This is a genomic window from Bifidobacterium amazonense, from assembly GCF_018555435.2.
GTDB classification, from domain to species: Bacteria; Actinomycetota; Actinomycetes; order Actinomycetales; family Bifidobacteriaceae; genus Bifidobacterium; species Bifidobacterium amazonense.
This window is the reverse complement of sequence record NZ_JAFEJT020000025.1, coordinates 1-42,021: the sequence shown is the minus strand read 5'-3', so window position 1 is coordinate 42,021 and position 42,021 is coordinate 1. Positions and strand designations below refer to the sequence as shown.

Below are 42,021 nucleotides of genomic sequence, written 5' to 3'. Positions count from 1 at the left end.
CGCGGCCGGAGCGACGGCGTTCGTGAGCACGTCGACGAACGCGTCGATCTGGTCGGCCAGGCCGGCGCCGCCGTCGCGGTACAGGTTGCCGACGATCGGATCGCGGAAGCCGAGCTTGGCCGCGGTCTCGCGCAGGGACGGCACCTGATCGTCCTCGCCCTCCCACAGGTTGATCAGCGGGAACGCCGGAACGTCGAGCTTTTCGAGACGGTTGACGTGGAACGGGTAACGCCATGCCAGTTCCGGATCGTCACGCCACGTCGACGCGCGGGTCACGACGACCGCGGCCGACGGCCACTGCGCGCCGTACTCGCGGCAGGCGATGTCGAGCCACTTCTGCGCGCCCGCGTCGGTGCCGTAGCCGGCCTCGACGATGACGACGTCGTGCAGCGCGCACGCCATCTCCACGGAGACGAGCGTCGGGATGCCGATCGACACGTTCGCGAACGGGCCGCCGTGCACGTAGACCGGGGAGCCGTTGACGGTCTCGGTCAGGGCCGGCTTGACCGCGTCGGCCAGCATGTCGGTGATGCGCCACAGGTCGATGAACTCGCCGAACTGGACGGGCTTGCCATCCTTCGTGCCGGCGATCATCGCGGAGACGCGCTTGCCAAGCTCGTCCATCGAACGGGACAGGACGACGATCTGCATCAGCTCGGAGGTCGGCGTGAGCACGACCTTCTCGGCGACGTTGTTCTTGCCGGCGTCCACGGTGATGGAGCGCAGCGAACGCGACGGGACTTCGGAGACGCGCGGCACGAGGATCGTGTCGAGCTTGCCCTCGTCGATCGCCTTCTCGGCGAAGGAGACGAGCAGGTTCTGGGCGGCCGCGATGGCGGCCATCTCGCCGCACAGACCCCAGTCGATGAGCTCCGGGTGGGTCAGCGACGCCTTGCCGCCGCCGGACGCGCCGCCCTTCGAGCCGGCCGCGGTGATGCCCATGCTCGGCTGGCGCAGCACGGCGGTCGCGTCGATGCCGCGGGCGCGCAACGCGTCGATGAGCGCGATGGTCGTGGTGGTCTTGCCCTCGCCGCGGGACGCCTTGAGCGGCGTGTCGGCGGTGACGAGCACGACCTTGCCGTGCTTGCGCGGGGCGTCCGGGTTGGACTTGAGGAAGTCCATGTAGCCGAACGCGTCGATCTTCTTGACCAGGCCGTACTGGCTGGTGAAATCCTCGATGGTGGTCATTGGGGGTTTCCTTTCTTTCGTCGGGCTTGTCTTTCGACGGGCTGGAACAGTTGAGAAAACGGAGAAATCAGACCTTAGAAGTCGGACAGGTGGAAGCCGTTGCGCATCTTCATGCTCACCGTGTAGAGCACGGAGTCGAGCAGCTGGTCGGTTTCGTCCTTGAGCATGTCGGCCATGCGCCGGTTGGCGGCGGCCAGCGTCTCGCGCACGGCGGCGTTGCGGGTCGCCTCGATGATCTCGTCCGGATCCATCGGCTGCACGTCGCGCTCGTCGTTATCGTCGCCGTCGAAATCGTCGAAGTCGATCTCGTCGACGGCATCGGCCGCAACATTCTCGGCCTCGTCCGCGGCGACGTCCTCCTCGGACTCCGGCCACACGCCGTCGATCGCGTTGATCGCGGCGTCCGTGTCGGCGACCAGACGGTGGCCGAACGCGCCGGTCTTCTGCTGGTAGCGGTCCACGGCGTTCGACGTGTCGGCGAACGCGGAGTCGCACAGAGCGGCGATGACGCGGTTGGCCCAGTAGAAGTTCTCGGTCGTCACGCGCGTGGTCGTGTCCTCGAGATACTTCGGCGTCTCGTCGACGTTCGGGTAGAACGGCACGAGCGTGTTGAACGGGTTGGAGCCGTAGGCGATCCACTGGATCGCGCGGTCGGCCTGCGGACGGTACGGGCGGATCTGCATGACCGACAGCTGGCTCTGGCGGTTGATGCCGATCGGACGGTACATGTGCTTGGTGTGTTCGTCGCCGAGCTTGCCGTACGGATCGTACGGGGTGCCCTGATAATGGTTCGACAGGACCCACTTGATGTCCTCGATCGTCACCTTGCGTTCGGGCTGGCGGGCCCACGGGATGTCGTTGGACTCCGGCTTGTGGTCGGCGTCGGGGCCGTCCCAGACCTCGTCGTACGGGTTGAGGAAGCGCTGCATGGCCCATGCGCGCGGCGTGTTGTACACGTGGTCCTGGTCGGAGTGCGAGCCGAACGCGTCGCGCGGGTTGAACGGCGTGGTCGATTCGACGGACAGGTCGAGATGGTTGTCGGAGATGAACTCGGCGAGATCGGCGGAGCACATGTGGTTCTCCTGCTCGCCGAGCGCGTCGTCGAGATCGAACTCGTCGATGCCGAGCTGGTTCGGCATGGTCACGTACGCCTCGTCCGGCACGCGCTTGGCGATCCAGTGATGGCCGCCGACGGTCTCCATCCACCAGATCTCGTCCGCGTCGGAGAACGCGGTGCCGTTCATCTCGTACGTGCCGTACCGCTCGAGCAGTGCGCCGAGACGCTCGACGCCCTCGCGCGCGGTCTTGATGTACGGCAGCACGAGCGTGACGAAGTCCTCCTCGCCGATGCCGCCGGGGACCTCCGGCTCGTAGCCGGGCTCGCCCTCACGGCCACGCGCGGGCTTGCGCACGACGAACGGGTCGGCGCCGAGCACGCGCTCGTTCGTGGTGAGGGTTTCGGTGGCGCTCATCGCCACGTTCGCCTCGTTCACGCCGGCCTCGCCCCAGATGCCGTCCTTGAGATCCGCGTTCGGCACGGCCGTGTACTGCATCGGCTCCTCGTCGCTCAGATCGACTTCGACGTGGGAGATGACGCTGCGGTAGTGCTTCGGCTGTTCCTCGGGCTTGACGACGACGAAGCGCTTCGGGCAGAATTCGCCGTTCGAGCTGTCCTCGTTGCGGGCGATGATCGTCGAGCCGTCGTAGCTTGCGTCCTTGCCGACCAGAATCGTGGTGCAGGCCATGGTTGTTGTTGCTTCCTTTCTGAGAAATGCTGGCTGAACGTTTCGGGATGGGCTTGTGACCGGTCTTGCCGGAACGCTCACGCCTTACCGGTAACGAAGATACCGCCCTGGTCGGGCGTTTCGTCGCAGTTTCTCAATGCATGAAGCAGTTCGTTGAGCCAGAATCCCTGGTTGAGGCCGGGCAGCGGCTTCTTGGTGGCCCACACGTGCAGGTAGTAGTCGTGGTCCTTGTCCGGAGGCTGAGGACCGTTGTATCGCATCGTGATCGCCGGGTCGTTGTCGCGGCCGACGAACTTGGACGCGGACGAGTTGCGGCCCTGCACGGCCTCGGGGATCATGGCCGGCAGCTGGCGGGAGAAGTCCGGCGGGATCTGCAGGGCGTGCGAATCGTTGAAGTCGTACATCAGCGCGTCGATGGGCAGGTTGGCGACCGTCCAGTGGATCCATTCGAATCCGCACACCGGGATCGAGTCCGGATCGGTGAAGGCCCAGTGCAGGTAGCGGGCCTCGGGTTCGATCTGGTCGATGTAGAAGGGGAAGGAGATGACGGGGATGCCGGCGTTGCGGTAGGGAGCGGCCGCGGCCTTGGCGAAGTCGTCGGGAACGACGGTGAAATCAGCGGAAATCTTCATGTGCCCAGTGTACGCACCGATGTGTAACACGAGGACGCAAAACGGGCATGCGACCTGTTGGCCGCATGCCCGCTGGGATCAGATGGGGATCGGATGGAACCGACTACTTGGCCGGCTTGTAGAAGTCGCCGTTGAGGGCCTTGGCGGCCTTCTCCTTGGCTTCCTCGAAGGTGACGCCGGCGAGCTCGGCGCGCACGTCGTCGAGGGCGACCGGGGTCATGGACAGCGAGTTGACGCCGAGGCCGACGAGCACGACGGCCAGATCCGGATCGGCCGCGGCCTCGCCGCACACGCCCACCGGCATGCCGTACTTGTTGCCGGCGTCGGCGATGAGCTTGATCATGCGCAGCACCGCCGGGTGCCAGGCGGTCTGGTAGTTGGCCACGGAGCCGAGCGTACGGTCGGCGGCCATCGTGTACTGGGTCAGATCGTTGGTGCCGATGGAGACGAAGTCGGCGACCTGCGCGACCTTGTCGGCCATCAGGGCGATGGACGGGACCTCGGCCATCACGCCGACCTTCTTGAGGCCGAAGCTCTTGCCGAGCTTGACGAAGTAGTCGGCCTCGTACTCGTCGGCGACCATCGGGGCCATGACCCACAGGTCGGCGTCGGTCTGGGCGTCGGCGGCGGCGAGGGCCTTGAGCTGGCCTTCGAGCACGTTCATGTGCTCGCGCAGGGTGCGCAGGCCACGCAGGCCGAGGGCCGGGTTCGGCTCGTCCTCCGGGGTCAGGAACGGCAGCGGCTTGTCAGCGCCGGCGTCGAGCATGCGGATGACGACCTTCTTGCCCGGGAAGCGGGAGAGCAGCTCGGCGTACGCCTTGGTCTGGTCCTCGACGCTCGGCGGCTCGGAGTTGCCGATGAACAGGAACTCGGAACGGAACAGGCCCACGCCCTCGGCGCCGTACTCGAGCGCCGGATCGGCGTCCTTCGGCTTGCCGACGTTGGCCAGCAGCGGCACATGGTGGCCGTCCTTGGTGGCGCCCGGCTTGCCGCGCAGCTCCTTGGCGGCGGCGGCCTTGGCCTTGGCGTGCTCGGCCTCTTCGATCTGCTCGGCGGTCGGCTCGGTGGTGACGGTGCCGGCGGCGGCGTTGACGATCACCTGCTCGCCGTTCTTGAGATCGGCGGCCTCGGCGGCGGAGACGACCGCGACGATGCCGCGGGCGCGCGCGAGGATGGCAGTGTGGGAGGTCGGGCCGCCCTGCGAGGTGACGATGGCCAGCGTCTTGTCCATGTCGAGCGCGGCGGTGTCGGCGGGGGACAGATCCTCGGCGACGAGCACGAACGGGGTTTCGGAGAACGGCACGCCCGGGGCCGGCACGCCGAGCAGGTCGGCGATGACGCGCTGGCCGACGTCGTGCAGGTCGGCCGCACGCTCGGCCTGGTAGCCGCCGATGGCCTTGAACATGGCCTCGACCGCGCCGAAGCCGTCGAGCACGGCGCGTTCGGCGGTCTTGCCCTCGTTGATGAACGTCTTGATGCCCTCGGCCAGCGACGGGTCGGAGGCGAACATGGAAATGGCCTGCAGGATCGGGGCGGCCTGCTTGGCACCCTCGTCGCCGTTGGCGGCCTCTTCGGCGCGGCGGGCCAGGTCGGCGTTCACGACGGCCAGCGACTTGGTGACGCGCTCGATCTCGGATTCGGCGGAGATGTCCGCGGCGCGCGGCGCGTCGGCGGGCTCGGCCAGCGGAGCGGCCATGCGAATGACGGGGCCGACGGCGATTCCGCGACCGATGCCAACACCCTTGATTTCCATGTGATCTCCTTTGTTCGTTGTCTGGTTGTGCCAGTTATGCCTGTATTCGCCTTCGGCCTGTTCGCCTTGGGCCGGCCGGCATCCGCGCGAGCGGACCCCCGCCGTTGACCACCGACGTCATCGCCGGTAAATCATTTTCAGTTGGTAGACAGTATACGCCGGTAAAACCGCGACACGCCAACAGTAATCGTTTACTGAAATACCGACGCAACACGTGTTATACTCGTCAATCAGCAGCCGATCGCGGCCGCGCTGAAAACAGCAAGTACCAACCGGTACATCGACGCAAAGGAGTGTCCACATGGTTACCCGCACCATCACCATCAACGATCCCGTCGGCATCCACGCTCGTCCGGCCGCGCAGTTCGCCCAGGCCGTCACCGCCTCCGGCTGCACCGTCACCATCGCCAAGCAGGGCGGCAACCCGGTCCCGGCCGGCTCCATCCTCTCCGTCATGGGCCTCGGCATCAAGCAGGGCGACGCGGTCGAGATCAACGTCGAGGGCGACAACGCCGAGTCCGTGGCCGACAACCTGACCAACATCCTCGTCGCGGCCGAGTAACGCTTTCCCTTCCTCTTCCTATCCTCGAAACGGCCGCCCGCGGTATCCGGGCGGCCGTATTCTTTTCTCCGGACATTTTCCGGACCATCGCGGGCGACGAATCAAGGAGGCAACAGCATGACGACGAACGGCACCGTCCCGGCAGCGAAGCCGGCGGGCGCGCAGTCCGGCACCGCCTCGATCACCAACGTCGCAGCCCTCGCCAACGTCTCCACCGCCACCGTCTCGCGCGTATTGTCCGGCAAACGAGCCAAGGACGACGACATCGCCCGCCGCGTGCGCGCCGCCGCCGAGGAGCTCAACTATTCCGTCAACTACGCGGCCAGCGCGCTGCGTTCCGACGTGACGAACACGATCGGCCTGATCATCCCCTCCGCGACCGACCCGCTCAGCGCGCAGCTGCTCGACGAGCTCGAGCCGCTCACCGACGTCGACTCGCAGCAGCTGCTGCTCGGCATCGGCGCCACGCAGGAGAAGCAGGAGGAGCGCATCGAATCGCTCGTCGCGCGCAACGTCGACGGGCTGATCATCGTCACCGCGCCCGGCGCGGAGCTCGCGGCCACGCTGGAACGGCAGCAGATCCCGATCGTGCAGGTCGGCGGCCGGCAGCGTTCGTTCCGCACGTCGATGGTGAGCATCGACGACAACGCGGCGATGGAGATGAGCGTGCGGCATCTGGCCGAATCCGGCGTGCGATCGGTCGCATATCTGGCGAACCGCGACATGTCGTTTGAATCGGCGGAACTGTTCGCCATGTTCCACACGCAGGTGCGATCGTATTCGCTGCATACGGACCGTGCATGGAACCAGTTCGGCGAGAAGACCGTGCAGCGCGGCTTCCACTGCGCGATGCGGCTGTTCGGCGACGCGCTCGACCGCTCCGGCCGCGACGATCTGTACCGGCTGCGGCCGGAGGCGCTGATCTGCTGCGACGATACCGTCGCATTCGGCGCGATGGTCGCGCTCGACGCGCTCGGACTCGCCGTGCCCGGCGATGTGCGCATCATCGGCTACGGCGACTCGCCGCTCGCGCTGACGACGATGCCACAGCTCACGTCCGTCCGCCCGCCGGTCAGGCAGACCGTCGCCGAGGCGCTGCGACTGATCGCGGCCGGACCGGCCTCCCCCGCGCACATCACGCTGCCGCCGCAGCTCGTCGCACGCGGCTCGACCGGCGACTGACGATCAGCGCGGAATCAACGAGCAGAACAGGGCTTCGAACAGGAGCAACGGGTTGCCGTTACCGGCCAGACGCCGCCGTGCGACGGCGATGTCATCCAATCGCCGCACCGCGGCCTCGCGCGTCAGACGCACCGACAGTTCGGTGATCGCCGTGCGGTTCTCGAGATTGACCAGGCCGACCGAATCCTCCGCGTTGTTCTGCAATACGGCCACGTCGCGGTACACCGACGCGATCGAATTGAGCGCGCGGTCGAGCACGTCACGGCTGCGACGCGTGGCGCGTCGCTTGAGCTCGTCCTTCTTGGCGATCTGGTTGTACGCGCCGCGCAGGCTCGGCGGGATCCGGTCCTTCTCCCCCAGTCCGTTGATGCGGCGGAACTCGTCCTCCGCGGCCTTGGCCTGACGGTTCACGTCGGCGTCGGCCTGCGCCTTCGCGTTGTCGATGAGACTGCCGGCGAGCAGCACCGCGTCGGACGCGCGCGCGAGATTGAGCACGCCGACGACCAGTTCGTCGCGGTCGGACATGACCCGCTCGTCCGTGGCGTACAGTCGGGCGACGCCGATGTGCCCTTCGGCGAGTCGGGCCGCGCGCGCGGCGACGTGCTCGTTGAAGCGTCTGTCGTCCGGCAGGGTCGGGTTCACCGAGTGCATGAGGAAGTCGGCGACGGCCCGGTCGGACGGCACGGCGAGGTTGACGATGCGCGTACGCGAGCGGATGGTCGGCAGCACATCCTGCGCGCTCGGGGCGCACAGCAGCCAGATCGTATGTTCGGCCGGCTCCTCGATCTCCTTGAGCAGCACGTTCGTGGTGCGCTCGAGCATGCGGTCGACGTCTTCGATGATGATGATCCGCCACGGCGCGGTGCTGGGCATCTGTTCGCTGACGCCGATGAGCTCGCGCACCTCGGCGATGCCGATGGTGACCTTGTCGGTGGCGAGCGAGGTCACGTCCGGGTGCGTGCCGGCGAGCACCTGCCGGGTGACCTTGGTGGGTTCGTCGTTCAGGCCGTGGTCGGGGCTTTCGAGCGCGGCGGCGAACGCGCGGGCCACGTTCGAGCGTCCGGAGCCGGGAGGTCCGCAGATCAGCCATGATTGGGCGATGGCCTTCGGATCGCCGGCGGCGATCGCACGCAGCTGGTCGGTGACGGGCTTCTGGCCGACGATCGAATCCCATACGCTCATCGTGCGGCGCCTTTCCGGTTGCGGGACGACTGGGACGCGTCCTCACGCGCCGCGAGCAGCGCGTCGAGGTCGGCCTGGATGCTCCGCCATACGTCCTCGACTGAGCGGCCCGCGTCGATGACGCGGAATCGGTCCGGGTCCTCGGCGGCCAGGTCGAGGAACGCCTGACGGGTGCGCGACTGGAAGCCATCGCCGGCCGATTCCATGCGGTCCGTGCCGTGGCGCAGACGCGCGTGCGAGGCGGCGGGGTCCATGTCAAGCAGGTACGTGCGGTCGGGCAGCAGGTTGCCGGTGGCCCACATGCTCAGATTGCGGATCTCGTAGGCGGTCAGTTCGCGGCCGCCCGCCTGGTAGGCGAGCGACGAGTCAATGTAGCGGTCGGTGATGACCACGGCGCCGCGCGTCAAGGCCGGGCGGATGACCTCGGCGACATGCTGCGCGCGGTCGGCGGCGAACAGCAGCGCCTCGGTGCGGGCGGCGATGTCGACCGGGACGAACCTGGCCTTGGCGGCCGCTCCCGTTTCGGCCGCCAAGGCCGCGGCTCCGGAGACCGGCTTGCCGCCGGCCGTCTCCGCGACGACGCCCTCGAGCAGCATGCGGCGGATCGCCTTGCCCAGCGGCGTGCCGCCCGGTTCGCGGGTCACGACGGTTTCGCGGCCGAGATCGCGCAGATACCGTCTCAGCCGCTTGACCTGCGTGGTTTTGCCCACGCCGTCGACGCCCTCAAACGAAATGAACAGTCCGGTCATGATTCCTTGGTGGTCTTGGCCGCGGATTTGCGGGTGGCGGTCTTCTTCGCGCTCGACGTGGCCTTCTTGGCCGTGGCCGACTTGGCCGTCGTCTTGCGCGTGCGCTTCTTGGCCGGTCCGGCCGCGCGCTTCTCGGCGAGCAGGCGGAACGCCTCGGCCGGCTCGATCGACTCGGGCGTGTACTGCTTGGGCACCGTGCGGTTGGTTTCGCCGTCGGTGATGTACGCGCCGTAGAAGCCGTCCTTGATGGTCACCGGCTTGCCGGTCTCCGGATCCGGGCCGAGCTCGCGCAGCGGCGGCTTGGCCGTGCCACGCCCGCGGCCACGGTACTTCGGCTGCGCGAACAGTTCCTTCGCCTTGTCGATGTCGACTGTGAAGATCTCGTCCTCCGAGCCGAGCGAACGGGTTTCGGTCTTGCCGTCCACCGCGGTCTTGGTCAGGTACGGGCCGTAGCGGCCGTTGTTCGCCTCGACCTTCGATTCGCCGATCTCGCCGGTCTCCGCGTTCGTCTCCTCGTACGTGCCGACGAGCCGCGGCAGGCTGAGCAGTCGCAGCGCGTCCTCGAGCGTGAGCGATTCGGGGCTCATCGTCTTGAACAGCGACGCCATCTTGGGCTTGGGAGCGGCGGCCTTCTTGGTCGTCTTCGCCGTGGTCTTCCTGGTCTTGGCCGTGGTCTTCTTCGCGGCGTCCGCGGCGGAGGACGCATCGGCGGCCTCTTCCGCGGTCGCACCCGCCTCCGGCTCGGCCGCCGGCACCAGCGCCACATACGGGCCGAACCGTCCGTTGCGCACCTCGACCGTGCCGCCCGAAACCGGGTCGACGCCCAGCACGCGCGGGCCGCCCGAATTGTGTTCGATCAGATCATGGCCGACCTCGACCGTCAGCTCGTCCGGGGCGAGCGTGTCCGGCAGGGACGCGCGCTTCGGATTGCCTTCCGCGTCGAGATGCTCCATATCCTCCAGATACGGGCCGTAGCGGCCGACACGCACATGCAGGCCGTCGCCGATGTCGATCGTGTTGATCGCGCGCGCGTCGATCTCGCCGAGCTGCGCGACCTGCTGCTGCAGGCCCGCGTGCGCCTCGTCGGCGTTCGCGGCCGCGCCCTCGCCGGAGCCGAAGTAGAAGCGCGTCAGCCAGTCGCGGCCGGTCTCGCGTCCGTGCGCGATCTGGTCGAGCCCGTTCTCCATGTCGGCGGTGAACTCGTAGTCCACGTACTTCGGGAACTTCGTCTCGAGCAGTTTGATGACGGAGAACGCCAGCCACGACGGGATGAGCGCACGGCCGCGCTCGTACACGTAGCCACGGTCGATGATCGTCGAGATGATGCTCGCGTACGTCGACGGGCGGCCGATCTCCTTGGCCTCCAAGGTCTTCACGAGCGACGCTTCGGTGTAGCGCGCCGGCGGCTGCGTCTCGTGGCCGTCGGCGGTCACGTCGCGCGCGCCGACCTGCTGGCCGACGTTCATCGGCGGCAGCGACGCGTTGTCCTCCGCGTCCTTGGCCTTGGCCGCGGTCTTGCCGTCGGCGGTCGCGGCCGCACCGGACGCGGCGGAACCGGCCGCACCGGACGCAGCAGCCGCACGCCGGCCCTCCCCCGTCGCCTTCATGAAGCCGGGGAACTCGATCACCGTGCCGGAGGCCTGGAACACCGCCTCGCCGAACGCCTCGCCGGCCGGAGCCGAAAGCCGCACGGTCGCGGTCGAACCGGTCGCGTCGGCCATCTGCGAGGCGAGCGTGCGCTGCCAGATCAGCGTATACAGTTTCAGCTGGTCCGGCGGCACCTTGCTGGCCAGTTCGGCCGGATCGTGGAACGTCGCGCCGGCCGGACGGATGCACTCGTGCGCCTCCTGCGCGCCGGCGGTCTTGGTCGCGTACTGCTTGGGCGCATCCGACAGGAACGCCTTGCCGAAATGCTGTTCGACCGAGGCGCGCGCGGCCGAAATGGCCTCCTGCGACAACGTGACCGAATCGGTACGCATGTACGTGATGTAGCCGTTCTCGTACAGGCCCTGCGCGGCGCGCATCGTCGCGCGCGAGCTCATGCCGAGACGGTTGCCGGCGGTCTGCTGCAGCGTCGACGTGGTGAACGGCGGCTGCGGACGACGACGGTACGGCTTGGTCTCCATCGACATGACGGTGAACGCGGCCGCACGCAGCGCGTCGGCGACGGCGTTCGCGTCCGTCTCGTCCAGCTGGCGCACGTTGTCGGCGAGACCGGCGGCGGTGAGCCTGCCGTCCGCGCCGAAGTCCTTGGACACGGCGAGACGACGGCCGCCGAGCGAGATCATGCGCGCGTCGAACGTGGCCTCCTGCCCTTCCGCGTCGGGCGCGGCGAGTTCCGCCGTCACGTCCCAGTAGGGCGCGCGGACGAACGCCATGCGCTCGCGCTCGCGCTCGACGATGAGACGAGTCGCGACGGACTGCACGCGACCCGCGGACAGGCCGGGTCCGACCTTGCGCCACAGCACCGGCGACAGCTCGTAGCCGTAGAGGCGGTCGAGGATGCGCCGGGTCTCCTGCGCGTCGACCATCGCGCCGTCCACGTCGCGCGTCTTGGTCAGCGACGCCTTGATCGCCTCGGGCGTGATCTCGTGGAACACCATGCGCTTGACCGGCACCTTCGGCTTGAGCGTCTGCACGAGATGCCACGCGATGGCCTCACCCTCGCGATCCTCATCGGTGGCGAGGTAAAGTTCGTCGGCGTTCTTGAGCGCGCTTTTGAGCTCGGAGACGGTTTTCTTCTTGTCGCCGTCGACGATGTAATACGGTTTGAACCCGTCCTCGACGTCCACGCCGAACTTGCCGAACTTCGCCTTGTCGGACGCGGGCACCTGGCTGGGCTGCGCAAGATCGCGGATGTGGCCCACCGATGCCATGACTGTGTACCCGTTGCCGAGGTAGCCGCCGATCTTCTTGGCCTTGGTGGGAGACTCCACGATGACGAGCTTGCTGCCGGTTGCCATGCCTTCTCCTTAATACTGTGCCTACGGAACGTCATATTAACCATGACGTGCGGTCAACGGCCTCGTCAATCGACGGTTCCGGTGTTGTGTCAGCGACGCGGCGGCGCCGGAGGCGCGCCGACGAGGCCGAGCTTGGTCAGCGGCGCGGCGGTCAGGTGGCGCAGGGCAAGCGCCAGTCCGAAGACGAGCGCGGCGATACCGTTCACGCCGACGATCACCGACAGGTACGCCCCCGACGCCGACCACGCGGCGCTCAGCGCGAGTCCCGGCGCGATCTGCCAGATCACGTACGCGGCGTACGCGCAGGCGAGCAGGCCGGCCGTGACCATCACCGTGGCGACGATCTGCACGCTCACGGACGAGACGCGACGGCCGGGATCGTCCATGCCGGACGTGCGCGTGAACGCGAGCGCGAGCAGCGCGAGTCCGCCGACGATCAGCAGCGACATGGCCACGTCGGTCGGTCGGTGCCAGCCGCCGGCGATCACCGACATGCCGATCACGACGGAGAAGAACGCGGCGAACAGCGCGCAGACGGCACGCCACGCGCGCGGCACGGCGAGCAGCAGGATCATCGCGGCGGTCGCGGCGAGGATCGTGTGGCCGGACGGCGCGGAGTTCGTGTGCGGCGTGCCGGTTTCGATCAGGTACGGCCGCGGCAGCACGTCCTTGAGATACGTGGCCGCGTAGCACAGCGCGGCGAGGACGACGGTCTGGCCGATCAGCCACCAGCGTCTGCGCACGATCATGACGACGAGTCCGGCCAGTCCGATGAGCAGCGACATGATGATGGTCGGGTTGAGGTCGATCGGCAGGCCGAGATAGCGGTCGGAGATCAGGAACGGCTCGAGCAGGAACGTCAGCCAGCCGGGCAGGTTCTGAGAGAAGCCGGTGATGACGATCTCGTCGTACGACTGGCCGGTTTCGGTGCGCACGCCGAGCCACCACACGCCGAACGCGGCGGCGACGAGCAGCAGGCCGAACACGACGCACAGCACGCGGCTGGACGTGCGCGGGCGGACGGCGAGCGGGTCGAGCCGGGCGAGGCCGCGTTCCAGATCGTCCGTGTCGGCGGACGTGACGGATGCTTCGGATGCGCCCGCCATGCCGGGGACGGCGGCACCGTTGCGGTTTGTCCGCGGCTGCGACGACGGCCGTGGCGCGGCGGCCGGCGCGGGCTCGCCGAACGCGTCCGTTTCGCGCAATGGTGCGAACGTGGCGGACGGCTGCGTCGCGGACCGCCCATCCGGGTCCGCGGCCTGCGACGGCGCCTGCTGCAGCATGTTCAGGGAGGGCTTGGGGTCGCGCACGATGGGTTGCTGTTCGTCGGTCTTGTCGGTCATAGGCCCGACTCTACTATCCGACGCACGGGCCGAACCGAGCAAAAGCGCGAAAGTATGGAAAAACCTCCACGCACCCGCCAGAGGCCACTTACCCTTGCTGCATTCCTGCCCTGGGGGAGTTGGGTGACATAGCGCCGCGTGGAGGCTGTTAAACAGTGTACAGCATCCTCGGACAAACGCCGACGGCGACGGCGGGCGGGGCGGCGACGGACGGGATATTGGGCAGTGGGCCGGTGCGCGTCGAATTGTGAGGATTCAGGGGAAATAGTGTGAAGGAACCCGTGTAATCGTGTGAGAGTGTGCCGGTGTTTTCATGGGTGGTGGTTACGGTGGGGGTCATGTCTGACTCACGAAACGCATCCCGCAGCTCCAGCTCGGCCAACAACGGCACCCGTCGCCACGCGGCGCACCGCGCCGGTTCGCGCACCCGCACGACCGCACGCACCGCGCGCAACAGCGGTCCGCGCCGGCCGGCGGCACGCCATTTCGGCGGCGGCATGCACCGTTCGGCCGGAAGCCCGCAGCCGAAACGCAACAGGCACCTGTTCATCAAGATCCTCCTCGGACTGATCCTCGCCGGCATCGCCGCGGGAGTCGGCGTGTTCGCATACTTCTACGTCACCACGGAGATCCCGCAGGCCGACAAGATCGCGCTCGCGTCGAAGACGACCGTCTACTACTCGGACGGCACCACGCAGATCGGCTCGTTCGCCGAACAGAACCGCGAGATCATCGAATGCAACGACCTGCCGGACTACGTCGGCAACGCGATCGTCGCGTCCGAGGACCGCACGTTCTACACGAACCGCGGCATCGACCTGCGCGGCATCGGACGCGCGCTGATCAACAACATCACCAAGGGCACCCGCCAGGGCGGCTCGACGATCACCCAGCAGTACGCGGAACGCTACTATCTGGGCGAAACCACGTCGTACATCGGCAAGGCGCGCGAGGCGATCCTCGCGCTCAAGCTCGCGCAGGCGCAGGACAAAAGCGAGATCCTGTGCAACTACATGAACACGATCTACCTCGGCCGCGGCGCGTACGGCATCCAGGCCGCCGCGCAGGCGTACTTCGGCAAGGACGCGAAGGACCTGACCATCAACCAGGCGGCCATGATCGCCGGCATCATCCCCGCGCCGAGCACATGGGACCCGGACGACAACGCGAAGATGGCCACGCAGCGCATGAAGCGCGTACTCAACATCATGGAGGAGGACGGCTACATCACCGCCGCCGAACACAAGGCGAACAACACGCTGCCCAAGACGATCGAGTATACGCAGAACAACGTGCTCGGCGGCTACAACGGCTACCTGCTGACCACCGTGGAGAACGAGCTGATCAACTCCGGGTCGTTCACCAAGGACGACATCGAAACCGGCGGCTACACGATCGTCACCACGTTCGACAAATCCATGCAGCAGGAGATGCAGACCGTCGGCGACACGCGCCCCGACGGCATGCCGTCAAGCATCCAGGTCGGCGGCATCGCCGTCGACCCGCGCGACGGCTCGGTCAAGGCCATGTACGGCGGCTCCGACTATCTCACGCAGCAGCTCAACAACGCCACGCAGGCCACGTTCCAGCCCGGCTCGACCATGAAGCCGTTCGCGCTGCTGGGCGCGGCGCAGGAGGGCGTGAGCTTCAACACGATCTTCAACGGCAACTCTCACCAGCACTTCAGCGGCATCGAAAAGGAAGTGAACAACGCGCTGGAGATCAACTGGGGATACATCAACCTGTACCAGGCCACGGCCAACTCGGTGAACACCGTGTTCATGAACGTCAACGAGCACCTGACCCCGCAGCGGCTCGCGAAGATCGCGCACGAGGCCGGCATCACGTCCAAGATCGACGAGACGTCGCCGTACAACGTGCTCGGCATCAACGCGACCACCGCATGGGACCTCGCGCAGGGCCATTCGACGATCGCCGCGAACGGCGTGAAGAACACGCTGCACGTCGTCTCCGTCGTCAAGGACTACAAGGGCAACGAGATGTACAAGACCGCGGCCGAGAACAAGCAGGTGTTCGACGCGAACGACTGCGCGCTCGTGCAGAAGGCCATGCTCGGCACCACCACGACCGGCACGGCGGCCGGAACCGCGGCCGCGCTCGGCCGCGACGTGGCCGGCAAGTCCGGCACCGCGAACGACGAGACGGCCGCCTCGTTCGTCGGCTATGTGCCGCAGCTGCTCAACGTGTGGGCGATCTGGAACCCGGACGAGAACGGCTCGCCGCAGGTCGTGCCCGAATTCTCCGGATACGGCGTCTCCTCGACCGGCTACCCGGCGCATCTGTTCACCGAGTTCATGCAGCAGGCGCTCGCCGGCACGGACGTCGAGCAGTTCCCGACCGCGACCGACAACGGCAAGGTCGGCGGCCCGGACGGCACGTGGGGCACCGGCGGCGGCTACACGTACACGTATTCGAACGGCGGCGCGTCCGGCACGACGACCGAGGGCAACGACGGCACGTCCGGCACGACCAGCGGCGGCTCCGGCGACGGCAGCGGCGACGGTTCGGACACGACCGGCGGCACCACGGACAGCGGGACGGCCGACGGGACGACCGGCACCGGCAACACCGGGGCCGGCACGACGGGCACGGGCGGCACCAGCGGCACGGGCACCGGCACCGACGGCGCCAGCGGAACCACGGACGGCAGCTCCGGCGGCAACTCCGACACGACCGGTGGCACCACGAATTCGGGCGCCACCGGCGGCACCAACAGCGACGGCGTCAGCGGCCAGAGCACCGACGGCAGCGCGCAGTGACCGGCCGGGCCGGCCGAACCGGTCCTGCGGCCAGGGGCACAGGCAACAGGCAAGTGGACGGGAACTCACGCAAAACGGTTTTTTACCGTGAGTTCCCGTCCACTTGCCTCCACTTGCCGCAACCGACGCCTACTCCTTGATCTTGAGCACGGCGGCGTAGATCTGCTTGCGGTTGGGCAGGGAGCCGTCCGGCAGCGGATGTTCCTGCGCGACCTGCGTGATCGCGTCCTTGATGCGCAGCCCGTCCTCGAGCGCGCGGTCGATGGCGAGCACGGCCAGCTCGTCCACGCTCAGCGTGGCGGGCGCGGCCGCCGCGGCCTCCTCGTCGGAGGCGCCCGCGATCACCAGCACGATCTCGCCGCGCGGCGGCACGTCGATCACGCCCTGCCGGATCTCGCCGACCGTGCCGCGGCGGATCTCCTCATAATCCTTGGTCAGCTCGCGGCACAGGGCCATCGGCCGGTCCGGTCCGAACGCGTCGAGCAGGTCGTCCATCGACTCGGCGATGCGGTGCGGCGTCTCGTAGAACACGATCGTGCGGCGTTCGGGCAGCAGCATGCGCAGATGCTGCACGCGTTCGGCGTGCTTGCGCGGCAGGAAGCCCTCGTAGCAGAAACGGTCGGTCGGCAGGCCCGACAGCGCGAGCGCGTCGAGCACGGCGGACGGGCCGGGCGCGCACGTGACCGGCAGCCCGCGTTCGATCGCGCGGCGCACGATCGCCAGTCCCGGGTCGTTGATCGTCGGCATGCCCGCGTCGGAGACGACGAGCACGGTCGCGCCGGTCTCGACGCGGTCGAGCAGGCCGTCGGCCTTGCTGCGTTCGTTGTGGTCGTGGTAGGCGACGACGGAGCCGCCCACGTGCACGCCGAGCCGGTTGGCCAGATCGTACAGCCGGCGCGTGTCCTCGGCGGCAACGATGTCCGCGCCGGCCAGCAGCGCGCGCAGACGGTCGGATGCGTCGCCGACGTTGCCGATCGGGGTCGCCGCGAGCACGACCGTGCCGCGCGGGATCGAGACGGTCCGCACGCGCGCGTCCGCCGCATCATCCGCCCCCGCGTCATGCGCGGCCCGTACATCGGCCGCGTCATCGGCTGCAAACGTCGTCTCTTCGACCTCATCAAGCTCATCTGTCATGCCTACCAGTATTCCGCACGCCGGCTACTTCGAGGCCCGCGACGCCGCCGCGACACGACGGAAAAGTCTTATTTATAAAGTTATAAATAACGTGCTATGATGACGTACCAACAGCAAGCAACGATGCAAGCCGAAAGGAAAGAGCACATGCGATACGGTCACTTCGACGACGCCGCCCGCGAATACGTCATCGACACCCCGGCCACGCCCCTGCCGTGGATCAACTACCTGGGCAACGAGAGCTTCTTCTCGCTGATCTCCAACACCGGCGGCGGATACTCCTTCTACAAGGACGCCAAGCTGCGCCGCATCACCCGCTACCGCTACAACGGCGTGCCCTTCGACAACGGCGCCCGCAGCTACTACGTGACCCTCATGAACGGCGACGGCCCCGACGCCAAGCCGATCGAGACCTTCTCCCCCACCTTCCTGCCGGCCAAGACCCCGCTCGACCGCTACGAGTGCCGCCACGGCATCGGCTACACCGTGTTCGAGGCGCAGAAGTCCGGCATCGCCACCAGGCTCACCGCGTTCGTGCCGCTGGGCGCCAACGCCGAGGTCAATCGCCTCGACATCACCAACGTCAACGGCGCCCCCAAGACCGTGGACGTGACCGGCTGCGTCGAATGGTGCCTGTGGAACGCCGTCGACGACGCCAGCAACTTCCAGCGCAACCTGTCCACCGGCGAGGTCGAGGTCGAGCGCCTCGAGGACGCGACCATCCTCTACCACAAGACCGAGTTCAAGGAGCGCCGCAACCACTACGCGTTCTACGGCGTGAACGCGCCCGTCGTCGGCTTCGACACGAGCCGCGACGAATTCCTCGGCCAGTTCAACGGCTGGGACACCCCGCAGGTCATCGCCGAAGGCAAAGCCCACGACTCCGTGGCCCACGGCTGGTACCCGATCGCCGCGAACCGCGTGCGCGTCACCGTCGACCCGGGCGAGACCAAGACCCTCGTGTTCACGCTCGGCTACATCGAGGTGCCGGACGACCAGAAGTGGGAGGATCCCACCGATCCGGCCAAGGTCGGCATCATCAACAAGAAGCCCGCGCACGAGCTGTTCTCGCGCTTCAACAGCGCGGCCGAGGTCGACAAGGCGCTCTCCGAGCTCAAGGACTACTGGAACGGCCTGCTGAGCACGTACAGCGTCTCCTCCGGCGACGCGCGGCTCGACCGCATGGTCAACATCTGGCACCAGTACCAGTGCATGGTCACGTTCAACATGTCGCGCTCCGCGTCCTACTACGAGTCCGGCATGGGCCGCGGCATGGGCTTCCGCGATTCGAACCAGGATCTGCTCGGCTTCGTGCACCTCGTGCCGGAGCGCGCCCGCGAGCGCATCATCGACATCGCCTCCACGCAGATGGAGGACGGTTCCGCGTGGCATCAGTACCAGCCGCTCACCAAGAAGGGCAACGCCGACATCGGCGGCGGCTTCAACGACGATCCGCTGTGGCTGATCGCCGGCGTGAACGCGTACCTGGCCGAGACCGGAGACGCGTCGATCCTGACCGAGCCGGTGCCGTTCAACAACGTCGAGGGCTCCGAAGTGCCGCTGCTCGAGCATCTGCGCCGCTCCGCGAACTTCACGATGAGCCATCTCGGCCCGCACAGGCTGCCGCTGATCGGCCGCGCCGACTGGAACGACTGCCTGAACCTCAACTGCTTCTCCTCCACGCCGGGCGAAAGCTTCCAGACCGTGGAGAACAACGACACGGGCGTGGCCGAATCGGTGTTCATCGGCGGCATGTTCGTGCTGTACGGCGGCCAGTACGCCGACATCCTCGCGCACTACGGCGAGGCGTGCGGCATGTCCGCGGACGCGGTCGCCGACGAGGTCGCGACCGTGCGCGGCGCGATCGACGACATGACCGAGGCCGTGAAGACCGCCGGCTGGGACGGCGAGTGGTTCGTGCGCGCGTACGACGCGTACTCGCGTCCGGTCGGCTCGCACACCGACACCGAGGGCCAGATCTACATCGAGCCGCAGGGCATGTGCGTGATGGCCGGCATCGGCCTGGACGACGGCAAGGCACAGGAGGCGCTCAAGTCGGTGCGCGAGAAGCTCACCTGCGAGTGGGGCACCGCGATCCTCGCGCCCGCGTATTCGACGTACCGCATCGAACTGGGCGAGATCAGCTCCTACCCGCGCGGCTACAAGGAGAACGGCGGCATCTTCTGCCACAACAACCCGTGGATCTCGATCGCGAACGCCGTGGCCGGCAACGACGAGGAGGCGTTCGCCGTCTACCGCCGCAACTGCCCGGCGTGGCTGGAGGACAAGTCGGAGATCCGCAAGGTGGAGCCGTACGTGTACTGCCAGATGGTCGCCGGCCCGGAGTCGCCGACGCCCGGCGAGGGCAAGAACTCGTGGCTGACCGGCACGGCCGCGTGGACGTTCGTGGACGTCTCGCAGTACCTGCTCGGCGTGCGCCCGACGCTCGACGGACTCGCGATCGAGCCGCATCTGCCGGCCGAGTACACGGACCTGACGGTCACGCGCGTCTACCGCGGCGTCACGTACACGATCAAGCTGGAGCGCACCGGCTCGCGCTCGCTGACGGTGAACGGCTCGCCGGTCGAGGGCAACGTGGTGCCGGTGCCGGCCGACGGTTCGACTAGCGTGGACGTCGTGGTCACGTTCTGATCCGGTTGGTTGAGGGGCGGTCGGGCGTCACGTCCGGCCGCCCCTCGGCCATGCTTCGCAGGACGGCTCCCCGGGCCGGGAGAGCCGCGGAATGTCAAGGAAAGAAGGCTTTATGCAGTACATCGACCAGACCATCGACGGCACCGACGGCACCGAGGCGAGGTTCGTCGGCTATGTGATCGACAATTCGCCGGAGGTCGACATGGACCGCCGGCGTCCGGCCGTGCTGGTGATCCCGGGCGGCGGATATGAGATGACCTCCGACCGCGAGGCCGAGCCGATCGCGCTCAAGTTCGTGGGCGCCGGCTACAACGCGTTCGTGCTGCGCTACTCGTGCAAGCCGAGCCTGTATCCGACCGCGCTGTGCGAGGCGGCCGAGGCGATGCGTCTGATCCGCGCGCATGCGGACGAATGGCACACCGACCCGGAGCGCATCGCCGTGATCGGCTTCTCCGCGGGCGGCCATCTGGCCGCGAATCTCGCGACCACCGCCGGCGACGACGATCTGGCCGCGAACGGCTACGATCCGGACGCGGTGCGCCCGAACGCGCTCATGCTCGGCTACCCGGTCATCACGTCCGGCCCGCTCGCCCACCGCGGCAGCTTCGACGCGCTGCTCGGCCCGGACCGCAAGGACGATCAGGCCTGGCTCGACAAGCTGTCGATCGAGAAGCACATCGACGCGAAGACCCCGCCGGTGTTCGCCTGGCACACCGTGCCGGACGACTGCGTGCCGATGGAGAACACGCTCATGATGATCTCCGCATGCAAGGCGGCGGGCGTGAGCGTCGAAGCGCACCTGTTCCCCGAGGGCGGCCACGGACTGGCGCTCGGCACCGAGGAGACCGCATGGGGCGGCAAGGGCAACATCTTCCCCTGCATCCAGGTCTGGCCCCGGCTTGCCATCGACTGGCTCGGCCGTCTCTTCGGCTGAGCCCGGCTGAGCCCGGCTCGGCCCGCTGATCCCCGGCATTCCGGCCCGGTTGCGGTTGCGTTCACAGGAACGGGCGGCCGCAACCGGTCCGACATCATTCGGGGGTACGTTCCGGAGTATGTTCAAGGGTAGTCTTGATAGTCTGCCAACCCTTGCCAACCAAAGGAGATGACGATGACCGTTGCGGCATGGGAACGTTTCCTGGACGACCAGTCCAGCTGGCCTGCGGCCTCGCGCACCACGGAGCATGCGATGGTGCGCGACACGACGAGCGGCACCACGTTCGCCAAACGCAAGCGTATGAGCCCGGAGGAGCGGCATCTGCAGATCATGCAGGCGGCGGTCACGGTCATCGCGTCCAAGGGCTTCTGGGGCATGTCGCTGCAGGACATCGCCGACGAGATCGGCATCACCGAGGCGGCGCTCTACCATTACATCCGCTCGAAGAACGAACTGCTCAACATGGTGCTCGCGGAGGGCTACGATACGCCGGAGGCCGACGAATACAACGCGTCGACCTCGTCGGCGGCCGACTGCGACGGCCATCGCGTCTACTACTATCCGCGCTACTGCGTCAACGTGGTGCTCTACAACCTGCAGCGCCCGGAGATGGTGCAGTTGTTCGCCATGCTCAACGGCGAGGCGCTCAATCCGGAGCATCCGGCTCACCGTTTCTTCATCGGCCGTCATCTGCGCAACTGGGAGCAGATCGGCTCGATGAACTGGGTGCTGCCCGACGGCTATGACGAGGAGCGCTTCTACCACATCTACACGCTGGCGATGTCGGCGATGGACGGCCTGCAGTACCGTTGGCTCGCCGACCATTCGGTCAACCTGCTCGAGGAGTGGCTGGCGTTCTCCGACGAGATCTTCCCCGAGGAGACGTGGGCCGGATTCCGCGACCCGTCCGAATACGATCCGGAATCCGGCTGTCTGCTGCCTCTCACGCTGCAGTCGCGCGAGGTCTAGTCGGCCGTGGTCAGGCCGGCGCCGCGCACCTCGTGCACGAACGCGTAGTATGCGCCGAGCATGCCCGCGTAGCTGGCGTTGCGGCAGCGTTTGATCGGCGTCTCGAAGTCCTTCCAGTTGGGGATCTCCGCCAGCGCCTCGCGCACCAGCGGCAGGAACGCGGTCTCCTGGCAGATCGGCCCGCCGAGCAGCACGCATTCGGGGTCGAGCGTCACCACGACGTTGTAGATGCCGACCGCGATGTAGCGCACCCATTCCTCGACCAGTTCGCGCACGCCCGGCTCGTTCATGCGCCTCATCAGGCTGGACGGCACCACGAAGTCGGCCGGACCGCCGAATTTGGCCGCATAGCGGTGGCCCAGCGAGTTCGTCGACGAGAACTCGTGCAGCGAGCGCGCGCCCTCCATCTGGTAGTTGGTGATCATCATGCCGAGCTCGCCGGCCCGCCAGTCGCGTCCGCGGCGGATGTGCCCGTCGAGGAAGAGCGCACCGCCCACGCCGGTGTCCATGACGGTGAAGACGACGAAATCGTCGAGCTTGCGCGCGTTGCCCGCGTATTTTTCGGCGATGGCGACGCAGTTCGCGTCGTTTTCGACCCAGATCGGCAGATCGTCGCCGATGCGCCGACGCAGTTCCACGCCGATGTCCTGCTGGTAGAGCGCGTTGATCGCGCCGCCGACGACGATCCGCTGCCGGCGCACGTCGACGAATCCGGGCAGGCTGAGCGCGATGCCGTCGATGTCGCCGCGCCGCTGCTCGACCACGTTCGCAAGCCCGTCGAACAGGGCCTGCGAGTCCTCGGTGGGCGTGGCGAACGACGACGGCACGTCCTGCCTGCCGTCCGTGATCACACTGTGGCGGATGAATCGCTGGCCCACGTCGAAGGTCAGCACGCGATTGCTTTCCATGGCTTCCTCCTTGTCGCCCATGCGGTCGATTGTACGACCGCATGGGTCAGCGTTCGCCGGCTCCTGCCGTCTCGGCCACCACGACCTGATACGGCGCGAGCGCGAGCTTCTCGCCGAGCGGCGCGGCGGCTCCGTCACCATCGGCCAGCAGGTCGCCCGCCCCGGCCAGATCGTTCGGCAGGTCCACGGTCTGCTCGCGATCGGTCAGGTTGATCACGAACGTGATCGTGCGTCCGTCGTCCGCGTACCGGCGCGCGATCTCGACGCCGTCGGGGGTCGTGATCGGCGCGAGTCCGGCCGCGACGGCGATCGGTTCGACGAGCGCGTCCATGCCGGCCTCGTCGAGCGGCGTGCCGACGTAGTACGTCTCGCCGTCGCCGACCGTGTTCACGGTGACGGCCGGCGTGCCGGCGTAGAAGTCGTCGCCGCCGTACACGGCGAGCGCGTGCGCGCCTTCGAGATGCATGATCGACGCGACGATCTCACCTGCGGCCTCGTGCGAGCCGGCGCGTCGTTCCGCGCAGCCGGCGCAGCGGTCGGCGCGGCCCGCACAGTCGGCGCCGCCGCAGAAGACGACCGGGATCGTCTCGCCGGGCGCGATCGCGTCGATCTCCTCGGCCCACACGCCGGCGAGCGCGCGGAACGGCCCCGGGTAGCCGCCGGGGATCACGAGGTCGTGCTCGTCGTGGATGCCGCTCATGTAGCCGGTGACGAACCGTCCGCCGCCGCGAACGTACGCATCAATCGCCTCGGCCACGCCCGGCTTGACCATGATGAGCGCGGGCGCGACGACGACCGCGTACTTGGCGAGCTCGTCGGCCGGCGTGGTGCTGGGGATGATGTCGACCGCGATGTTGCGCTTGTTGAACGCGCGGTAGAAGCGGTGCACCTCCTCCGGATACGAGAACCCGGTGGTCGGGCCCACGCAGCCTTCCAGCGACCAGTAGCTCTCCCAGTCGAACATGACCGCGACGCGGGGGCGCACCAGCGAGCCCATGACCGACGGGCCGACCTTGGCGAGCGCCTCGCCGAGATTGGAGGTCTCGCGGAACACGCGCGACTCCTCGGTGCCGTCGTGCGCGATCACCGCGCCGTGGAAGCGTTCGCATCCGCCGAGCGACTGGCGCATCTGGAAGAACTGCACGGTGTCGGCGCCGTGCGCGACGGCCTGCCAGCTCAGGGCGGCCACCTCGCCGGGGCGCTTGACCTTGCAGTACGGGAACCAGTTCTGCTGGTTCGGGGTCTGCTCCATGAGCATGAACGGCTTGCCGCCGCCCACGCCGCGCATCAGGTCGTGGTTCATGGCCACGCGGCTGGACGGCATGCCCATGCCCGGGTAGTTGTCCCAGCTGACCATGTCCATTTCGCGTCCCCATGCGAAGTAGTCGAGGTCCTTGAACGTGGCCATCAGGTTCGTGGTGATCGGCGTCGCCTTGTCGAACGCGCGCACCGCGTCGCGTTCGTTCGTGAAGCAGGCGAGCTGCGCCTCGTTCTGGAAGCGGCGGTAGTCGACGAGCAGTCCGGAGACCACGCATTTTTCGGTGCCGATGCCGTCGCCGTAGTCGACCGGCGGCACCACGTCGGCCCAGTCGGTGATCGTGTGGCTCCAGAAGTTCGCGCACCACGCCCGGTTGAGCGCCTCGAGCGTGCCGTACTTGGCCTTGAGCCATTCGCGGAACGCGGCCGCGCAGTGCCCGCAGTAGCACATGCCGCCGCCTCCGCCGTACTCGTTGCCGATATGCCAGGCGACCAGTCCGGGGGTGCCGGCGTAGCGTTCGGCGAGTTTGCCGGCGAGTCTGCCGGACATGCCGCGGAAGTAGTCGGAGGTCGGGCAGAAGTTGTGCCGGCCGCCGAAGACGTGGCGTCTGCCGTTGACTTCGGTGCGGATCATCTCGGGATGCTCGCGCACCATCCACGCGGGCAGCGCGGCGGTGCCGGTGGCGAGCACGATATTGAACCCGTGCTTGACGAGCAGGCCGACGATCGTGTCGAGCCGGCTGAAATCGTACGTGGTCTCGTCCGGCTGCAGCAGCGTCCACGAGAACACGTTGATCGTGGCCTCGTTGATGTGCGCGTGGGAGAGCATCTCGATATCGTGCTCCCACGTCTCCTCGGGCCACTGTTCGGGGTTCCAGTCGCCGCCGAACAGGAAGTGGTCGAACATCGGTTGCGTCATTGGTCTCGTTCCTTTCTCACACCGTCTCGTTCACACCGTGTAGCGCACGTCGGTGAAGGTGATCTCGCCGCGGCCGTGCGCGTACACGCCGAGCAGGATGCCGGTGAAGCCGCCGGCGTTGACGAAGCTGAGCACCTTGCCGGGGATGCGGCCGAGCGGCTGCTCCTCGCCGGTGAACGTGTTGCGCACGGCGAACGCGTAGCCGTAGTCGTCGCCGCGCACGACGAGCCGCAACGTCGCGTCCGCGGACTCGTTGACCGCGCCGACGACCGAGACGAGTCCCGCGTTGTGCGCGACCGCCTCGACGCGCAGCAGGCCGTCGTCGTCGGCCGCGTGCACGCCGAGCGTCAGATAGTGGTTCGCGTTCGCGTACACGGCCACGCCGGTCTCGCCGTGCGTCAGCTCGCGCGCGTCGGCGATCGTCGCGCCGAACTCGCAGCGGAAGTCGGTCTGCCGGGTGCCGACCATCGTCGGACCGTCCGTCAGATCGAACGACTGGTCGGCCGCGTGCACGTCGATCGTCACGCCGTTCGAATCGCACAGCAGTCCGTCCGCGCGCGGCACGCACGTGGCCGCGGCGTGCTTGTCGCCGCCGGAGACGGTGAACCGGCCGGCCTTGTCGATCGCCGGCGTGATCCACTCCACGTCGCGTTCCAGCGACTCGCCGCAGCCGTCCAGCGCGCAGTCGTACGACTGGTCGGCGAGGCACGGCCAGCCGTCCTGCCAGGTGAACCACACGGCGTACGGCTCGCGGCCGATCCAGCCCTGCGCCGGGTATTCGTCGTTGTTGCGCGTGCCATGGAAGACCATGAGCGTGCTGTCGGCGTCGAAGTGCGCGCAGTCGCAGTGGCCGATGGCCTGCAGGGTCAGATGCGTGGAGCGGTTGGTGATCAGCGGGTTGCCGGGGTACATCTCGTACGGTCCGGTCGGGCTGGAAGAGCGCGCGATGTTCTCCATGTGGCCGGATTCGGTGCCGCCCTCGGCCCACATCAGGTAATACGTGCCGCCGCGCTTGTACATGTGCGGACCCTCCGGGTTCGATCCGGTGATGCCGCCGCAGATGCGCTGGCGTTTGGTGAGCACGGTGCCGGTCTCCACGTCGATCTTCGACAGGTAGATGCCGGCGGGCTCGCGCTCGCCGTTCTCGTCCGGCTCGCCGCCCTCGTTGCCGCAGATGTACGCGGTGCCGTCGTCGTCGAAGAACAGGCTCGGGTCGATGCCGGGCCATCCTTCGACCCAGATCGGATCGGACCAGCCGGCGTGCGGGTCGGCCGTGGTGAGGATCATGTTGCCCTTGTTCACGTTGGTGACGATCAGGTAGTACGTGCCGTCGTGCCAGCGCAGCGTGGGCGCGTAGATGCCCTGGCTGTTGCCCATCGTCTCGTAGGGGAACTGGGCCTCGCGGTTCATCGCGTCGCCGATCTTGCGCCAGTGCTCGCCGTCCTCGGATTCGAACACGGGCATGCCGGGGAAGAACTCGAACGAGCTGTTGACCATGTAGTAGCCGCCGTCGGGCTTCTCGCAGATGGTCGGGTCGGGGTGGAATCCGGAGGCGATGCGCCGTGCCGGCTGGCAGTTGAACAGTGTCATGGGGAAACGTCCTTGTTGCGCGGGAGTACGAAGGCGGCGCGAATCGAACGGGACGATTCGCGCCGCGGGGTCATGTCGACGGTGCCTTATCGGGCGGGGACCGTCAGGCGTTGAGCGGGTCGGAGCCCGGGCGCACGAGCACCGGCAGGGTGTGGTAGTCGTACTGCTCGGTGTACCAGCGGCCCGGCTCGTAGGTCTTGCCGGTCAGCAGGTTGGCCCACGCCTCGCCGGCATGGTCGCCGCCCGCGTCCGGCACGTAGAAGCGCGCCGTGCCGTCCTCGGAGAACACCGGGGCGACCAGCAGGTCGTCGCCCAGCATGTACTGGGTGTCGATGTCCTCGCAGGCCGGGTCGGTCGGGAACTCGAGCACCATCGCGCGCATCATCGGCACGCCGGTCTCGTGGGTCTCCTTGGCCATGGCCTCGAGGTACGGCTTGAGCTTGAGCTTGAGCTCGGTGAACTCGCGCGACACCTCGACCGCCTCGTCGCCGTACAGCCACGGCACCTTGTACTCGGTGGAGCCGTGGTAGCGCGAGTGCGAGGAGAGCAGGCCGAACTGGGTCCAGCGCTTGAACAGGTCCGGGGTCGGCTTGTCCTCGAATCCGGCGATGTCGTGGCTCCAGTAGCCGAAGCCGGACATGCCGAAGCTCAGGCCGGCGCGCAGCGACTCCGCCATCGACGGGTAGTTGGACGAGCAGTCGCCGCCCCAGTGGACCGGGAACTGCTGGCCGCCGACGGTCGCGGAACGGGCGAACAGGATCGCCTGGTCGGCGCCCTTGGTCTCGACGAGCACGTCGTAGACGGCCTTGTTGTACAGGTAGGTGTAGTAGTTGTGCATCAGCTCCGGATCGGAACCGTCGTAGTACTTCACGCCTTCGGTCGGGATGCGCTCGCCGAAGTCGGTCTTGAAGCAGTCGACGCCCTGCGCGACGAGGTGCTTGAGCTTGTCCTGGTACCACTTGGTGGCCTCGGGGTTGGTGAAGTCGACGATCGCCATGCCGGCCTGCCACTTGTCCCACTGCCAGACGGAGCCGTCGGTGTTCTTGATGAAGTAGCCCTTCCTGGCGCCCTCCTCGAACAGCGGGGACTTCTGGCCGATGTAGCTGTTGATCCACACGCAGACCTTCAGGCCGCGGTCATGCAGCTTCTTGAGCAGGCCTTCCGGATCGGGGAACTTGGTCTCGTCCCACTCGAAGTTGCACCACTCGAGCTCCTTCATCCAGCGGCAGTCGAAGTGGAAGACGGACAGCGGGATGTTGCGCTCGGCCATGCCGTCGACGAACTCCATCACGGTCTTCTCGTCGTAGTCGGTGGTGAACGAGGTGGACAGCCACAGGCCGTAGCTCCAGTCCGGAACCAGCGGCGGCTTGCCGGTCAGGTCGGTGTAGGTGTTGAGGATGCCCTTGAGGTCCTTGCCGCCGATGACCGAGTAGCTCATCTCCTCGCCCGGCACGGAGAACTGCACGCGCGAGACCTTCTCGGAGCCGACCTCGAAGCTGACCTTGCCCGGGTTGTCGACGTACAGGCCGTAGCCCTTGTTGGACAGGTAGAACGGGATGTTCTTGTACGCCTGCTCGGTGCCGGTGCCGCCGTCCTCGTTCCAGATGTCGACGGTCTGGCCGTTCTTGACGAAGTTGGTGAAGCGCTCGCCGAGGCCGTAGATCTTCTCGCTCACGCCGAGGTCGAGCTGCTCGGAGACGTGCAGACGGCCTTCCGGATCGGTGACGAGGCCCTTGGCGCGCCAGCCGGAGTGGGCGATGGTCTTGCCGTCGTAGATGTACTTGAAGTCGATGGACTCGCCCTTGGCGATCTCCAGCGTGAGCTTGCCGGAGGTGAAGGACCACTTGTCGTCCGTCTCGGCGATGACGACGTCCGGATCGGACTCGTTGAGCGCGAACTTCGGGCAGTTGCTGCGGTCCTTCCTGAAGTTGATCAGGCGCGTGGTGATGATGTCCTCGCGCGGGGAGGTGACCTCGATGGTGAGGATGCCGCCGTCGAGCGTCTGGCCCGGGTGGTGGATCGGCACGCCGAACGGGCAGAACAGGGTGAGCTTCTTCGGCTCGACGTTCGCGGTGTACACGTTGGCCGCGTACTTGACGTCGAAGCCGTCCTTGACGAGCCAGCCGCCGTTGAGGAACTTCATTGTTGCTTCTCCTTCGTTGCGAGTTTCGCCGCCGCCCCCGGCATCGGGAACCCCGGCTGTGTGCTTGGTATCTATCTTATTTATAAGTCTATAAATAACAAGTTCCGACACGCCGCAACCCCGGATATAGCGTGGCGGTTTTCTCTCGCCGAGCCATGGCTCGGCGAGAGAAAACCGCCACGCACCACTACAACGCCGGCGACGCCGCGATCAGCCGAGATGGCCGGTCAGGCGGATGTCGCGCACGGACTCGCCCACATACACGGCAGCCTCGGGGGCCACGGCGAACGCGCCCGGACCGTACGCGCCGGAGCCCTCGGCCCCGTTCGACCAGTAGCGCAGCGCCTCGGCGGCCGGCAGCGCGATCTCGACCTGACGGCTCTCCCCCGGCTCCAGCGCCACCTTCTCGTATCCGCGCAGCTCCTTGACCGGACGGTCCTCGCCGGTGCCCTCGAGCCCGAAGTACACCTGCGGCACGGCCTTGCCGGCGCGCGCGCCCGTGTTCGTCACGGTGAACGCGACGCGCACCTCGTCGTCCACGCGGCGCACGTCCAGATCGGCGTACGCGAACGTCGTATAGGTCAGGCCGTGGCCGAAGCAGAAACGCACCGGAACGTCGCGAGTCTCGAAATAGCGGTAGCCGACGTAGATGTCCTCGTCGTAGCGCACATGCAGGCCCGGCCCGAACGTGCCGACCGAATGCGCCGGCGAATCGGCGAGCGCGATCGGGAACGTCTCCGGCAGGTGGCCGCTCGGATCGACGCGGCCGAGCAGCGTCTCGGCGAGCGCCGTGCCGGATTCGCAGCCGTTGTACCAGTTCCACACGATCGCGCGGGCGCGGTCGGCCCACGGCATCGCGATCGGCGAGCCGGCGACGAACACGAGCACCGTGTCGGGCGCCGCGTCGAGCAGCGCGTCGATCAGCTCGTCCTGACCGTACGGCAGCGCCAGATCCTCGCGGTCGCGGCCTTCGAGGTCATGCTCGTGGTCGAGTCCGCCGACGTAGATCACCGGGTCGCCGGACGCCGCGTACTCGCGGGCCAGCGTCACGGCCTCGTCGCGCAGGCGGGCGGCGCGCTCCTCGTCGGATTCGTTGCTGCCGACCGAGTTCTCGAGGCTCTCCTCCTGCCAGGACGCGTCCTGCACGACCTGCTTGGCGTAGTAGCCGGGCGCGTATTCGATCTCGACGTTGCCGCCGAGCTGGCCGTTGAGGCCGAGCAGCGGCGTGACCTCGTGCAGCGCCTTGATGACCGCGCTGCCGCCGCCGTTGGAGTGGATGCGGTCGGCGTTCGCGCCGACGACCAGCACGCGGCGCAGCGAGCCCTCGTCGAGCGGCAGCACCGTGCGGCCGGCGGCGTCGGCATCGTTCTTGAGCAGCACGATCGACTCGCGCGCCACGTCGAGCACCTTGGCGGCGTGCGCGAGCGTCGCGTACGAGCCGGCCTTGCGGGCGGACTTCGCGCCATCGGCGTCCGGCAGCATGTGCAGCGCGTCCATCACGGCGAGCACGCGCAGCACCTTCCTGTCCACGTCCTCCTCGCTCACCTCGCCGGCGGCGATCGCGCGGCGCAGCGGGTTCGCGAAATAGTACTCGTCGAAGTTCGGCGTGACCGACATCTCCACGTCCAGGCCTACGCGGGCGCTTTCGACCGTGCGCTTGACCGCGCTCCAGTCGGAGACGACGAACCCGTCGAAGCCCCACTCGTCGCGCAGGATCCGGTCAAGCAGTTCCGCGGATTCGCAGCACTGCGTGCCGTTGACCAGGTTGTACGCGCCCATGAGCGACAGCACGCCGCCCTTCTTGACGGCCTTCTCGAACGCGGGCAGGTAGATCTCGCGCAGGGCGCGCTCGCTGATCGTCTCGTCGACCTCGAGACGGTCGGTCTCCTGGCTGTTGGCCGCGTAGTGCTTGGCGCAGGCGGCCACGTCGGACTCCTGCACGCCGCGGATGTACTGTTCGCCCTGTTCGCCGGCGAGGTACGGGTCCTCACTCATGTATTCGAAGTTGCGGCCGCACAGCGGGCTGCGCTTGATGTTGAGCGAGGGGCCGAGGATCACGTCCTTGCCGCGGCCTCGCGCCTCCTCGCCGAGCACTTCGCCGACGGTGCGGGCCAGTTCGCGGCTCCACGTCGAGGCGACGGCGGATCCGGACGGCAGGTAGGTGACGCGGTCGCGCGTGTTCCACAGCGGCGCCCAGTTGGCGTTGTCCAGTTCCTCGCGCGGGCCCATCGGGCCGTCGTCCATGTGGAACTCGGGGACGCCGACGCGCGGCGCGCCGCCGGACTTGAACAGGCCGGCCGCGTGGACGATGTCGACCTTCTCGTCGAGCGTGAGCTTGGCGAGCAGCTCGCGGGCCTTGGCTTTGTTGGTTGCGGTGATGGTGGTCATTGGTTGCTCTCTTCTGTACGGTGTGCTGCGGTATGCTGCGATGTGCGGCGGTATGCCGCGGCGTGCGGCGGGACGTTGCGCGGCTACTCGATGGTGATCCTGAATCCGACCGGCACGTTCGGCGCGACGCCGTCGCGTTCGGCCGGTTCGATGACGAGGCCGTCGTTGGTGCGTTCATAGCGCACGGGGCCCGCGCCGAGCTGTTCGACGCCGGCGATGATGCCGTGGAACGGCGCGCGGATGCCGTCGTGGTACGCGGCGAACGTAGTGCTGACGAGCGTGCGCTGGCCGTCCGGGTTGAGACAGAACGCGTACACGTCGCCGTTCTTCGCGGTGAATCGCCAGTCGGCGGCCGTGTATTCGAGCGCGTTCTGATCGGCGAACGAGCCTTCCGCGGCGTGCGTCGTGCCTTCCTCGGCGAACCGCCACGGTCGCGTGCCGTAGATGCCCTCGCCGTTCGCGTCCATCCACGCGCCGATCGACTCGAGCAGTTCGCGGTCGTGCGCGGCGATCGAACCGTCGGCTCGCGGGCCGACGTTGAGCAGCAGGTTGCCGTTCTTGCTGACCGTGTCGACGAGCGTCGCGACGAGTTCGGCGAGGCTCTTGTAGTCGAGCGAGTTCGTGTAGCACCACGAGTTGCGCGCGATGGCCGTGTCGGTCTGCCACACGTACGGCGTCGCGGTGGACAGGCCGCCGCGTTCGACGTCGAACAGGCCTGCGCCCCACGCCATGCCGTCGTCCTTGTAGCAGATGATGACCGGCACGCCCCATTCGACGCCGCGGTTGTAGTAGAACGCGGCGAGCTTCTTCACATACGGCTTGAACGCGTTGTGCTGGATCCACCAGTCGAAGTACAGCATCTCCGGACGGTAGTTGTCGATCAGCTCGCACACGCGCAGCAGCCAGTCGTCGAGGTACTCCTCGGTGGGCTTGGGCACGGAGAACAGGTCCTGGTTGTCGGGTTCGGGCGTGGCCGGCCAGTAGAAGCCGCCCTTGGCGTCCGCCTCGGGACCGCGCACGTCGGAGTCGAAGTCGCGGCCGTGGCCCATGAACCACCAGTGCTCGGCGCGGTGGTTGCTGGTCGCGAAGTGCAGGCCGTGGCGCAGGGTCGCCTCGCGCAGTTCGCCGATGATGTCGCGGTGCGGGCCGGTTTCGACGGTGTTCCAGTGCGAGATCTCGCTCCTGTACATCTGGTAGCCGTCGTGGTGTTCGGAGACGGGGAAATAGTAGCGGGCTCCGGCCTTGGCAAACAGGTCGAGCCATTCGTCCGCGTCGAACCTCTCGGCGGTGAACATCGGGATGAAGTCCTTGTAGCCGAACTCGTTCTGCGGGCCGAACGCCTCGCGGTGATGGTCGAATTCGGGGTAGCCCTGGATGTACATGTTGCGCGAATACCATTCGTTGCGGTATTCGGGCACGGTGTACAGGCCCCAGTGGGTGAAGATGCCGAATTTCGCGTCGGGGAACCAGCCGGGCACCCGCACCTGGGAGAGCGACTCCCAGTCTGCGGAGTACGGGCCGTTGTCGATCACGGCGTCGATGGTGGCGAGGTCGATCATCGTTGATGTCCTTTTTGGGTTGGGTGTTGGGTGCGGGCGTTGCGTGCGGGGATGTGCGGGCGCGGACGCGGCGTGAAGCCGCGGTATGGAAAAGGGGACGTCGTGCGGTCTTGCGAACGCCGACGCCCCCTTGGTTCAGTTATCGATGATCAGCGGCGGGCAACGGCCTGCTGGCTGGATCGTCACTCAGCGGAGGTCTCGCGATCCGCGTATTCCTTGGTGACCTTCTCGCGAGCGGCCTGCTGGTCCTTGGCGTTCTTCATGTCCACTTCGAGGACCTGATCGATGCCGAGGCCGTTGACCGTATCCTGCATGCTCTTGAAGATCTTCTTGAATTCGCTGTCGTTCTTGGCGAACACGGCCTTCCAGGAGGAGTTGACGATCTCGGTCTTGATGGAGCCGCGCAGCGTGGTGATCTGGGAGTCCTCATCGGGCTGGATGTAGCTGGAGCCCGGGGCGACGAGCAGCTTGTTGTTGGCCTTCAGGTACTCCATGGAGGTCTTCGCGCCGCCCATGTGGGAGGACCAGTCCTGCTCGAGGGCGGAGTTGTTGAACTCGCTGATCACGGAGCTCCACATGTCGGAGCTGTACGGCTCGCCGGTGTTCTCGTCGATGTCGGTGCCCAGCTCGGTAACGAAGTTGAGCGCGGAGACGCCGTCCTTGTAGGAGCCGCCGCCGTACTCCTCCGGCACGGTGGTGCTGGTGTCGTTGCGCAGCTTCTTGCCCAGGTCGGTCAGGACCGGCTTGCCGTCCTTGATCTCGTAGTTCATGCCTTCGACGCTGCCCTGCATGGCGTAGGTGCCTTCAGAGGAGTACAGCCAGTCGATGAACTTGACGAGGCGCTGCTTGTTCTGGGCCTTGGAACCGAGGGCGATGATGGTGGAGCCGCCGTTCGGGGTGGCGCCGTAGGAGAAGATCTGCATGTCCTGAAGCGGGGCGATCATGAAGCCCTTGCCGGCGGCCTTGTTGTCGGTGGTGTTGTACGCCTGCGGGCCGAGGTAGCTCCAGAAGGAGAACAGCACCTTGCCGTTCTGGTACTTGGAGAACATGGTGTCGTAGTTCTGGGTGGAGGATTCCGGATCGACCAGGCCCATCTGATCGGCCTTGTTGAAGAACTCGAGGGCCTTCTCGTACTGGCCGTTGTCGTCGGTGATGGACTGGAAGTCGGAGCCGTCGGCCTTGGCGAGCACGAAGCCGAGCTCGTCATAGCCGTAGTAGGTGGTCGGCTGCTTGGCGTTGTTCATCATGTTGCCGTCCCAGTCCTTGAACAGGGACAGGGCGTAGATGTCCTTGGTGCCGGAGTCGGCGCGGGCCTTGTCCTGCATCTTCTTGAGCACCTGCAGGAAGTCGTCCATGTCCTTGATCTCCGGGTAGCCGATCTCCTTGTAGAGATCCCAGCGGATGTACGGGCCGAAGGTCGGCTCGTTGCCCTCGGACGGCTCGGTCGGGGACTTGGAGGAGACGGAGTTCGGCAGGGCCCACACGCCGCTCTTCTGGCCGGCGAGCTCGTTGAGCGAGTCGGAGGCGCCGGAGTACTTCTTGATGTTGTCCATGCCGTCGAGGTACGGGGTCATGTCGTCGATGAGCTTGGCCTTGATCAGCTTGGACAGACGGCCCGAGCCGGCGCCGGTGATGACGATGTCGCCCAGGTCGCCGGAAGCGGCGCGCGTGTCGAAGACGGTGGAGCCGCCGGCGACGTTCGGGGCGATGATGTTCAGCTTGATGTTGAACTTGTCCTTGACGAGCTTGGCGAACCAGCCCTTCTGGATGCCCTGGTAGTTGGCCAGATCGTCGTAGACGTCGACGGTCATCAGCGAGCCGTCGTCCGCGGTGGACGCGGTCTTGTCCTCACCGCCGCAGGCGGCCAGCGACACCATCATCGCCAGCGAAAGACCGGCGGCCACGACCGCGCTGAACTTCTTCTTGATTCCCATGGGGATCCTCCTTGTGCTTTCCTGTTGGGAAAAATTCTGAAAATCTGTGTGTTCTGTGTCGTGCACAGGGTGCGTGCGGGGGCTCCCCCGCGTTGGGGAGCCCGGGGCACTCTATGAGTCTTTGATCAGCCCTTGACCGCGCCGAGCATCATGCCCTTGACGAAGAAGCGCTGGAAGAACGGGTAGACGAACATGATCGGCAGGACGACGATCACGGAGACCGTCATGCGGATCGAGGTCGGGGTCTGCGCCGTGGCGAGGGCCGCCACGTTCAGGCCGGTGCCCGCGCTCGCCTTGACGGCGGACGCCAGCGAGCTCGCCTGGTTGATGTACGTGTACAGCAGGTACTGCAGCGAGTACAGCTTGGAGTCGGTCATGTAGATCAGCGTGTCCTGGAAGGAGTTCCACTGGCCGACCGCGGAGAAGATGCCGACCGTCGCGAGGATCGGGGACATCATCGGCAGCACGATCTTCCAGAAGACCGTCAGCGTGCCGGCGCCGTCCATCTCGGCGGCCTCCTGCAGCGACTTCGGGATCGACTCGACGAAGGTCTTGACCAGGATGATGTTGAACGGCTGCACGATGGCCGGGAGCACGTAGACCCAGAAGTTGTTGGTCAGGTGCAGGTTCTTCATCGTGATGAACATCGGGATCAGGCCGGCGTTGAAGTACATGGTGATCACGATGAAGCGGTACCAGAACTTGCGGCCCCACATCTTCTCCTGCGTGAACATGAAGCCGAGGAAGGCGGAGGCGCCGACGGTGAGCACGGTGCCGATCACGGTACGGGCCACGGAGATGAACGCCGCGGTGCTCAGGCCCTCGAGTCCGAACACGGCCTTGTAGTTCTCCCAGTGGATGCCCCGGGGCAGCCAGTTGATGTCACCGGCCGAGGACATCGAGTTGTCGGAGATCGAGTTGATGATCAGGTAGTAGAACGGGTACACGCAGATGAACGCGAAGATCACGAAGAAGCAGATGTTGAAGACGTTGTAGGCTTCCTCGCCGCGCGTACGGCGCATCGCGGGGGCCACGCCCTGCTTGATTTTCTTTGCCATGATTGTTCTTCCTTAAATCCTCGAAACCGAATCAGACGATCGACACGCCGCGGGTGCGCTTGGACAGCCAGTTGACCAGGATCAGCAGGCCGACGCTGACGAGCGACTTGAGCATGGAGATGGCGGTTGCCAGCGACAGCGAGCTGTTGCCCATGCCGATGTTGTAGACGTAAAGGTCAAGGACCTGGATGTGCTGCATGTTGAACGCGTTCTGGAAGACGTAGTACTGGTCCATGCCGTTGTTCAGGAAGTTGGAGATCGAGAGCATGAGCAGGACGAAGTAGGTCGGCAGCAGCTGCGGGATGGTCACGTTCCAGATCTGCTGGAGACGGTTGGCGCCGTCCACCTGCGCGGCCTCGTACAGCTCCGGGTCGATGCCCGCGATGCCGGCGAGGTACATGATGGAGCCCCAGCCGAGGCCCTTCCAGATGCCCCACAGCAGCATCTTGAGCCAGGTGTGCGAGTCGGAGTCGAGGAACTTGATCGGCTCGGAGATCAGGTGCATGTTCTCGAGCAGGGAGTTGATCATGCCGGTGGAGGAGAACATCGCGAACGCCACGGCGTAGACCAGGACCCACGAGATGAAGTTCGGCAGCGTGGTGAGCGTCTGGATGAGGTTCTTGAACCACTTGGAACGGATTTCGTTCAGCGCGATGGCGAAGACCAGCGGGAAGAACGAGGTGAGGATGTTCAGGCCGGACATCGCGAAGGTGTTGATGAGCACCTGGCCGATGGTCTTGAGCTGCGCCGGGTTCTGCACCAGCATCTTGAACCACTGCAGTCCGACGAATTCGCTCTCGGACAGCGGGATCGGCGGCTGGTAGTCGAAGAACGCGTAGACCCAGCCGAACAGCGGGAAGTAGCTGAACAGCACGGACAGGATCAGGAACGGGACGACCAGCAGCCACAGCTTGAAGCCGTGCTTCTTGTTGGATTCCACCTGCTGCGCAGCCTTCTCCGCCTTGCGCTGCATGCGACGCTTGTTCTTCGCGTCAAGCGCTTCAGCGGACGGGGACGCGACCGCCGTCACGCTTCCGCTCTCCTCTTGCGATTGCATCGCTCCTCCTTAGATGTTGCTTCTCTGCACGGAGCCCGCGGCGTTTGCCCGACTTCCTCGCCGTAAGCATCGCCCTCAGAACTCTTATTTATTAACTTATAAATAAGATTATATGCAACTTTCAGTTCTTGTCAAATGAGTTATAAATAAGCCGTGTATACTTGGAATTCCAAGGGAAACACGGCGTTGTGCAACGCTAACGACACGCCCGACGCAGGAGGAAATCATGAAATTGTTCGACCCCGACAACAAGTTCTGGCAGTTCGTCGCCCTCTGCCTGCGCTACTGCGCGCTCAACCTGGTCTTTCTGGTCACCTGCATCCCGCTCGTCACCGTCGGGCCGGCCCGCGCCGCACTATATAGTACGGTCTTCGCCTACACCGACAACGAGGACATCCATCTCGTACGCGAGTATCTCAAGCGATTCAAGCGCGAGTTCCTGCCCGCGCTCGGCTCGTCCGTCATCTTCATCGTGCTGATCGCGATCGCGACCTTCTCCATCGTCTTCTGGAGCTCGCTCGACACCGACCTCGCGTACGTGACGCTGCCCGTGCTCATCATCGTCGGCGTGGTCACGCTGCTCACCTTCGAGTACTACTCGCCGCTGCAGGCACGCTACGCGAACACGTTCGGCGCCACGCTCTCCAACGCGTTCAAGATGCCGTGGGCCGTGTTCAAGTACACGCTCGGCCTGCTCGCCATCGACGTGATCGGCGCGGCCCTGTTCCTCTATACCGGCTGGTTCCGCATCGCCTTCGTGCTGCTCGGCTTCTCGTGGCTCGCCTACGCGAAGTCGCTGATCTTCCTGCGCGCGTTCGCGCAGGTCAGCGGCGACCCGGACAAGCCGCGCGAAGCCCCCGACTACACCATGCCCTCCGGCTCCATCCAGTAGCGCGGGCGGCGGCCCAGCCGTCCAGCGGCCCGGCCGTCCAGCGTCACATCCGCTACCAGTCGAAAACCAACGCGCGAGACCTTCTCAGCGTTGGTTCTCGGCGAGAACCCCCACATTACCCACCGAAAACCAACGCGCACGACCCTCTCCGCGTTGGCATTCGGCGAGAGCCCCATAGTACTCGCCGACTTCCAACGCCAAATGGGCGCCGAGCGTTGGCATTCGGCGAGAATCACGCCAGCCGACCAACGCACGCGGCGCGACGTCCCCTACTCGAGATGCGACGTGACGATGTTCTTGACGCGCCGCGTCATCGGCACGGTGCCGGCGTTCGTCAGCTGCATCATCACCAGGATCGTCGAACCGGTGCTCGGATCGTCCGTGAAGAACGTGCCCAGCCAGCCGTCCCAGCCGATCTCGCCGCGGTTGCACAGCATCATCGACTTGCCGGGCTCCTTCACCACGCGCATGAACGTGTTGTAGTCGCAACCCGGCAGCCAGTCCGCAAAGTCGCGGATATGCCGCTCGAACATCGCGCCCGACGTCATCGCGCGCACCGTCGCGGGACGCAGGATACGCACGCCGTCCAGCTCACCGCCGTTCACCAGCATCTGGCCGAACCGCGCGTAGTCGTCCAGCGTCGACTTGAGTCCCGCGCCGCCCGACTGGAACGCCGGATCGCGCGAACCGCGGTACTCGATGCCGAGATGGTCGGTGACCGCCTCGCACAGCGGGCGCCCCCGATGCGCCGGGTCGATCGGATTGTCCGGATTGTCGTACGATGCGGACAGCCGGTCCAGCTTGGACTCCGGCACATAGAACGCGGTGTCGGCCATGCCGAGCGGTTCGAATATCTCCTCGCGCAGGAAATCACCGAACCGCCTGCCGGTCGCCACCTCGACGATCGCGCCGATCACGTCCGCGCTCGTGCCGTACATCCAATGCGAGCCCGGCTGGAAGCGCAGCGGGATCTCGCCAAGCCGGTTCGCGAACTCGATCGTGCCCATCGGATCCGGGCCGTGCAGACGCGCGTCCAGTTCGTCGAACAGCCGGCCGGTCAGGCGGCCGACCTCGTGCGAGGCGTCCGGATACGACAGGCCGGACGTCATCGTGAGCAGATCCTTGACCGTCAACTCACGGTTCACAGGCACCGTGCGCTCGCCGTCGCCCGCGCGGCTGCCGGTCGTGCCGGCCATGTCGGTGGGGATGTCGTTCGTCAGCGTCTCGTCGTCGGCCGAGCCGTCGCCGGAAGCCGCGCCGGCGGCGTCGGCAGCGGCCGGTGCGATGACCCGCTGGTTCTTGAATCCGGGCAGGAAGTCGCTCACCGGCTCGCCGAGGTCGATCAGGCCGCGTTCGACGAGCATCATCGCGGCCGTGCCGGTGACCGGCTTCGACTGCGAGTACAGGCGGAAGATCGTGTCGCGCGCCATCGACCGGCCCTGCGCGACGTCGGCCATGCCGGCCTGTGCATACCAGCGCTCCTCGCCGTGCTGAGTGACGAGCATGGTCGCGCCGGCGACCTCGCCCGCGTCGACCGCGCGGTTCATCGCGTCCTGAATCAGCTGCTGCACCGTATTGTTCATTGCCGTTCCTTTCTTGAGCGATTTTGTCGGTTACCGGACCACGCGCACGCCCCGGACCGTGGCGCCGCGCGGTATATACAGCGTGATGGCGGTGGCGGTCAGCGGCAACGGCGCGTCATTCGCCGGCACAAGGTCGGATAAGTCGTCGTTGTTCGATTCGGGCCGTTGCGGCTGCTCCGGCCTTGCGTCGCTCGAGCCGTCACCGTTCGGTTCCGACCGTTCCAGTCGCACACGATCCGAGCCGATGCCGGCCGGGTCCAAACGCACGCAATCCAGGCCGTCGCCGGACAGTTCCAGCCGGGCGCCGCACGGGAACGGGGCGAAGCCGGCGAACGTGACGCGCGCGGGCCGATCGTCGTCGCGCGCGGTCGCGGCGCTCGCCTCGCTTGCGCGATGTCCGGGGAGCGGTTCGGCGGCGACCAACGTCACGTCGGCTGCGGAGTCCCAGTGATCGATCGGGATCCACCGGCCGAACGGTCGGGTCGAAGGCCGCTCGCCACGTACGTTCGCGGTGACGGACGCGCGAATGTCCCGGCTGGACGCGCCGGCCTCGACCGTATAGTCGCCGTCCGGCACGCGGAAGTCACCCTTGCGCACGTCGAAGACGCGCAGTTCCTCGCGCGGGATGGCGAACGTGACCGTACGCGACTCCCCCGGTTCGACCGCGCGTTCGCGACGGAACGCGACCAGCCGGCGGATCGGCATGGGGACCGGGCCGGCGGTCGGCGTCTGCCTCGTCTCGTCTTGCGGTTTCGTTTCGGCCGGCACGATGCCGGGCGTCGCGCATTCCGCGGCCGGACCGGACTCGTGCGGATGACGGATGTAGATCTGCACGACCTCGTCCGACGGCACGGTGCCGACGTTGGTGATGCGCACGCTGGCATGCAGGGCAACGTTGTCGCCGTGCACATCGTTGTCACCGCACGCGATGTCGTCGCCGCACGCGGCGTTGCCGCTATGCGTGTCGTCCGGCGATGCGACGCGCACGCGCAGATCGTCGTAGCGGAACGGAACGTACGTCAGTCCGTGGCCGAACGGGTAGAGCACGTCGCCGTCGTGCCATTGGTAGGTGCGCTTCGTGCCGATGATGTCGTAGTCGTTCTTGTCGGGCAGCACGACGCGTCCGCCGTACCACGTCTGCGGCAGACGGCCGGCCGGCGAGGCAAGGCCGAACAGCACGCGGGCGATCGCCTCGCCCATCGACTGGCCGCCGGACGCGGACTGCACGATGGCCGGCACATGCTCCTGCTCCCAGTCGATGTCGTACGGGTAGTTGCTGATCAGCACCATCGCCGTGCGTGGATTCGCCGCGACCAGCGTCTGCACGAGCGCTCGTTGCGCGGGCGGGAACGCGGTGGATGGCCGGTCGGCGTCCTCCTTGCCGTTGATGACCGAGCAACAGCCGACGGCGGCGATCACCGTGCCGGCCCGCCCGGCAAGCGCGGCCGCGCGTTCGAGACCGTGTTCGACGATTACGATTGCGAATGCAGGTTGGCCGGCGGGCTGCGCCGACGCGTCGCCGGATGGCATGACGCCGTCGGACAGGCCGGTTGCGGACGCGGCGGGGCCGGGCTCGACCGCCCCGTCGGAAGTTGACGGCGCAGAAGCCGCGGCGGGATCGGCGTTGTCTGACGGCCCCGTTGCGATGGCAACCGTTTGCGGGACGCCGATGCGCTGGGCGCTCAGGTCGGTTTCGGCGAGCGCGTGAATACGGCCGTTGTCAGTCACGGCCAGCGGCACGCCGCTCCATGTGGTCAGTCGGCCGTCATCGGACAGGCGGAACACTTCCTTGACGAACCAGCCGAACGGGATACGTTTGCCGGCGCGGATCACGCCGTCGTCCTCGGCGGTCAGGTACAGGCCGGTCGACTGCGCGCGCAGGGTTAGGGAACCGTCGCCCCAGTCCTGCAGACGGAAGCGTTCGGCCTGCTCGCGGTCATCGACGGCACGCAGCGTACCATCGTCGTCCAGTGCGGCGTAGCGGCCGGCGAATCGCAGCAGCACCACGTCAAGGCCGTCATCTGACAGGATACGGGGTTCGGCCGCGCGGCCGCCCAGCACCCGGCGCACACCGTCGAGCAACGTGGAGCGGAACGGGGGCTCGCCACCGTACCAGTCCTGGAACCACTGGTCGGCGAGCGGGCCGATCACCGCCACCTTATCCACGTGCGAATCGTGCACGTCGGCATCGCGTGCACCGTCGTCGCGCATCCCACGCAAGGTTTCACGTGAAACAATCGGCAGCAATCCGTCGTTCTTGAGCAGCACCACGGACTCTTCGGCGACACGCAGCGCGAGCGCGCGATGCTCCGGTGAGTCGAGATCGGCTTCGGCGACGTCGTCGAACGGATTGGACGGCACCGCATCGTACAGACCAAGCCGCAGCTTGGTCGTGATCGACCGACGCAGCGCACGGTCGACGTCGTGCTCGTCGATCAGTCCGCGCTCCCACGCCTCGACCGCGGCGGCATGCACCATGTCCATGTCGTCGGTCATGCAGTCGACGCCGGCCTTGAGCGAGCGTGCGACCGTCTCGGCGTGCGAGTCGGTGTCGTGGCGGGCGTCACGTACCAGCGACACCGCGCCGCCGTCGCTGACAACGTGCCCATACAGCCCGAACTCGCCGTGCAGCAGGTCCTCGACGCGCGGATCATGCATTTCGACCGTGCCGTTGACCGCGTTGTACGAGGTCATCACCGACGTCGCGCCAGCCCTCTCGATGCAGCGACGGAACGGCTCGTAGTAGTACTCGCGCCGGTTGCGCGCGTCGACGGTGGACGAGGTGACGCAACGGCCGTCCTCCACGTTGTTGGCGAAGAAGTGCTTGAGCGCGGCGGATATGCGCAGATGGTCGCGGGTCTCCCCCGGCCCGCCGCCCTGCATGCCGCGAACGTATGCGCCGGCCATCTCGCCGGTGAGCACCGGATCCTCGCCGTAACCCTCCTCGTTGCGGCCCCAGCGCGGG

General features: G+C 66.8%; 27 protein-coding genes and 1 other RNA gene. 7 read left to right on the top strand and 21 right to left on the bottom strand.

Annotation, left to right across the window (positions count from 1 at the left end):
- The 4 genes from JS533_RS07225 to ptsP form a co-directional block, all read right to left on the bottom strand.
- The coding region (locus JS533_RS07225; RefSeq protein WP_241513765.1) for a formate--tetrahydrofolate ligase at window positions 1-1,188 on the bottom strand (1,188 nt) is incomplete at its 3' end.
- 74 nt (window positions 1,189-1,262) lie between these two features.
- Window positions 1,263-2,933 carry a C69 family dipeptidase gene (locus JS533_RS07220; RefSeq protein WP_241513764.1) on the bottom strand — a complete coding sequence of 557 codons (1,671 nt, stop codon included), beginning with the start codon at window positions 2,931-2,933 and terminating at the stop codon, window positions 1,263-1,265.
- 77 nt (window positions 2,934-3,010) lie between these two features.
- On the bottom strand, window positions 3,011-3,565 hold the full coding sequence (locus JS533_RS07215) for a YbhB/YbcL family Raf kinase inhibitor-like protein (RefSeq protein WP_241513763.1): 555 nt from the start codon (window positions 3,563-3,565) through the stop codon (window positions 3,011-3,013).
- A 103-nt stretch (window positions 3,566-3,668) separates the two neighbouring features.
- Window positions 3,669-5,318: a phosphoenolpyruvate--protein phosphotransferase gene (gene ptsP / locus JS533_RS07210; protein ID WP_241513762.1), complete on the bottom strand. Its 1,650-nt coding sequence runs from the start codon at window positions 5,316-5,318 to the stop codon at window positions 3,669-3,671.
- 301 nt (window positions 5,319-5,619) lie between these two features.
- Between ptsP and JS533_RS07205 the strand changes: the two genes are divergently transcribed.
- Window positions 5,620-5,880 (top strand): HPr family phosphocarrier protein, encoded by a 261-nt coding sequence (locus tag JS533_RS07205; protein ID WP_241513761.1) that lies wholly within the window; start codon window positions 5,620-5,622, stop codon window positions 5,878-5,880.
- A 117-nt stretch (window positions 5,881-5,997) separates the two neighbouring features.
- Window positions 5,998-7,062, top strand: a complete 1,065-nt coding sequence (locus JS533_RS07200) for a LacI family DNA-binding transcriptional regulator (RefSeq protein ID WP_241513760.1) — start codon at window positions 5,998-6,000, stop codon at window positions 7,060-7,062.
- Window positions 7,063-7,065: 3 nt separating this feature from the next.
- On the opposite strand, the gene JS533_RS07195 is transcribed toward JS533_RS07200, so the two are convergent.
- The 5 genes from JS533_RS07195 to ffs form a co-directional block, all read right to left on the bottom strand.
- Complete coding sequence (locus JS533_RS07195; protein ID WP_241513759.1) at window positions 7,066-8,244, bottom strand: DNA polymerase III subunit delta'; 1,179 nt, start codon at window positions 8,242-8,244, stop codon at window positions 7,066-7,068.
- The gene (gene tmk / locus JS533_RS07190; protein WP_241513758.1) at window positions 8,241-8,993 is read right to left on the bottom strand and encodes a dTMP kinase; all 753 of its coding nucleotides are present in this window, start codon (window positions 8,991-8,993) and stop codon (window positions 8,241-8,243) included. The genes JS533_RS07195 and tmk overlap by 4 nt, the downstream gene beginning before the upstream one ends.
- Window positions 8,990-11,956, bottom strand: a complete 2,967-nt coding sequence (gene topA, locus JS533_RS07185; protein ID WP_241513757.1) for a type I DNA topoisomerase — start codon at window positions 11,954-11,956, stop codon at window positions 8,990-8,992. Before topA ends, tmk begins: the two co-directional genes overlap by 4 nt.
- Window positions 11,957-12,045: 89 nt before the next feature.
- Window positions 12,046-13,299, bottom strand: coding sequence for a phosphatase PAP2 family protein (locus JS533_RS07180; RefSeq protein WP_241513756.1), 1,254 nt, complete (start codon window positions 13,297-13,299; stop codon window positions 12,046-12,048).
- A gap of 55 nt (window positions 13,300-13,354) precedes the next feature.
- An RNA gene (ffs, locus tag JS533_RS07175) (signal recognition particle sRNA small type) lies at window positions 13,355-13,449 on the bottom strand.
- A gap of 188 nt (window positions 13,450-13,637) precedes the next feature.
- Between ffs and JS533_RS07170 the strand changes: the two genes are divergently transcribed.
- Complete coding sequence (locus JS533_RS07170; RefSeq protein WP_420838635.1) at window positions 13,638-16,079, top strand: transglycosylase domain-containing protein; 2,442 nt, start codon at window positions 13,638-13,640, stop codon at window positions 16,077-16,079.
- 129 nt (window positions 16,080-16,208) lie between these two features.
- Here JS533_RS07170 and rsmI read toward each other — a convergent pair whose 3' ends face one another.
- Window positions 16,209-17,213: a 16S rRNA (cytidine(1402)-2'-O)-methyltransferase gene (rsmI, locus tag JS533_RS07165; protein ID WP_338024169.1), complete on the bottom strand. Its 1,005-nt coding sequence runs from the start codon at window positions 17,211-17,213 to the stop codon at window positions 16,209-16,211.
- A gap of 147 nt (window positions 17,214-17,360) precedes the next feature.
- Between rsmI and JS533_RS07160 the strand changes: the two genes are divergently transcribed.
- From JS533_RS07160 to JS533_RS07150, 3 genes are all read left to right on the top strand, one after another.
- Entirely contained in the window at window positions 17,361-19,865 is a 2,505-nt protein-coding gene (locus tag JS533_RS07160; protein WP_241513755.1) for a glycoside hydrolase family 94 protein, read from the top strand.
- Between the two features lie 112 nt (window positions 19,866-19,977).
- On the top strand, window positions 19,978-20,799 hold the full coding sequence (locus JS533_RS07155) for an alpha/beta hydrolase (RefSeq protein WP_241513754.1): 822 nt from the start codon (window positions 19,978-19,980) through the stop codon (window positions 20,797-20,799).
- Window positions 20,800-20,973: 174 nt separating this feature from the next.
- Window positions 20,974-21,768 carry a TetR/AcrR family transcriptional regulator gene (locus JS533_RS07150; RefSeq protein ID WP_241513753.1) on the top strand — a complete coding sequence of 265 codons (795 nt, stop codon included), beginning with the start codon at window positions 20,974-20,976 and terminating at the stop codon, window positions 21,766-21,768.
- Here JS533_RS07150 and JS533_RS07145 read toward each other — a convergent pair.
- The 9 genes from JS533_RS07145 to JS533_RS07105 form a co-directional block, all read right to left on the bottom strand.
- On the bottom strand, window positions 21,765-22,697 hold the full coding sequence (locus JS533_RS07145; RefSeq protein ID WP_241513752.1) for an ROK family protein: 933 nt from the start codon (window positions 22,695-22,697) through the stop codon (window positions 21,765-21,767). The two genes, JS533_RS07150 and JS533_RS07145, sit on opposite strands and share 4 nt — an antisense overlap.
- 25 nt (window positions 22,698-22,722) lie before the next feature.
- A complete protein-coding gene (locus JS533_RS07140; protein WP_241513751.1) occupies window positions 22,723-24,852 on the bottom strand; it encodes a beta-galactosidase in 2,130 nt (709 codons plus the stop codon).
- Window positions 24,853-24,882: 30 nt separating this feature from the next.
- The gene (locus JS533_RS07135) at window positions 24,883-26,442 is read right to left on the bottom strand and encodes a glycoside hydrolase family 43 protein (protein ID WP_241513750.1); all 1,560 of its coding nucleotides are present in this window, start codon (window positions 26,440-26,442) and stop codon (window positions 24,883-24,885) included.
- 103 nt (window positions 26,443-26,545) lie between these two features.
- On the bottom strand, window positions 26,546-28,585 hold the full coding sequence (yicI, locus tag JS533_RS07130) for an alpha-xylosidase (protein WP_241513749.1): 2,040 nt from the start codon (window positions 28,583-28,585) through the stop codon (window positions 26,546-26,548).
- A 210-nt stretch (window positions 28,586-28,795) separates the two neighbouring features.
- Window positions 28,796-30,973 carry a beta-glucosidase family protein gene (locus JS533_RS07125; RefSeq protein WP_241513748.1) on the bottom strand — a complete coding sequence of 726 codons (2,178 nt, stop codon included), beginning with the start codon at window positions 30,971-30,973 and terminating at the stop codon, window positions 28,796-28,798.
- 83 nt (window positions 30,974-31,056) lie between these two features.
- Window positions 31,057-32,532 carry an alpha-L-fucosidase gene (locus JS533_RS07120; RefSeq protein WP_241513747.1) on the bottom strand — a complete coding sequence of 492 codons (1,476 nt, stop codon included), beginning with the start codon at window positions 32,530-32,532 and terminating at the stop codon, window positions 31,057-31,059.
- Window positions 32,533-32,714: 182 nt separating this feature from the next.
- The gene (locus JS533_RS07115) at window positions 32,715-34,466 is read right to left on the bottom strand and encodes a type 2 periplasmic-binding domain-containing protein (protein WP_241513746.1); all 1,752 of its coding nucleotides are present in this window, start codon (window positions 34,464-34,466) and stop codon (window positions 32,715-32,717) included.
- 125 nt (window positions 34,467-34,591) lie between these two features.
- On the bottom strand, window positions 34,592-35,524 hold the full coding sequence (locus tag JS533_RS07110; protein ID WP_241513745.1) for a carbohydrate ABC transporter permease: 933 nt from the start codon (window positions 35,522-35,524) through the stop codon (window positions 34,592-34,594).
- Between the two features lie 31 nt (window positions 35,525-35,555).
- Window positions 35,556-36,581, bottom strand: a complete 1,026-nt coding sequence (locus JS533_RS07105) for an ABC transporter permease (protein ID WP_241513744.1) — start codon at window positions 36,579-36,581, stop codon at window positions 35,556-35,558.
- Between the two features lie 226 nt (window positions 36,582-36,807).
- Between JS533_RS07105 and JS533_RS07100 the strand changes: the two genes are divergently transcribed.
- Window positions 36,808-37,473, top strand: a complete 666-nt coding sequence (locus JS533_RS07100) for a YesL family protein (RefSeq protein ID WP_241513743.1) — start codon at window positions 36,808-36,810, stop codon at window positions 37,471-37,473.
- 269 nt (window positions 37,474-37,742) lie between these two features.
- Here JS533_RS07100 and JS533_RS07095 read toward each other — a convergent pair whose 3' ends face one another.
- Both JS533_RS07095 and JS533_RS07090 read right to left on the bottom strand, forming a co-directional pair.
- Window positions 37,743-39,056 (bottom strand): serine hydrolase domain-containing protein, encoded by a 1,314-nt coding sequence (locus tag JS533_RS07095; RefSeq protein WP_241513742.1) that lies wholly within the window; start codon window positions 39,054-39,056, stop codon window positions 37,743-37,745.
- A gap of 30 nt (window positions 39,057-39,086) precedes the next feature.
- Window positions 39,087-42,021: beta-glucosidase (locus JS533_RS07090; protein ID WP_241513741.1), on the bottom strand; the 2,935-nt coding region annotated here is incomplete at its 5' end.

What these genes read in the sequence shown, in the direction of transcription:
- JS533_RS07215 (WP_241513763.1), bottom strand. Translation starts at nt 3,565, where the DNA reads ATGAAGATTTCCGCTGATTTCACCGTCGTTCCCGACGACTTCGCCAAG.
- JS533_RS07140 (WP_241513751.1), bottom strand. Translation starts at nt 24,852, where the DNA reads ATGACGCAACCGATGTTCGACCACTTCCTGTTCGGCGGCGACTGGAAC.
- rsmI (WP_338024169.1), bottom strand. Translation starts at nt 17,213, where the DNA reads ATGACAGATGAGCTTGATGAGGTCGAAGAGACGACGTTTGCAGCCGAT.
- JS533_RS07220 (WP_241513764.1), bottom strand. Translation starts at nt 2,933, where the DNA reads ATGGCCTGCACCACGATTCTGGTCGGCAAGGACGCAAGCTACGACGGC.
- JS533_RS07170 (WP_420838635.1), top strand. Translation starts at nt 13,638, where the DNA reads ATGTCTGACTCACGAAACGCATCCCGCAGCTCCAGCTCGGCCAACAAC.
- JS533_RS07160 (WP_241513755.1), top strand. Translation starts at nt 17,361, where the DNA reads ATGCGATACGGTCACTTCGACGACGCCGCCCGCGAATACGTCATCGAC.
- JS533_RS07095 (WP_241513742.1), bottom strand. Translation starts at nt 39,056, where the DNA reads ATGAACAATACGGTGCAGCAGCTGATTCAGGACGCGATGAACCGCGCG.
- JS533_RS07135 (WP_241513750.1), bottom strand. Translation starts at nt 26,442, where the DNA reads ATGACACTGTTCAACTGCCAGCCGGCACGGCGCATCGCCTCCGGATTC.
- JS533_RS07120 (WP_241513747.1), bottom strand. Translation starts at nt 32,532, where the DNA reads ATGATCGACCTCGCCACCATCGACGCCGTGATCGACAACGGCCCGTAC.
- JS533_RS07110 (WP_241513745.1), bottom strand. Translation starts at nt 35,524, where the DNA reads ATGGCAAAGAAAATCAAGCAGGGCGTGGCCCCCGCGATGCGCCGTACG.
- JS533_RS07205 (WP_241513761.1), top strand. Translation starts at nt 5,620, where the DNA reads ATGGTTACCCGCACCATCACCATCAACGATCCCGTCGGCATCCACGCT.
- JS533_RS07180 (WP_241513756.1), bottom strand. Translation starts at nt 13,299, where the DNA reads ATGACCGACAAGACCGACGAACAGCAACCCATCGTGCGCGACCCCAAG.
- tmk (WP_241513758.1), bottom strand. Translation starts at nt 8,993, where the DNA reads ATGACCGGACTGTTCATTTCGTTTGAGGGCGTCGACGGCGTGGGCAAA.
- ptsP (WP_241513762.1), bottom strand. Translation starts at nt 5,318, where the DNA reads ATGGAAATCAAGGGTGTTGGCATCGGTCGCGGAATCGCCGTCGGCCCC.
- JS533_RS07195 (WP_241513759.1), bottom strand. Translation starts at nt 8,244, where the DNA reads ATGAGCGTATGGGATTCGATCGTCGGCCAGAAGCCCGTCACCGACCAG.
- JS533_RS07200 (WP_241513760.1), top strand. Translation starts at nt 5,998, where the DNA reads ATGACGACGAACGGCACCGTCCCGGCAGCGAAGCCGGCGGGCGCGCAG.
- JS533_RS07105 (WP_241513744.1), bottom strand. Translation starts at nt 36,581, where the DNA reads ATGCAATCGCAAGAGGAGAGCGGAAGCGTGACGGCGGTCGCGTCCCCG.
- JS533_RS07100 (WP_241513743.1), top strand. Translation starts at nt 36,808, where the DNA reads ATGAAATTGTTCGACCCCGACAACAAGTTCTGGCAGTTCGTCGCCCTC.
- JS533_RS07145 (WP_241513752.1), bottom strand. Translation starts at nt 22,697, where the DNA reads ATGGGCGACAAGGAGGAAGCCATGGAAAGCAATCGCGTGCTGACCTTC.
- topA (WP_241513757.1), bottom strand. Translation starts at nt 11,956, where the DNA reads ATGGCAACCGGCAGCAAGCTCGTCATCGTGGAGTCTCCCACCAAGGCC.
- JS533_RS07155 (WP_241513754.1), top strand. Translation starts at nt 19,978, where the DNA reads ATGCAGTACATCGACCAGACCATCGACGGCACCGACGGCACCGAGGCG.
- JS533_RS07125 (WP_241513748.1), bottom strand. Translation starts at nt 30,973, where the DNA reads ATGACCACCATCACCGCAACCAACAAAGCCAAGGCCCGCGAGCTGCTC.
- yicI (WP_241513749.1), bottom strand. Translation starts at nt 28,585, where the DNA reads ATGAAGTTCCTCAACGGCGGCTGGCTCGTCAAGGACGGCTTCGACGTC.
- JS533_RS07115 (WP_241513746.1), bottom strand. Translation starts at nt 34,466, where the DNA reads ATGGGAATCAAGAAGAAGTTCAGCGCGGTCGTGGCCGCCGGTCTTTCG.
- JS533_RS07150 (WP_241513753.1), top strand. Translation starts at nt 20,974, where the DNA reads ATGACCGTTGCGGCATGGGAACGTTTCCTGGACGACCAGTCCAGCTGG.